Annotated in this window: 48 protein-coding genes and 1 riboswitch (1 of these 49 cut by a window edge); of the genes, 34 read left to right on the top strand and 14 right to left on the bottom strand. The window is 70.5% G+C overall.

Features of this window, described 5'->3' with window-relative positions; all coding sequences use genetic code 11:
- The first annotated feature begins 273 nt into the window (after nt 1-273).
- The 3 genes from ACH4FX_RS25795 to ACH4FX_RS25785 all read left to right on the top strand — a co-directional run bounded on the left by ACH4FX_RS25795 (nt 274) and on the right by ACH4FX_RS25785 (nt 6,207).
- On the top strand, nt 274-480 hold the full coding sequence (locus ACH4FX_RS25795; RefSeq protein WP_030376453.1) for a hypothetical protein: 207 nt from the start codon (nt 274-276) through the stop codon (nt 478-480).
- Nucleotides 481-987: 507 nt separating this feature from the next.
- The gene (gene smc, locus ACH4FX_RS25790; RefSeq protein ID WP_398482715.1) at nt 988-4,545 is read left to right on the top strand and encodes a chromosome segregation protein SMC; all 3,558 of its coding nucleotides are present in this window, start codon (nt 988-990) and stop codon (nt 4,543-4,545) included.
- Between the two features lie 243 nt (nt 4,546-4,788).
- Nucleotides 4,789-6,207, top strand: a complete 1,419-nt coding sequence (locus ACH4FX_RS25785) for a sugar porter family MFS transporter (protein WP_398482713.1) — start codon at nt 4,789-4,791, stop codon at nt 6,205-6,207.
- A gap of 176 nt (nt 6,208-6,383) precedes the next feature.
- On the opposite strand, the gene ACH4FX_RS25780 is transcribed toward ACH4FX_RS25785, so the two are convergent.
- Both ACH4FX_RS25780 and ACH4FX_RS25775 read right to left on the bottom strand, forming a co-directional pair.
- Entirely contained in the window at nt 6,384-7,373 is a 990-nt protein-coding gene (locus ACH4FX_RS25780) for an LLM class flavin-dependent oxidoreductase (protein ID WP_398482711.1), read from the bottom strand.
- A 92-nt stretch (nt 7,374-7,465) separates the two neighbouring features.
- Nucleotides 7,466-8,947: a purine-cytosine permease family protein gene (locus ACH4FX_RS25775; protein WP_398482709.1), complete on the bottom strand. Its 1,482-nt coding sequence runs from the start codon at nt 8,945-8,947 to the stop codon at nt 7,466-7,468.
- 506 nt (nt 8,948-9,453) lie between these two features.
- Between ACH4FX_RS25775 and ftsY the strand changes: the two genes are divergently transcribed.
- Nucleotides 9,454-10,704: a signal recognition particle-docking protein FtsY gene (ftsY, locus tag ACH4FX_RS25770; protein ID WP_398482707.1), complete on the top strand. Its 1,251-nt coding sequence runs from the start codon at nt 9,454-9,456 to the stop codon at nt 10,702-10,704.
- Nucleotides 10,705-11,052: 348 nt separating this feature from the next.
- Here the strand turns inward: ftsY and ACH4FX_RS25765 are convergent, their stop codons facing one another.
- Nucleotides 11,053-11,721, bottom strand: a complete 669-nt coding sequence (locus ACH4FX_RS25765; protein WP_398482705.1) for a bifunctional DNA primase/polymerase — start codon at nt 11,719-11,721, stop codon at nt 11,053-11,055.
- A gap of 1,322 nt (nt 11,722-13,043) precedes the next feature.
- Here ACH4FX_RS25765 and ACH4FX_RS25760 point away from each other — a divergent pair.
- The 5 genes from ACH4FX_RS25760 to ffh all read left to right on the top strand — a co-directional run bounded on the left by ACH4FX_RS25760 (nt 13,044) and on the right by ffh (nt 22,279).
- Entirely contained in the window at nt 13,044-14,519 is a 1,476-nt protein-coding gene (locus tag ACH4FX_RS25760; RefSeq protein WP_398482703.1) for a hypothetical protein, read from the top strand.
- 446 nt (nt 14,520-14,965) lie between these two features.
- A complete protein-coding gene (locus tag ACH4FX_RS25755) occupies nt 14,966-16,390 on the top strand; it encodes an ammonium transporter (protein ID WP_398482701.1) in 1,425 nt (474 codons plus the stop codon).
- Nucleotides 16,387-16,725, top strand: a complete 339-nt coding sequence (locus ACH4FX_RS25750) for a P-II family nitrogen regulator (protein WP_398482699.1) — start codon at nt 16,387-16,389, stop codon at nt 16,723-16,725. Before ACH4FX_RS25755 ends, ACH4FX_RS25750 begins: the two co-directional genes overlap by 4 nt.
- 676 nt (nt 16,726-17,401) lie before the next feature.
- Nucleotides 17,402-19,900 (top strand): [protein-PII] uridylyltransferase, encoded by a 2,499-nt coding sequence (locus ACH4FX_RS25745; protein WP_398482806.1) that lies wholly within the window; start codon nt 17,402-17,404, stop codon nt 19,898-19,900.
- An 819-nt stretch (nt 19,901-20,719) separates the two neighbouring features.
- Nucleotides 20,720-22,279, top strand: a complete 1,560-nt coding sequence (ffh, locus tag ACH4FX_RS25740) for a signal recognition particle protein (protein WP_398482697.1) — start codon at nt 20,720-20,722, stop codon at nt 22,277-22,279.
- A 110-nt stretch (nt 22,280-22,389) separates the two neighbouring features.
- On the opposite strand, the gene ACH4FX_RS25735 is transcribed toward ffh, so the two are convergent.
- From ACH4FX_RS25735 to ACH4FX_RS25695, 9 genes are all read right to left on the bottom strand, one after another.
- Nucleotides 22,390-23,640, bottom strand: coding sequence for a phosphopentomutase (locus tag ACH4FX_RS25735; protein WP_398482695.1), 1,251 nt, complete (start codon nt 23,638-23,640; stop codon nt 22,390-22,392).
- Nucleotides 23,637-24,824: an alanine racemase gene (locus tag ACH4FX_RS25730; protein WP_398482693.1), complete on the bottom strand. Its 1,188-nt coding sequence runs from the start codon at nt 24,822-24,824 to the stop codon at nt 23,637-23,639. The genes ACH4FX_RS25735 and ACH4FX_RS25730 overlap by 4 nt, the downstream gene beginning before the upstream one ends.
- A gap of 5 nt (nt 24,825-24,829) precedes the next feature.
- On the bottom strand, nt 24,830-26,074 hold the full coding sequence (locus tag ACH4FX_RS25725) for an aminotransferase class V-fold PLP-dependent enzyme (protein ID WP_398482691.1): 1,245 nt from the start codon (nt 26,072-26,074) through the stop codon (nt 24,830-24,832).
- Nucleotides 26,071-27,096, bottom strand: a complete 1,026-nt coding sequence (locus ACH4FX_RS25720; RefSeq protein WP_398482689.1) for a phosphotriesterase — start codon at nt 27,094-27,096, stop codon at nt 26,071-26,073. The genes ACH4FX_RS25725 and ACH4FX_RS25720 overlap by 4 nt, the downstream gene beginning before the upstream one ends.
- A gap of 35 nt (nt 27,097-27,131) precedes the next feature.
- A complete protein-coding gene (locus ACH4FX_RS25715; protein WP_398482687.1) occupies nt 27,132-28,520 on the bottom strand; it encodes a YhfT family protein in 1,389 nt (462 codons plus the stop codon).
- Nucleotides 28,521-28,608: 88 nt separating this feature from the next.
- Entirely contained in the window at nt 28,609-28,965 is a 357-nt protein-coding gene (locus tag ACH4FX_RS25710; protein WP_398482686.1) for a DUF2620 family protein, read from the bottom strand.
- Complete coding sequence (locus ACH4FX_RS25705; RefSeq protein WP_398482684.1) at nt 28,962-29,333, bottom strand: PRD domain-containing protein; 372 nt, start codon at nt 29,331-29,333, stop codon at nt 28,962-28,964. Before ACH4FX_RS25705 ends, ACH4FX_RS25710 begins: the two co-directional genes overlap by 4 nt.
- Nucleotides 29,334-29,532: 199 nt before the next feature.
- Complete coding sequence (yhfZ, locus tag ACH4FX_RS25700; RefSeq protein WP_398482682.1) at nt 29,533-30,480, bottom strand: GntR family transcriptional regulator YhfZ; 948 nt, start codon at nt 30,478-30,480, stop codon at nt 29,533-29,535.
- A gap of 360 nt (nt 30,481-30,840) precedes the next feature.
- Nucleotides 30,841-31,716: a methyltransferase domain-containing protein gene (locus tag ACH4FX_RS25695; protein WP_398482680.1), complete on the bottom strand. Its 876-nt coding sequence runs from the start codon at nt 31,714-31,716 to the stop codon at nt 30,841-30,843.
- Between the two features lie 689 nt (nt 31,717-32,405).
- Here ACH4FX_RS25695 and ACH4FX_RS25690 point away from each other — a divergent pair.
- The 14 genes from ACH4FX_RS25690 to ACH4FX_RS25625 all read left to right on the top strand — a co-directional run bounded on the left by ACH4FX_RS25690 (nt 32,406) and on the right by ACH4FX_RS25625 (nt 43,314).
- Nucleotides 32,406-32,996 (top strand): hypothetical protein, encoded by a 591-nt coding sequence (locus ACH4FX_RS25690; protein WP_003980231.1) that lies wholly within the window; start codon nt 32,406-32,408, stop codon nt 32,994-32,996.
- A 155-nt stretch (nt 32,997-33,151) separates the two neighbouring features.
- A complete protein-coding gene (gene rpsP, locus ACH4FX_RS25685; RefSeq protein ID WP_003980230.1) occupies nt 33,152-33,592 on the top strand; it encodes a 30S ribosomal protein S16 in 441 nt (146 codons plus the stop codon).
- 2 nt (nt 33,593-33,594) lie between these two features.
- Nucleotides 33,595-33,834, top strand: a complete 240-nt coding sequence (locus ACH4FX_RS25680) for an RNA-binding protein (RefSeq protein WP_003980229.1) — start codon at nt 33,595-33,597, stop codon at nt 33,832-33,834.
- 195 nt (nt 33,835-34,029) lie between these two features.
- Complete coding sequence (rimM, locus tag ACH4FX_RS25675; protein ID WP_398482677.1) at nt 34,030-34,584, top strand: ribosome maturation factor RimM; 555 nt, start codon at nt 34,030-34,032, stop codon at nt 34,582-34,584.
- Nucleotides 34,584-35,393 (top strand): tRNA (guanosine(37)-N1)-methyltransferase TrmD, encoded by an 810-nt coding sequence (gene trmD, locus ACH4FX_RS25670; protein ID WP_398482675.1) that lies wholly within the window; start codon nt 34,584-34,586, stop codon nt 35,391-35,393. Before rimM ends, trmD begins: the two co-directional genes overlap by 1 nt.
- A gap of 132 nt (nt 35,394-35,525) precedes the next feature.
- Nucleotides 35,526-35,873 (top strand): 50S ribosomal protein L19, encoded by a 348-nt coding sequence (gene rplS, locus ACH4FX_RS25665; protein WP_398482673.1) that lies wholly within the window; start codon nt 35,526-35,528, stop codon nt 35,871-35,873.
- Between the two features lie 45 nt (nt 35,874-35,918).
- Nucleotides 35,919-36,818: a signal peptidase I gene (lepB, locus tag ACH4FX_RS25660; RefSeq protein ID WP_398482671.1), complete on the top strand. Its 900-nt coding sequence runs from the start codon at nt 35,919-35,921 to the stop codon at nt 36,816-36,818.
- Between the two features lie 256 nt (nt 36,819-37,074).
- Entirely contained in the window at nt 37,075-38,040 is a 966-nt protein-coding gene (lepB, locus tag ACH4FX_RS25655; RefSeq protein WP_398482670.1) for a signal peptidase I, read from the top strand.
- On the top strand, nt 37,982-38,968 hold the full coding sequence (gene lepB / locus ACH4FX_RS25650) for a signal peptidase I (RefSeq protein WP_398482804.1): 987 nt from the start codon (nt 37,982-37,984) through the stop codon (nt 38,966-38,968). The genes lepB (ACH4FX_RS25655) and lepB (ACH4FX_RS25650) overlap by 59 nt, the downstream gene beginning before the upstream one ends.
- A gap of 191 nt (nt 38,969-39,159) precedes the next feature.
- The gene (gene lepB, locus ACH4FX_RS25645) at nt 39,160-39,885 is read left to right on the top strand and encodes a signal peptidase I (protein WP_398482668.1); all 726 of its coding nucleotides are present in this window, start codon (nt 39,160-39,162) and stop codon (nt 39,883-39,885) included.
- 169 nt (nt 39,886-40,054) lie between these two features.
- Complete coding sequence (locus ACH4FX_RS25640; RefSeq protein WP_398482802.1) at nt 40,055-40,531, top strand: NUDIX hydrolase; 477 nt, start codon at nt 40,055-40,057, stop codon at nt 40,529-40,531.
- A gap of 38 nt (nt 40,532-40,569) precedes the next feature.
- The gene (locus tag ACH4FX_RS25635; RefSeq protein WP_003980220.1) at nt 40,570-40,878 is read left to right on the top strand and encodes a DUF2469 domain-containing protein; all 309 of its coding nucleotides are present in this window, start codon (nt 40,570-40,572) and stop codon (nt 40,876-40,878) included.
- Between the two features lie 433 nt (nt 40,879-41,311).
- Nucleotides 41,312-41,698 (top strand): YraN family protein, encoded by a 387-nt coding sequence (locus ACH4FX_RS25630; RefSeq protein WP_398482800.1) that lies wholly within the window; start codon nt 41,312-41,314, stop codon nt 41,696-41,698.
- Nucleotides 41,698-43,314, top strand: coding sequence for a YifB family Mg chelatase-like AAA ATPase (locus ACH4FX_RS25625; RefSeq protein WP_398482666.1), 1,617 nt, complete (start codon nt 41,698-41,700; stop codon nt 43,312-43,314). The genes ACH4FX_RS25630 and ACH4FX_RS25625 overlap by 1 nt, the downstream gene beginning before the upstream one ends.
- A 114-nt stretch (nt 43,315-43,428) precedes the next feature.
- On the opposite strand, the gene ACH4FX_RS25620 is transcribed toward ACH4FX_RS25625, so the two are convergent.
- A protein-coding gene (locus ACH4FX_RS25620) for an IS5 family transposase (RefSeq protein ID WP_398482664.1) occupies nt 43,429-44,237 on the bottom strand; the annotation gives its coding sequence in 2 pieces (ribosomal slippage) (nt 43,429-43,887 and nt 43,890-44,237; 807 coding nt in all).
- A 317-nt stretch (nt 44,238-44,554) separates the two neighbouring features.
- Between ACH4FX_RS25620 and dprA the strand changes: the two genes are divergently transcribed.
- The 3 genes from dprA (at nt 44,555) to ACH4FX_RS25605 (ending at nt 48,480) form a co-directional block, all read left to right on the top strand.
- A complete protein-coding gene (gene dprA / locus ACH4FX_RS25615) occupies nt 44,555-45,760 on the top strand; it encodes a DNA-processing protein DprA (RefSeq protein ID WP_398482662.1) in 1,206 nt (401 codons plus the stop codon).
- A 367-nt stretch (nt 45,761-46,127) separates the two neighbouring features.
- Nucleotides 46,128-46,964, top strand: coding sequence for an RNA polymerase sigma factor WhiG (gene whiG / locus ACH4FX_RS25610; protein WP_398482660.1), 837 nt, complete (start codon nt 46,128-46,130; stop codon nt 46,962-46,964).
- A gap of 976 nt (nt 46,965-47,940) precedes the next feature.
- Nucleotides 47,941-48,480 (top strand): TetR/AcrR family transcriptional regulator, encoded by a 540-nt coding sequence (locus ACH4FX_RS25605; protein ID WP_398482799.1) that lies wholly within the window; start codon nt 47,941-47,943, stop codon nt 48,478-48,480.
- 5 nt (nt 48,481-48,485) lie between these two features.
- On the opposite strand, the gene ACH4FX_RS25600 is transcribed toward ACH4FX_RS25605, so the two are convergent.
- Nucleotides 48,486-49,412, bottom strand: a complete 927-nt coding sequence (locus ACH4FX_RS25600) for a murein hydrolase activator EnvC family protein (protein WP_398482797.1) — start codon at nt 49,410-49,412, stop codon at nt 48,486-48,488.
- Between the two features lie 743 nt (nt 49,413-50,155).
- Between ACH4FX_RS25600 and rpsB the strand changes: the two genes are divergently transcribed.
- The 8 genes from rpsB to ACH4FX_RS25560 all read left to right on the top strand — a co-directional run.
- Nucleotides 50,156-51,055: a 30S ribosomal protein S2 gene (gene rpsB, locus ACH4FX_RS25595; RefSeq protein WP_398482658.1), complete on the top strand. Its 900-nt coding sequence runs from the start codon at nt 50,156-50,158 to the stop codon at nt 51,053-51,055.
- 109 nt (nt 51,056-51,164) lie between these two features.
- On the top strand, nt 51,165-52,001 hold the full coding sequence (gene tsf / locus ACH4FX_RS25590) for a translation elongation factor Ts (protein WP_398482656.1): 837 nt from the start codon (nt 51,165-51,167) through the stop codon (nt 51,999-52,001).
- 176 nt (nt 52,002-52,177) lie between these two features.
- Nucleotides 52,178-52,951, top strand: coding sequence for a UMP kinase (gene pyrH / locus ACH4FX_RS25585; RefSeq protein ID WP_030017377.1), 774 nt, complete (start codon nt 52,178-52,180; stop codon nt 52,949-52,951).
- Nucleotides 52,952-53,125: 174 nt separating this feature from the next.
- Nucleotides 53,126-53,683: a ribosome recycling factor gene (gene frr, locus ACH4FX_RS25580; protein WP_398482654.1), complete on the top strand. Its 558-nt coding sequence runs from the start codon at nt 53,126-53,128 to the stop codon at nt 53,681-53,683.
- The gene (locus tag ACH4FX_RS25575) at nt 53,683-54,822 is read left to right on the top strand and encodes a phosphatidate cytidylyltransferase (RefSeq protein ID WP_398482652.1); all 1,140 of its coding nucleotides are present in this window, start codon (nt 53,683-53,685) and stop codon (nt 54,820-54,822) included. The genes frr and ACH4FX_RS25575 overlap by 1 nt, the downstream gene beginning before the upstream one ends.
- A gap of 123 nt (nt 54,823-54,945) precedes the next feature.
- The gene (gene rlmN / locus ACH4FX_RS25570; protein WP_398482650.1) at nt 54,946-56,052 is read left to right on the top strand and encodes a 23S rRNA (adenine(2503)-C(2))-methyltransferase RlmN; all 1,107 of its coding nucleotides are present in this window, start codon (nt 54,946-54,948) and stop codon (nt 56,050-56,052) included.
- Nucleotides 56,053-56,085: 33 nt separating this feature from the next.
- Nucleotides 56,086-56,220, top strand: a riboswitch (TPP riboswitch).
- Between the two features lie 81 nt (nt 56,221-56,301).
- A complete protein-coding gene (locus ACH4FX_RS25565; RefSeq protein ID WP_398482648.1) occupies nt 56,302-57,381 on the top strand; it encodes a thiamine ABC transporter substrate binding subunit in 1,080 nt (359 codons plus the stop codon).
- A 56-nt stretch (nt 57,382-57,437) separates the two neighbouring features.
- Nucleotides 57,438-57,671, top strand: the 5' end (the start) of a protein-coding gene (locus tag ACH4FX_RS25560) for an ABC transporter permease (RefSeq protein ID WP_398482795.1). It continues 1,380 nt past the right edge of the window; 234 of the gene's 1,614 nt are visible here — the first part of the coding sequence; it begins with the start codon at nt 57,438-57,440; the stop codon falls past the right edge of the window.

The raw sequence follows: 57,671 nt of genomic DNA, 5'->3' as shown, positions 1-57,671 counted from the left end.
GTGGAAGGCTGCCGCTGTAAGGATGATCTCCACGCCCCCGAGGCGCTTTTCTGGGGAGCCGGTCCGGCGTTGCCGCGACCGCGGGCTCCCGGGCGCCCAAGGATACGGGGCGTGATCGTGTTGACCCTCAAACCTTTTGGTGAGACTCTGGAAGCCCCGCGCACCTTAGCTGTTTGGCATTGAGTTCGCAGGACAATGGCAAGCACCGCGGGTGCGAATCCCTCACGACCCACACCGCTTCGGTCGGTCACTCAGTGTGGAGGACCATCCATCATGGCAAAGGCGCTTCTCGGTTACGTCGGCGGCTCCGACCCCCGAGTCCTCTCCGAGATGCGACGGCTTCAGCAGCGCGTCCAGGACCTGGAATCCGAACTCATCCGGATGCAGGCCGAGAACGACATGCTGTCCGCTGCCGCACGTCACGACGACTCGATGCTGGAGAGCATCGACGTACCCCAGGCGGAGCCCGCGCTCACCTGACCCCATCCCCCGGGGCCGACGGGCTGTTCGCCAGCCGCTTGAGGCACCGCTAGCAAGATTTCAAGGGACGCTTCGGCGTCCCTTCGTCGTTTTCCGCCGTTTCCACTTCCGTCCCGCGGCGCCCTCACCGTCTGATGTGCCCTGCACTTTCAGCGGTGAAACCGAAATCGAATAGGCGTAAGGCGAGCGGACGTCCCGCCCGCCGCCCGCGAACCGAACCGGACGCGCCTGCCGCCGGTGTGCGCCGGGCCCTCGTGCCGGGGTGCTGTCCGGCGGGGAACCGGTGACCGGATGGTACGTCTGGTGCTGCCGGGCGGCCCTGCCGGCGCCCTGCGCCCGGGGCCCGGCACCGCCGGGACGGCAGCTGACCGCCGTCCGGCAGCGGCCCGGCCCGGCTACGGCTCCACTTGGCCCCCGGGGCCCCGTACGCCCGCATCGGCCACGCACTGCCGCCCGGCCTGCGGGCCACCGGCTCCACCGCGCTCCCGGCCGGTAGAGTCCAACGGCGTGCATCTCAAGAGCCTGACACTGCGGGGATTCAAATCCTTCGCCTCCGCCACGACACTGCGTTTCGAACCCGGCATCACCTGTGTCGTGGGCCCCAACGGGTCGGGCAAGTCCAACGTCGTCGACGCCCTGTCCTGGGTCATGGGCGAGCAGGGCGCCAAGTCGCTGCGCGGCGGCAAGATGGAGGACGTGATCTTCGCCGGGACGACCGGCCGGCCCCCGCTGGGCCGCGCCGAGGTCTCGCTGACCATCGACAACTCCGACGGCGCGCTGCCGATCGAGTACGCCGAGGTCACCATCACCCGCACGATGTTCCGCAACGGCGGCAGCGAGTACCAGATCAACGGCGACACCTGTCGCCTGCTGGACATCCAGGAACTGCTGTCGGACTCCGGCATCGGCCGGGAGATGCACGTCATCGTCGGGCAGGGCCAGCTCGACTCCGTCCTGCACGCCGATCCGATGGGCCGCCGCGCCTTCATCGAGGAGGCCGCCGGCGTCCTCAAGCACCGCAAGCGCAAGGAGAAGGCGCTGCGCAAGCTGGAGGCGATGAAGGCGAACCTGGCGCGGGTCCAGGACCTCACCGACGAGCTGCGGCGCCAGCTCAAGCCGCTGGGCCGGCAGGCCGCCGTCGCCCGCCGCGCCGCCGTCATCCAGGCCGACCTGCGCGACGCCCGGCTGCGGCTGCTCGCCGACGACCTGGTGACGCTGCGCGAGGCACTGCGCGCGGAGATCGCCGACGAAGCGGCGCTCAAGCAGCGCAAGGAGGCCGCCGAGGAGCGGCTGAAGGAGGCCACGCGGCGCGAAGCCGCCCTGGAGGAAGAGGTACGGACGCTCACCCCCCGGCTCCAGCGGGCCCAGCAGACGTACTACGAGCTGTCGCAGCTGGCCGAGCGGGTGCGCGGCACCGTCTCGCTGGCCGACGCGCGGGTCAAGAGCGCGACGGCCGTCCCGCCCGAGGAGCGGCGCGGCCGGGACCCGGAGGACCTGGAGCGGGAGGCGGCCCGGGTCCGCGAGCAGGAGGCCGAGCTGGAGGCCGCACTGGAGGCGGCGAGCCGGGCGCTGGAGGACACCGCCGAGCACCGCGCCGAGCTGGAGCGGCAGCTCGCGGACGAGGAGCGGCGGCTGCGGGACGCGGCGCGCGCCCTGGCGGACCGGCGGGAGGGGCTGGCGCGGCTGCACGGGCAGGTCACCGCGGCCCGCGGCCGGGCCGCCTCGGCCCAGGCCGAGATCGGCCGGCTGGCCGCCGCCCGGGACGAGGCGCGGCAGCGCGCGGCCGATGCCCGGGAGCGCTACGAAGCGCTCAAGGCCGAGGTGGACGGGCTGGACGCGGGCGACGCCGACCTGGCGCGGCAGCACGCGGACGCGAAGCAGGACCTCGCCGAGGCGGAGGCCGCGCTGACCGCCGCACGGGAGGCGCTGACCGCCGCGGAGCGGCAGCGCGCCGCGGTCCAGGCCCGGCACGACGCGCTGGCGCTCGGACTGCGCCGCAAGGACGGGACCGGCGCGCTGCTGGGCGCCGCCGACCGGCTGAGCGGCCTGCTCGGCCCGGCCGCCGAGCTGCTGACCGTCGCGCCCGGCCACGAGGTCGCGGTGGCGGCGGCACTCGGCGCGGTGGCGGACGCGGTGGCGGTGGCCGGTCCGGGCACGGCTGCCGAAGCGATTCGCCTGCTGCGCAAGGAGGACGCGGGGCGCGCGGCGATGGTGCTGGGAGCGGGCCCGGCGGTGGAGTCCGCACCGGCCGCGGACACCGGCGGCCTGCCGCTCGCGGCCGAACTGGTCCAGGGGCCCGCGGAGTTGCTGCGATCCGTACGGTGGCTGCTGCGCGACATGGTGGTCGTACCCTCGCTGGAGGACGCCGAGGAACTGGTGGCCGCCCGGCCGGAACTGACGGCGGTGACCGCCGAAGGCGACGTCCTCGGCACGCGTTTCGCCCAGGGCGGCTCGGCCGGCGCGCCGAGCCTGCTGGAGGTGCAGGCGTCCGTCGACGAGGCGGCGGCCGAGGCCGCGGAACTGGGCGAACGCTGCGCCGGGCTGACCGCCGCTCAGGAAGCCGCCCGGCAGCGGCGGGACGAATGCGCGGCGCTGGCCGAGGAGCTGGGGGAGCGGCGGCGCGCGGCCGACCGCGAGAAGTCCCGGGTCGCGGGCGACCTGGGCCGCCTCGGCGGGCAGGCACGCGGCGCCGCCGACGAGGCGGAGCGCTCGGCCGCCGCCGCGGCCAAGGCCGAGGAGGCGCTCGTCCGGGCGACCGAGGAGGCCGAGGAGCTGGCCGCGCGGCTGGCGGTGGCCGAGGAGGAGCCGGCCGACGAGGAGCCGGACACCTCCGTACGGGACCGGCTGGCCGCGGACGGCGCCAACGCGCGGCAGACGGAGATGGAGGCGCGCCTCCAGGTCCGTACGCACGAGGAGCGGGTCAAGGCGCTGGCCGGGCGGGCCGACGGCCTGGACCGCGCGGCCCGGGCCGAACGCGAGGCGCGGGCCCGGGCCGAGCAGCGGCGCGCGCGGGCCCGTCACGAGGCCGCGGTGGCCTCGGCGGTCGCCTCCGGGGCGCGTCAGCTGCTGGCGCACATCGAGGTCTCGGTCGTCCGGGCGGAGGAGGAACGGCTGGCTGCCGAGCTGGCCAAGCAGGAGCGCGAGCAGGCGCTGGTGGCCGAGCGCAACGCGAGCCGCGAGCTGAAGAGCGAGCTGGACAAGCTCACCGACTCCGTGCACCGCGGCGAGGTGCTGGGCGCGGAGAAGCGCATGCGCATCGAGCAGCTGGAGACCAAGGCGCTGGAGGAGCTGGGCGTCGAGCCCGGGGCGCTGGTGGCCGAGTACGGCCCCGACCAGCCCGTACCGCCGTCCCCCGCCGCGCAGGGCGAGGAGCTGCCGCAGGACCCGGAGCACCCGCGCAACCGGCCGGTGGCCTACGTACGGGCCGAACAGGAGCAGCGGCTCAAGGCCGCCGAGCGGGCGTATCAGCAGCTCGGGAAGGTGAACCCGCTGGCGCTGGAGGAGTTCGCCGCACTGGAGGAGCGCCACCGGTTCCTCAGTGAACAGCTTGAAGACTTGAAGAAGACCCGGGCCGACCTGCTCCAGGTGGTCAAGGAGGTCGACGAGCGGGTGGAGCAGGTCTTCACGGAGGCGTTCCAGGACACCGCGCGGGAGTTCGAGGGCGTCTTCGCGCGGCTGTTCCCGGGCGGCGAGGGACGGCTCGTGCTGACCGACCCGGACAACATGCTCACCACCGGCCTGGACGTGGAGGCCCGCCCGCCCGGCAAGAAGGTCAAGCGGCTGTCGCTGCTGTCGGGCGGCGAGCGGTCGCTGACCGCGGTGGCCCTGCTGGTCTCGATCTTCAAGGCGCGCCCCAGCCCGTTCTACGTGATGGACGAGGTCGAGGCGGCGCTCGACGACACCAATCTGCAGCGGCTGATCGGGATCATGGAGGAGCTCCAGGAGAGTTCCCAGCTGATCGTGATCACGCACCAGAAGCGGACGATGGAGGTCGCCGACGCGCTGTACGGGGTGTCCATGCAGGGCGACGGCGTCTCGAAGGTCATCAGCCAGCGGCTGCGCTGACCCCGGCGGGGTAACCGGTGCGACATACACGATTACTGCACGCCGTCACGGTTCATAACTTGAACGCATTGCCCGTGATCCTTCGCCGAAACAAATTCATCACGACCTATTGACTTCGAAACTTGAAGGCATAGGGTCTGCAACGTTGCTTTTACCTTCAAGTGGTGGGTACCCCCAACCTATGCGCCACTGGAAGGGCCAGCCCCCTACGCCCGGCAGCGCAGCCGGGCACTGGAGTACACGTTGACCAGCACCGCGCAGCCGACGACACCGGAGGGCCGCAAGGCCCAGCCGGACCACCTCGGCCATGTCATCTTCATCACCGCGGCTGCCGCGATGGGCGGCTTCCTCTTCGGCTACGACAGCTCCGTGATCAACGGCGCGGTCGAGGCGATCCGCGGCCGCTACGAGGTGGGCTCCGCGGGGCTCGCCCAGGTGATCGCCATCGCGCTGATCGGCTGCGCCATCGGGGCCGCCACGGCGGGCCGGATCGCCGACCGCATCGGCCGGATCCGGGTCATGCAGATCGCCGCGGCGCTGTTCACGATCAGCGCGGTCGGCTCGGCGCTGCCGTTCGCCCTGTGGGACCTGGCCATGTGGCGCGTCTTCGGCGGCATCGCGATCGGTATGGCCTCGGTCATCGGCCCGGCCTACATCGCCGAGGTCGCGCCGCCCGCGTACCGGGGCCGGCTGGGCTCCTTCCAGCAGGCCGCGATCGTCATCGGCATCGCCGTCTCCCAGCTGGTGAACTGGGGCATCCTCAACCTCGCCGACGGTGACCAGCGCGGCAAGCTGGCGGGCCTGGAGGCCTGGCAGTGGATGCTCGGCGTGATGGTCGTACCGGCCATCCTCTACGGCCTGCTCTCCTTCGCGATCCCCGAGTCGCCCCGCTTCCTGATCTCGGTCGGCAAGACCGAGAAGGCCAAGGAGGTGCTGGCCGAGGTCGAGGGCCACGGCGTGGACCTGGACTACCGGGTCGGTGAGATCAAGGAGGCCATGCGCCGGGAGCACAAGTCCAGCTTCAAGGACCTGCTGGGCGGCCGGTTCGGCTTCCTGCCGATCGTGTGGATCGGTATCGGGCTGTCGGTCTTCCAGCAGCTCGTCGGCATCAACGTGGCGTTCTACTACTCCTCGACGCTGTGGCAGTCCGTCGGCATCAACCCGAGCAGCTCGTTCTTCTACAGCTTCACCACGTCGATCATCAACATCATCGGCACCGTGATCGCGATGATCTTCGTGGACCGGATCGGCCGCCGCCCGCTGGCCCTGATCGGCTCCGCGGGCATGGCCGTCGCCCTCGCCCTGGAGGCCTGGGCCTTCGCCTCGAAGACCGCGGCCGGCACGCTGCCGACCGCCGAGGGCACGGTCGCCCTGATCGCGGCCCACGGCTTCGTCCTCTTCTTCGCCCTGTCCTGGGGCGTCGTGGTCTGGGTGTTCCTCGGTGAGATGTTCCCGAACAAGATCCGCGCCGCCGCGCTCGGTGTCGCCGCCTGTGCGCAGTGGATCGCCAACTGGGCCATCACGGCCAGCTTCCCGAGCCTTTCCGACTGGAACCTTTCGGGTACGTACGTGATCTACATGATCTTCGCTCTGCTCTCGATCCCCTTCGTGCTGAAATTCGTGAAGGAGACCAAGGGCAAGGCGTTGGAGGAGATGGGCTAACCCCCCCCCGCCAGTCCTTCTCCTCAGTTGTGGGCAGCTGCCCCGGTCCGTCCGACGGATCGGGGCAGCTCCTTCATTACGGGCGGCTTTTTCCCGGCGGTGCAATTTCCGCCGTACGGGGTTCCGCGCCGCCGTCCCGGAGCGGCCCGGCGACCCGGTCGCCCTCCCGCCGTCCTTCAGTCGTCCTTCAGATGGGGAACGACCCGCTCCGCGAACAGGTGTACGGAACGCCAGCCTTCGTCCACCGGCATCCCCCCGCACAGCGGATGCAGGATCAGCGACCCCGACGGCCCCGCCTCCCCGGCCAGCCGCACGCACTCCTCGGGCGTCACGATCCGGTAGATCCCCTCCCGGCGCAGCGCCTCGGCGTCCCCGGCGGCGGACCGGACGGCCGACCGCGCGCCGGCGGTCTGCCAGGAGGCGTACGTACGGGCCTCGTGGAGCAGGTGCCCGCCGTACTCGGCCCACGCCCGGTCCGGGTCCTCGGACACGTGCAGCAGACACGTCCGGGCGGCGGGCTGGAGCACCCAGCCCTCGGTGCCGTAGTCGGCGCGCCGCGCGTGGTAGTACGCCTCCAGCTCCGGCAGGTGCGCGCTCGGGAACAGCGGCAGGCCCAGCCGCGCGGCCCGGCGCGCGGCGGCCCGGGAACTGCCGCCGACCAGCAGCGGCGGATGGGGCTGCGTGTACGGGCGCGGGGTGACCCGCACCGTACGGCCCCGGTAGCGGAACGGTTCGCCGGTCCAGGCGGCGAGCAGCGTCTCCAGCACCTCGTCCTGGAGCGCGCCGCGCCACTGCCAGTCACGGCCGTGCGCCGCGTACTCCTCGGGCCGGTAGCCGATGCCCGCCACGACGATCAGGCGGCCACCGCTCAGCAGGTCCAGCACGGCGATCTCCTCGGCCAGCCGCAGCGGGTCGTGCAACGGGGTGATCAGCGCGGAGACGGTGACGGTGATCCGCCGGGTGGCACCCAGGACGGCGCCGGCGAAGGTCAACGGCGCGGGCATCCAGCCGTTGCCCGTGGCGTGGTGCTCCTCGGTCTGGACGGTGGTCAGCCCCCGTTCGTCGGCGAAGACGGCCATATCGACGGCGGCCCGGTAGCGGGCGCCGAGCGACGCGGGGGTGGCGGAGGGGGCGGCGAGGTTGAAGCGCAGGACCGTTACGGGCATGACGAACGTCCCCTTCACCGAGGGCGGTGGCCCGGTTGGCGAAGGGGACGTTAGCCGACGTCACATCAGGTGAGAAGGGTGCCGGAGCCGAATCAGCCGACCGGCGCCGGCTCCTCGGCCGGGGCGGCGGCGCCCGCGGGCACCGTCTCCTTCGGCTTCGGCAGCACCGCGAAGACCACCGCGGCGATCAGGATCGTGGCCGCCCAGCCCAGACCGTGCCGGCCCGGCCAGGTCTCGGCCAGCGGGCCGGTGAACCAGGTGACCTTGGTCAGGCACAGGCCCACCACCAGCGCGGCGCCCCAGGCCGTCAGCGCCTGCCAGCAGAAGCCGCCCGCGTACCAGTAGCGGCTGGTGCGTCCGGTGTTCATCAGGCTGTCGCCGTCGTAGCGGACCACCATCTTCCGGCGGCGCGCCATGTCGACCGCGTACACACCGATCCACGCGGAGAAGGAGACCGCCAGCAGGGTCAGGAAGGTGATGAACTGGCCGATGAAGTCCTTGGCGACCAGCATCATGAACGCGCCGCCGACCAGGCTGATGATCGCATTGATGCTCACGGCCAGGGCGCGCGGCAGCTTGACGCCCATGGTCTGCGCGGTGAAACCGGCCGAGTACATCGACAGGCTGTTGATCAGCAGCATCCCGACCAGCGCGGTGATCAGGTATGGCACCGCCAGCCAGGTCGGCAGCACCGAGCCGAGGAACGACATCGGGTCGGTGTTCTGGTTGGCCAGGTCCGGCTTGGAGACGGCCATGATGCCGCCCATCAGGACCATCGGCACCAGCACCAGGGCCGCGCCGGAGATGGTGGTACCGACGATCTTCTTGCCGGAGGCGGAGTGCGGCAGGTAGCGCGCGAAGTCCGGGCCGGTGGGCACCCAGCTGATGCCGCCCGCGGCGATGGTGCCGATACCGGCGATCATCAGGGCGGTGCTGCCCGCCGACTGGGAGAAGATCTTGCCCCAGGGCATCTCGGCGACCAGGTACACCAGCACCATGACGCTGAAGATGCTGAACAGGTACGTCGAGTACTTGTTGCAGACGTTGAGCGCCTTCCGGCCCATACCGCTGACCAGGAACGTCGTGGCGACGAAGAGCAGCAGCGTGACGACGGTGAGGACGTTGTTGGCCTCGATGCCGAACAGCAGCTTCAGGACGGTCAGCACGGCGTACGCGCCGCTGACCGCGTTGATCGTCTCCCAGCCGAACCGGGCCACCCACAGGATCGCGCCGGGGAAGTAGTTGCCGCGCACACCGAAGGCCGCACGGGAGAGCATCGCGCCCGGGGCCCCGCCCCACTTGCCGGAGACCGACAGCACGCCGACCATGCCGAAGGAGACGACGGAGGCGATGGCGGCCACGATCAGGACCTGCCAGAAGTTCAGACCGTTGGTGATCACCAGGGAGGCACCCATGGTGAGCAGCAGCACGCTGATGTTGGCGGCGACCCAGGTGGGGAAGAGCTCGCGGACGCGGCCGTGGCGTTCGTGGTCGGGGACGGGCTCGATGCCTCGTTGCTCGACGGCGCCTTCGGTTTCAGGAGCGGACATGGTGTCCGTGGACGTGGTGCCCATGGTGCAGGTGTCTCCGTGCGGGTTCAGGCAGCGGCTGTGATGCCTGGCGAAGGGGAGGGGGTTGCCAGGACTCTACGCGCGTTGCGCAGCCGAGAGCTATCGTACTTTGATCCAACTTCGGTTCATACGCCTTGTTGTGTCCACCGACGGCCGCCGGTCGCCTCGCGTCTCGTCCGAGTATCCGGGGCGCTCCACTACGGCGCAGGTCAGGCGGTACGGGCGGGAGCCGTCACGGGCCTCCCGGCCGTCGGCCGACGCTGTGAAATCCGGAGGCGTGCACTGCGGGGAAACGCCTCCGGGACATCCAGCGGCGGTCGAGTCCGCGTCTTGTTGCTCTCCCGCTTGAGGGGCTTGGCCGAGCAGGCGGGGCGAGTCGGCCGGCGGCGGCCGGAGCCCCCTCCCGAAGGGTCGCGGGCGGGTTCGCGGCAATTGAACCTGGATATCGCACATCCAGGTTCGGCGTGTGCGGGCCCGCACGGCGGGGTGTGACCGATACTGGGTGGGTTATGGAAATCGTCATCCTTGCTGTAGTCATCGCTGTGGTCGCGCTCGGCGCGATCAGCGGGCTCGTCGTCAGCAGCCGCAGGAAGAAGCAGCAGCTGCCGCCGGCCCCGCCGACCACCCCGTCCGTCACCGCGCCCCCTGCGGAACCGCAGGTCGGTGAGGACGCCGAAACCCCCCGCGACGAAACCCGTCGCACCATAGAAGAAGTCGACCTGCCGCCGGCCGAGGCGCCCGTTGAGGCACCCGCCGAGGAGCCGGTGGCCGAGACGCCGCCCGCCCCCGCGGTCCCCGAGGCTCCCGAGGTGGAGGTTCCGGAGCCGACCGCCGGCCGCCTGGTGCGGCTGCGCGCCCGGCTCTCCCGCTCCCAGAACTCGCTGGGCAAGGGCCTGCTGACCCTGCTCTCCCGCGAGCACCTCGACGAGGACACCTGGGAGGAGATCGAGGACACCCTGCTCACCGCCGACGTGGGCGTCGCGCCCACCCAGGAGCTGGTCGAGCGGCTGCGGGAGCGCGTGAAGGTGCTCGGCACCCGTACCCCCGAGGAACTGCGCGGCCTCCTGCGCGAGGAACTGCTCAAGCTGATCGGCACCGACCTGGACCGCGCGGTCGCCACCGACAACGCGGTCGGCAAGGACGGCCAGGAGATCCCCGGCGTCGTCATGGTCGTCGGCGTCAACGGCACCGGCAAGACCACCACCACCGGCAAGCTGGCCCGTGTCCTGGTCGCCGACGGCAAGTCGGTCGTCCTGGGCGCCGCGGACACCTTCCGCGCCGCCGCGGCCGACCAGCTCCAGACCTGGGGCGAGCGGGTCGGCGCCCGTACGGTCCGCGGTCCGGAGGGCGGCGACCCGGCCTCGATCGCCTTCGACGCGGTGAAGGAAGGTATCGCCGAAAGCGCCGACGTGGTCCTCATCGACACCGCGGGCCGGCTGCACACCAAGACCGGCCTGATGGACGAGCTGGGCAAGGTCAAGCGCGTCGTCGAGAAGCACGGCCCGGTCGGCGAGGTCCTGCTGGTCCTGGACGCCACCACCGGCCAGAACGGTCTGGTGCAGGCCCGGGTGTTCGCGGAGGTCGTGGACATCACCGGTGTCGTGCTGACCAAGCTGGACGGTACGGCCAAGGGCGGCATCATCGTCGCGGTCCAGCGTGAGCTGGGCGTACCGGTCAAGCTGGTCGGCCTCGGCGAGGGCGCGGACGATCTCGCGCCGTTCGAGCCGGAGGCATTCGTGGACGCCCTGATCGGCGACTAGGCCGCACCGATGGCCTTACGGGACGATCCGGGAGGGCCGGACGGGCCTCCGGAAGAACCGGAAGAACCGGAAGACCGGAAGACCGGAAGACCGGAAGAAGAGCCCCGCAGCGAGTTGATGCGCTGCGGGGCTTTTTGGTGGGTGGGGTGGATGGGGGGTGGGGTGCCGGCGGGGCGTGGTGGGAGTTCGTGTGCGGGAGGCGGGGCGCGGTGGGTTCGTGTGCGGGGGTGGGGCGGAAGCGGCCCACGGACGAGCGTGCGGCGGTGCGGGGCCGTACGGCGGCGGGGCCGTGCGGTTGTGTGGGCCGTGAGGCTGGGCGGGGCAGTGCGGTTGTGTGGGGCCGCGCGGCTACGCGGCCGAGCGGTGGCACACGTACGCGAGCGTGCCCAGCAGCAGCCGGGCCTGCGGCGGCTGCCCGGCCGTGTCCAGGGTGGGCGGGCGCAGCCACCGCATCGGACCGAGCCCTCCGAGGTCGGACGGCGGCGCGGTGATGTGGTCGCCGGGGCCGCGGGAGCACAGGTCGAGGGCGGCGTCGTCCCAGCCCATCCGGTAGAGCAGACCGGGCAGGCCGGCGGCGGCGCCGGGCGCCACGAAGAAGAGGGCGCGGCCCGTCGGTGTGGCGGCCACCGGGCCGAGCGGCAGCCCCATCCGCTCCAGCCGTACGAGCGCGCTGCGCCCCGCCGCCTCCGGTACTTCGAGGATGTCGAACGTCCGGCCCACCGGGAGCAGTACGGCCGCGCCGGGCGTCCTGGACCATGCGGCGGCGGCCTCTTCGAGCGTCGTGCCGGCCTTCAGGTCCTCCGCGTGGGCCAGCGGGTGGGCGCCGGGGGAGGGGCAGTCATCCATACCGCACGAGCAGACCGTGCGCCCGCTTCCGGCGCGGGCCGCACGGGCGCCGGGCACCACGTCCCAGCCCCACAGTCCCGTGTACTCCGCCACCGCCGTGCTCTCGGTCGAGCGGGCGCGACGCCGTGAACCGGACCGAATGTCGCGGATGCCGCCGATCGTGAAGCCCATGCCTCCTCCAACGGGTGGTGTGTGCCAGTGGTTACGTGCCGGGGCGCGAACGTGACGCTCGGTCAGGAGAGGTCTCTCTGTGTGGCGCGATGTGGCGCGGCGGGTGGTGCGGTACGCGACGCGCGCCTCCGCGTGCTCCTTTCCGTCCGTCTCCTCTCGACCTGTGTCAAGTCAATCGCGAGGACCGGTCGGGGAGTTCATTCAAAGGGGTGGCGAATGGTGGCGTTTAGCGGATCGCCCTCGCCGGGGGCGTGATCGTAGGATTACTTTCGGTGCACGACCTGGGGCGAAACACCGTGGGCGTGGTTATGCCGGTGGCAACGCACCGGCGGGTGAACCCTCCCGAATCGGGTTGGCCGGTTTCCGTGGTCGGGTAGGTCCACCCCGTACCGGTTGCCGCAACGGGCGGCATCCTGTGGCAGATTCACGGGTCACGGCCGCGACGCACCGCGGCACGGGACACGACGCCACGTACGGCGGCGATGTGACGACCGGCGGAGTGTTACGCAGCACAGCGACGAAGAACAGCGTACGCGGCGAGAAGCGGACGCGACCGGAGGCGGCAGCCGAACGAGCCGCATCCGGAACGGCGAGCGCCACAGCGCGAGCGGCTCCGGACAGAGAGCAGGACGTGCGGCACCACAACTGACGCGGCACCAGCGGAAGCAGGCGTACCGGCGCAATCCGTAGGACAAGCGGAAGAAGCAAAGGGCAAGCAGCGGAAGCGCAGGACGAACAGCAGCGCAGGACAACAGAAGAACAGGGCGAACAGAGGAAACAGCCGGGGTGGAGAACCGGCATCGGCCCGGTAACCGGTGCCGGGCACGGAACGGATACCGGCGGCGAAGCAGCAGCGGGCCGGCGCGAGCAGCGGGTCGGCACGAAGAGGCGGTCCGACACGGGAAGCGGGTCGGCACGAAGAAGCGGTCGGCGCGCAAGCGGAAGAAGCAGTACCGGTACAGAAGAAGCAGTACCCGTACAAGAGTCACGAGAGCGCGGGATCACCAGAGCAGCAAGAGCGCGAGAACACGAAAAACAGCACAACAGAGGCGGGCGCGGCGGCCGAAGCGGGCCGCAGCGGCCACGGCGCGGCCGGAGTACCGGCGGCGCGGCACATTCCGTACCGCACCGCCCGGGGGAGCCGACCGCGCCGGCCACACCGCACCGGCGCAGTGAGCACCGGCGCGGTACGGACCGTAAGCAGCGATAGGAACCGTGAGCAGCAGACCGGTTCACGAGACCCGGAAGCAACGAAGAGCGGCGATGCGAAGCGATGGCGCGACGCGGTGAAGCAAGGCAGCAATCGGAATGGGGGCGTTCCAGTGGGCGGCAGTGGCGGCACCGGCGCTGACAAGCGCCCCAACGAACCGTTGGGCTCATGGTTCGTGCGCAGCGGCTGGTCGAAGGGCGAGCTGGCACGACAGGTCAACCGGCGCGCACGCCAGATGGGCGCGCACCACATCAGCACCGACACCTCGCGCGTACGGCGCTGGCTGGACGGCGAGCAGCCGCGCGAGCCGATTCCGCGCATCCTGTCCGAACTGTTCTCGGAGCGGTTCGGCTGCGTGGTCGGCATCGAGGACCTCGGGCTGCGCTCGGCGCACCAGTCCCCGTCCGTCTCCGGTGTCGACCTGCCCTGGGCCGGTCCGCAGACGGTCTCCCTGATCAGCGAGTTCTCCCGCAGCGACCTGATGCTGGCGCGCCGTGGTTTCCTGGGCACCTCCCTGGCGCTGGCCGCCGGGCCCGCCCTCATCGAGCCGATGCAGCGCTGGCTGGTGCCGGTCTCCCCGGGCCAGGCGACCGCCGCCCAGCAGGCCGCGCACGAGCGGTCCCGGCGCTCCAGCCGGCTGTCCGCTCCGGAACTGGACCTGCTGGAGTCGACGACCGTGATGTTCCGCCAGTGGGATGCCCAGTGCGGCGGCGGCCTGCGCCGCAAGGCGGTGGTCGGCCAGCTCCACGAGGTCACCGACCTGCTCCAGGAACCGCAGAGCGAAGCGGTCTCCAAGCGGCTGTTCAGGGTCGCCGCCGAACTGGCCGAGCTGGCCGGTTGGATGAGCTACGACATCGGCCTCCAGCCCACCGCGCAGAAGTACTTCGTGCTCGCGCTGCACGCCTCCAAAGAGGCCGGCGACCGCCCGCTGGGCTCGTACATCCTCTCCAGCATGAGCCGCCAGATGATCCACCTCGACCGCCCGGACGACGCGCTGGAACTCATCCACCTCGCGCAGTACGGCAGCCGCGAATCGGCTACGCCCCGCACCCAGGCGATGTTGTATGCGATGGAGGCGCGGGCGTACGCGAGCATGGGCCAGCCGGGCAAGGTCAAGCGGGCCGTGCGGATGGCCGAGGACACCTTCTCCGACGTGACGCCCGGCGAGCCCGAACCGGACTGGATCCGCTTCTTCTCCGAGGCCGAGCTGAACGCGGAGAACGCCCACTCCTACCGGGACCTCGCCTACGTCGCCGGGCGCAGCCCGACGTACGCCTCCCTCGCCGACCCGGTGATGCAGCGGGCGGTGGAACTGTTCGCGAAGGACGAGGAACACCAGCGTTCCTACGCGCTCAACCTGATCGGGATGGCGACGGTGCACCTGCTCCAGAAGGAGCCGGAGCAGTGCGCCCTCCTGGCCCAGCAGGCCATACCACTGGCGAAGAAGGTCCGCTCGGAGCGGGTCAACACCCGGCTGCGCAAGACCGTGGCCACGGCCGCGCGGAGCTTCGAGAGCGTGGCCGAGGTGGTCCAGCTCAGCGAAGAACTGGCCCAGCAACTGCCGGAGACCGGCGCGGAGGCCGTCTGACCGTCCCCCGACCGCACCGCCCCAGACCCCGGCCGCGGCCCGTCACCCCGTACAGCTCGACTCGGCTCCCCCACGCCAGGTCACACGGGTGACAGCCGCGGTCGGCTGCGTTGGAGGTGGAGGCGGAGGTGGGGGCCGGGGCGGGGTCGGGTCGGCTGGGCCGGCCGGGGTGGCGCCCGGGTGGCGTCCGTGGTGGGTGCCAGTCTGGTCGGTCGGGGCGTTCGGGGGCGGGTGCCGGGCGTGGTCGTTTCGGCTGGTTGCGGAGGGGCGCCGGGCGTGGCGGGCTGATCTCGCGGTTCATCGGGGCGTAACACTGACGCAGGCTTCGTCACCGGGGGGAAACACCGTCGGGTCATGGCCGAAACGGTGCTACGGAAGCCTCGTGGCGCAAGTCGGCCCACCCAGAACCACGCCCGCACGGGCCGCATCGACGACAGGAGACGCCGATGCCCCCAGGCATCATGACGCTCGCAGCAGACAAGGCCACCCTGAGCCCGGCCAACACCGGATTCATGCTGATCTGCACCGCACTGGTGATGCTCATGACCCCCGCGCTCGCCTTCTTCTACGGCGGCATGGTCCGGGTCAAGAGCGTCCTCAACATGTTGATGATGAGCTTCATCAGCCTGGGCATCGTCACCGTCCTGTGGGTCCTGTACGGCTTCGCGCTCGCTTTCGGCCAGGACAACGGCGGTCTGCTCGGCTGGAGCGGCGGCTTCGCCGGGCTCGGCGGCATCGGCCTGACCGAGCTGTGGGGCACCACCACCATCCCGGTCTACGTCTTCGCCGTCTTCCAGCTGATGTTCGCGGTGATCACCCCCGCGCTGATCAGTGGCGCCCTCGCGGACCGGGTGAAGTTCACCGCCTGGGCGCTGTTCATCGCCCTGTGGGCCACCGTCGTCTACTTCCCCGTCGCGCACTGGGTGTGGGCCGAGGGCGGCTGGCTCTTCGACCTGGGTGTCATCGACTTCGCCGGCGGCACGGCCGTACACATCAACGCGGGCGCCGCGGCGCTCGGTGTGATCTTCGTCGTCGGCAGGCGCATCGGCTTCAAGAAGGATCCGATGCGGCCGCACAGCCTGCCCCTGGTGATGCTCGGCGCGGGACTCCTCTGGTTCGGCTGGTTCGGCTTCAACGCGGGCTCCTGGCTCAACAACGACGACGGGGTGGGCGCGGTCGCCTTCGTCAACACCCAGGTCGCCACGGCCGCCGCGATGCTCGGCTGGCTCGCGTACGAGAAGTTCCGGCACGGCTCCTTCACCACCCTGGGCGCGGCGTCGGGCGCGGTGGCCGGACTGGTCGCGATCACCCCGGCGTGCGGCGCGGTCAGCCCGCTCGGCGCCATCGCGGTCGGCGCCATCGCGGGGGTGCTGTGCGCGATGGCGGTCGGGCTGAAGTACCGCTTCGGGTACGACGACTCCCTCGACGTGGTGGGCGTCCACCTCGTCGGCGGCATCGCCGGCTCCCTGCTGGTCGGCCTGTTCGCCACCGGCGGCGTGCAGAGCGACGCCAAAGGTCTCTTCTACGGCGGCGGCCTGGAGCAGCTGGGCAAGCAGGCCGTGGGTGTCGTCTGCGTGCTGTTGTACTCCCTGGTGGTCTCCTTCCTCCTTGCCAAGGTCATCGACTTGGTGATGGGCTTCCGGGTCTCCGAGGACGAGGAGGTCGCCGGTGTCGACCAGGCCGCGCACGCGGAGACGGCGTACGACTTCGGCGGTACGGGCGGGGGCGCCGTGGCCCGCCCGGGCACGGGGGCGGCCGTGGCCGGCGCCCCGCCCGGCGACGACGGCCCGGCCCGGGCGAAGCGCCAGGGCGCATCCCCGGCCTCCGGCAAGGCCCAGGCTTCCGGCAAGGAAAAGAAGGTGGACGCGTGAAGCTCATCACGGCAGTGATCAAGCCGTACCGGCTCGACGAGGTGAAGGAGGCCCTGCAGTCGTTCGGCATCCAGGGCCTGACCGTCACCGAGGCCAGCGGATACGGCCGGCAGCGCGGGCACACGGAGGTGTACCGGGGCGCGGAGTACACCGTCGACCTGGTGCCGAAGGTCCGCATCGAGGTGCTGGTGGACGACGCGGACGCCGCGGAACTGATGGACATCGTGGTCAAGGCGGCCCGCACCGGCAAGATCGGCGACGGAAAGGTCTGGAGCATCCCGGTCGACGAGGCGGTCCGCGTCCGCACGGGCGAACGGGGCCCGGACGCGCTGTAGGCGCGGGGCGGGCGGGCCGGGCTGATGCGGTTCGGTCGTCGGGGCTCGGGCGAGGCGGGTCGGCCCGGACGACCTGGGGATCGGGCCGGGCTTGGTCGGGGATGAGCGGTCGGTGCGGCCGGCTTTGGTGGCCCGGCCCGACGGGTCCGCCGACTCCCGGCTCCGCCTCGGGCGATGAGCGGCCCCCAGGCGGAGCCGGGGCGGTACGGCCACGCCGCCGTACTCCTGCCCGGCCCGCCCGCAGGGGGAGAAAGCCGCGAGGGCGGGGGCCGGAAGAGGGGCGGGGCCTGGGGACCGACGCGACCAAGGAGCGCCGAAGTTGACGGAGAGCGGAAAGAAGACGGCCGAGGACGGTGCCCCGGAGGCGGGGGGAGCGGGTCCCGGGGGGAGTAGGGGGAGCAGGCGGAGTGGGGGCGACGGGGCAGTGGGGTTCCGGGATGCTTCGCCCGCGTCCTCCGGCGCCGAGGGCGGTCGTCCCGGCGCGGAAGAAGATCGTTCTGGCGGCGAGGGCGGTCGTCCTGGCCCGGAAGGAGACCATGCTGGTGGCGAGGGCGGCTACCCCGGTACGGAAGGTGGCCACCCGGGCACGGAAGAGGCCCGTTCCGACACCGAGGGCGGCTGCCCCGGCCCGGAAGAAGGTGGCCCCGAGACCGAAAGCGGCTACCCCGCCGCCCGGCTGCGTCTCCTGGAGCCCTCCGGACAGGGCGGCCCCGCACGCCGGGCCGCCCTCGCCCGCCTCACCGACGACTGGCTGGCCGGGCTCTTCAACCGTGCGACCGGCGGGACCGGTGCCGGCTCCGGCCTCGCACTCGTCGCCGTCGGCGGCTACGGCCGCGGAGAACTCTCCCCCCGCAGCGACCTCGACCTGCTCCTGCTGCACGACGGCAAAGCCGGTGCCCGGACCGTGGCCGCCCTCGCCGATCAGCTCTGGTACCCGGTCTGGGACCTGAACCTCGCCCTGGACCACTCGGTACGGACGCCCTCCGAAGTGCGCAAGGCCGCTCGCGACGACCTCAAGGTCCAACTCGGTCTCCTGGACGCCCGCCACCTGGCCGGCGACCCCGAGCTGACGGGCGCCCTCCGCGGCACCGCGCTCGCCGACTGGCGTGAGCAGGCCCCCAAACGCCTGCCGGAGCTGCGCGAGATCTGCCGCGAACGCGCCGCGCGCCAGGGAGAGTTGCAGTACCTGCTGGAGCCGGACCTGAAGGAGGCCAGAGGCGGACTGCGGGACGCCACCGCGCTGCGGGCGGTGGCCGCCTCCTGGCTGGCCGACGCGCCGCGCGAGGGCCTGGAGGCGGCCCGTACCCGCCTGCTGGACGTCCGCGACGCACTGCATCTGACGACCGGCCGTGCCACCGACCGGCTCGCCCTCCAGGAGCAGGACCAGGTGGCCGAGGCACTCGGTGTCCTGGACGCGGACGTACTGCTGCGACAGGTCTACGAATCCGCGCGCACCATCTCGTACGCGAGCGACGTCACCTGGCGCGAAGTCGGGCGGGTGCTGCGGTCCCGGTCCGTACGGCCCGTGCTGCGCGGGCTGTTGCGGGGCCGCATGGCAGGTGGCGGGACGGGCCGGGGCGAACGGTCGCCGCTCGCCGAAGGCGTGGTGGAGCTCGACGGCGAAGCCGTACTGGCCCGGACGGCACGCCCGGAACGCGATCCGGTGCTTCCGCTGCGCGCCGCTGCCGCCGCCGCGCAGGCCGGGCTGCCGCTGTCCCTGCACGCCGTGCGACGCCTGCGTACGGCTGCCGTGGCCCGCCCGCTGCCCGTGCCGTGGCCGGCCGAGGCGCGGGAACAACTGGTCACCTTGCTGGGCGCGGGCGCGCAGACCGTACCTGTATGGGAAGCGCTGGAAGCGGAGGGGATCGTCAGCCGGCTGCTGCCCGACTGGGAGCGGGTGCGCTGCCGGCCCCAGCGCAACGCCGTGCACCGGTGGACCGTGGACCGGCACCTGATCGAGACGGCCGTCCGCGCCGCCGCGCTCACCCGCCGCGTGCACCGCCCCGACCTGCTGCTGGTCGCGGCCCTGCTGCACGACATCGGCAAGGGCTGGCCGGGCGACCACTCCGTCTCCGGCGAGACCATCGCCCGGGACATGGCGGCCCGGATCGGTTTCGACGCCCGGGACGTGGCGGTGATCGCCACCCTCGTACGGCACCATCTGCTGCTCGTCGAGACGGCCACCCGCCGGGACCTGGACGATCCGGCGACGGTGGAGGCGGTCGCGGACACGGTGGGCACCATCGGCACGCTGGAACTGCTGCACGCCCTCACCGAGGCCGACGCGTTGGCCACCGGCCCGGCGGCCTGGAGTGCCTGGCGCGGTTCGCTCGTCACCGACCTGGTGAAACGCGTCACCGCACGGCTGGCGGGAGAAACCGCGCCAGAGGGACATACGGCGGACGAGCCGACCGCCGAGCAGGAACGTCTGGCCGTCGAGGCGTGGCGCGCCCAAGCCCCGGTACTGACCCTGCACACACGGGCAGAGGGCCGGAGCGAAACGGAGCCGGCCTCCGAGGGGGGCGGTGGGGGAGGAAGCGCTACTGCGTACGGCAGCGCCGGTACGGGGACGGGGGCCGGGGCGGGCCCGAACGTCGTGCCGGAACCGGAGCCGGTGGGCGTCGAGCTGCTGATGGCCGTACCGGACCAGCCCGGCGTGCTGCCCGCCGCGGCCGGCGTCCTGGCGATGCACCGCCTCACCGTCCGTGCCGCCGACCTGCGCAGCGTGGACCCCCTCGGCGAGGGCCCGGTCCTGCTGCTGAGCTGGCGGGTGGCCGCCGAATTCGGCTCGCTCCCGCAGACCGTACGGCTCAGGGCGGACCTCGTACGGGCCTTGGACGGCTCGCTGGACGTACCGGCCCGGCTGGCGGAGCGCGAGCAGGCGTACGCACGCCGCTCGCGCGGTGTGCAGGCCCCGCCGCCCCGGGTGACGGTGGCTCCCGGAAGCTCCCAGCTGGCGACCGTGATCGAGGTACGGGCCCAGGACGCGCAGGGACTGCTGCACCGGATCGGCCGCGCGCTGGAGGCCGCCCGCGTCACCGTACGCAGCGCCCATGTGAGCACGCTGGGAGCGAACGCGGTGGACGCGTTCTACGTCACGGACGAAAAGGGCGAGCCATTGTCGGACGCATCGGCCACGGAGGTGGCCCAGGCAGTCGAGCGCGCGTTGAAGTAGCGCCGACGGCCCGGGGCGGGAAGGGCGTGGGCGTGAAACGGTCCGGCGCGGGGCCGGTGGTGCGTGCTGCGTCACTCGACTCGCCGGGGCAAGGCCCGTACATCCTGCTCGGGGAGCGGCACCTGGCGGGGTGGGCGGCACGGATCGGCCTGCTGGTGCGGGGCACGGCAGCCCGGCTCGCATGACCCCGCCGGATAGGGCGGGCCTCGGCGATCGACGTGGTGGTGTGGGACGCGTGGACCGGTCTGTCGGAGCGAACCACGCCGGACCTGCCGCTGGGGGGCCTTCCGGGCGCAAGGCCACGACTTTCGGCGGCGGTACGACCTCCGGTGGGGAAGCCGGGGCCGCCCCAAAGCGCGTAGTCGGCCTCAGGCCCGAAGCCAACCTCGCATACGGAACCGGCCTGAGCCGCGAGGCACCCCACCGGCCCAGCGCCACCCCCAAGCGCAAGCACACCCCCAGGCATGGGCGCACCCCCAAGCGCGGAGCCGCCTCCGGGCGCAGTGCCCCCTTCAGCAGCGGGGCAAGCAGCGAAGCCGAACCGCCTCTCCCGCCCGGGCCTCCCTCTCGGCCCGGGAACCGCCTCCAACGCCGGACCGTCTCCGAAGACAGCACGGGCTGCTCGGCCACCGCACCCCCGTGAGACGGTGGAGGCGGCACCCGCACTGGGCGCTCACGCCGTCCGCACGCCGGGCCCGCAGCCGCACGCGGACCCGTCCCGGCGGGCCTCCCGGGCGGGCAGGGACACGTTGCTTGCCCGTGCGGATACCCTAGAAGCCGACTTGACCCTGCCCCCGACCCCGAGGATCGACGACCGCCGTGTTCGATACGCTTTCCGACCGCTTGGCGAGTACTTTCAAAAACCTCCGGGGCAAAGGCCGCTTGAGCGAGGCGGACATCGACGCCACGGCGCGCGAGATCCGTATCGCCCTGCTGGAGGCCGACGTCGCGCTGCCCGTCGTCCGGGCCTTCATCAAGCAGGTCAAGGAGCGGGCGACCGGCGCCGAGGTCTCCCAGGCGCTCAACCCCGCCCAGCAGGTCATCAAGATCGTCAACGAGGAGCTCATCGGCATCCTCGGCGGCGAGACCCGCCGGCTGCGCTTTGCCAAGAATCCCCCGACGGTCATCATGCTCGCCGGTCTGCAGGGTGCCGGTAAGACGACCCTCGCCGGAAAGCTCGGCAACTGGCTCAAGCAGCAGGGCCACGCGCCGCTGCTGGTCGCCTGTGACCTTCAGCGCCCCAACGCGGTCAACCAGCTCTCGGTCGTCGCCGAGCGCGCCAACGTCGCGATCTTCGCGCCCGAGCCGGGCAACGGCGTCGGCGACCCGGTCAAGGTCGCTCAGGATTCGATCGAGTTCGCCCGCGCCAAGCAGCACGACGTGGTCATCGTCGACACCGCAGGCCGCCTCGGCATCGACCAGGAGCTGATGCAGCAGGCCGCGGACATCCGGGACGCGGTCAAGCCGGACGAGGTCCTCTTCGTCGTCGACGCCATGATCGGCCAGGACGCGGTCAACACCGCCGAGGCGTTCCGGGACGGCGTCGGCTTCGACGGCGTGGTGCTCTCCAAGCTGGACGGCGACGCCCGCGGTGGTGCCGCGCTCTCCATCGCGCACGTCACCGGCAAGCAGATCATGTTCGCCTCCAACGGCGAGAAGCTGGACGATTTCGACGCGTTCCACCCGGACCGCATGGCGTCCCGCATCCTCGGCATGGGCGACATGCTCACGCTGATCGAGAAGGCGGAGCAGACCTTCAGCCAGCAAGAGGCCGAGAAGATGGCCTCCAAGCTGGCGAGCAGCAAGGGCAAGGACTTCACCCTCGACGACTTCCTGGCCCAGATGGAGCAGGTCCGCAAGATGGGCTCCATCTCCAAGCTCCTCGGCATGCTGCCCGGTATGGGGCAGATGAAGGAGCAGATCAACAACCTGGACGAGCGCGAGGTCGACCGTACGGCCGCGATCATCAAGTCGATGACGCCCGGTGAGCGCCAGGACCCGACGATCATCAACGGCTCCCGCCGCGCCCGTATCGCCAAGGGGTCGGGCGTGGACGTCAGCGCGGTCAAGAACCTCGTCGAGCGCTTCTTCGACGCCCGCAAGATGATGTCCAAGATGGCCCAGGGCGGCGGCATCCCGGGAATGCCCGGCATGCCCGGGATGCCGGGCATGGGTGGCGGCGGCGCCAAGAAGAAGAAGCAGCAGAAGCAGGCCAAGGGCAAGCGCAAGAGCGGCAACCCCATGAAGCGGAAGGCCGAGGAGGAGGCCGCTGCCGCACGCCGCGAGGCCGCCCAGTCCGGCAACCCGCTGGGCCTGCCGCAGGGCGACGACGCGAAGAACTTTGAACTTCCCGAGGAGTTCAAGAAGTTCATGGGCTAGCGCCCCCTTCGGTTCCTGGGTGGCCTGCGGCGTACCAGAAGCCGCGTACGGCGCCCAGCTGTCTGATCGAGCCCCTGGCCGGACCCCCGGCCGGGGGCTCATCTGCGGAGTCATCGCGGCGCACCCGCCGATCCGCCCACCGGCCGCAGCAGAGATGTGCCGTTCCCCAGCGCCGCGGCCCGCAGTCCGAGCGCGTCCGCTGCCGTGGCCCCCACGTCCGCCAGCGTCCGGGCCGTCGGCAGCCGGTCGAAACCGGTGGCCTCGGGACGGTGGATCAGCACCGGTACGTATTCCCGCGTGTGACCGGCGTGGCCGATGACCGGGTCGTTGCCATGATCACCCGTAATGATCAAGCGGTCGCCGGGGGACGCCAGGAGCGGCAGCAGCGCGCCCAGCACCGCATCGGTTCGCCGGAGCACGGCGGCGTAACGCGAGGCGTCCTGCTGGTGTCCCGCCAGGTCCGTCTCCTGGACGTTGCTGACGACCAGCGCGGTGTCCGGAGCCTGGCGTACCGCGTCGAGGGTGAGCCCCAGAACCTCGGCGGTGCTGACGGCGGGGCAGCAGATCGCCGCATCGCAGGCCAGGACGTCCGCGGCCTTGCCCACGAGGGTCACGGGGATGTCCGCCGCGGCTGCCAGCTCCGGCAGTCGGCGGGTGTGGTCCAACGGTGCTCCGAGGTGTCGCACCGCCAGCCCGCCGTTCCGGTAGAAGCCGCTCGCCGGGGTGTCCAGGCCGACCGTGCCGAGATCGCCGTCCCGTACGAAACTCTCCAGCGGGGCGTCGGCGTGGCCGCCCACGGCGATCACCCGGGCGACGGGTGCCACCGAACGCACCACCTGGGCGATGCTGACGATCTCCGCGAAGGAAAGGTCCTCCAGGCGGGCAGAGACGTTCCAATTGACGCCCGGGTCCGCCTCCAGGTTGTCGTGGACGAGGGCCCGCCCGTCCACCACCAGCAAGGAACGTCCGGCAAGGCGATCCGCATGGTGTCCGCTCGCCCGGAGGGCCGTGGCGACCTCGTCGAGGTGTCCGGCGAGCCGAACCGCGGTCACCCGGCTGAAGTCGGCCCCCATCATCGTCTGGTGCCCGGCGTACGTATCGGCGCCCGGATAGCCGAGCGCGGCGCGGCCGGCGGCCACCGGGAGGGAGGGCACCGGTGCCAGCTCCGGATGCGGGTGGGCGAGGCCGAGGCCGAGAGCTTCGAGGACGGGCAGCTGGAGACGCCGGCCGGTGGCCGCACGATGATCGTCGAGGAGGTGGCCCAGTGTGTCGGCGGCAGCGTCACCGGGCCGCGGCGCACCCGCGTCGGGCATCGCTCCGACACCGAAGCCGTCGATGACGAGGATGACGACCCTGCTCATGGCCCACCCGCCCCTTTCCCGGCCGCACCCTCCGCGAGCGGTCGGCCCAGCGCGTCGTAGTGGCCGGTCAGCCGCGGTCTGCCGGTGGTGAGGCCGGAGACGACGGCGACGTTGCTCCGGGTGACGAAGATCTGCGTTCGGAACGCCAGGACGGCGGTGTCGCCTGGCCGGGCGTCCCCGGGAGCCAGCAGACGGTAGTAGTCGATGTTTTCGGCAGTGGCTCTTTGAACGGCGAGCCGGGCGCCGGTCCGAGGGATCAACGCCGTCTCGACTCCGGACCGACGGTAGAAGCCGCCCCCATGGAGGGCTGGCCGCCCATCGGCGAGAGTGTGCGCCACCTCGGTGACATACACGTACGCCGGCCGTTCCGGCTGCTCCCCGTCGACGGCGTGCAGGGGAGTGGTGCCGGTGAGGGCGTGCCCGGGTTCACCATGGGTGGCGCCCAGCTCGGCGAGCATCGGCAAAGTGGCCGCGCAGGTGACGCCGGGAGCGCTGAGCTTGAGGTCCGTGTGCCCGCGCGCCGCCAGCAAGGCGCGGGCCTGACGTACCAGTTCGAAGGTGGCGGTGGGCCGAGGTTGTCCGGACCCCGGCTCGCACTGGATGCACGGGAAGCCGGTGACCCCGGCCAAGCGAATGCCGGGCAACTGCTCCGCCTCGGCCGCGAAGCCCTCCAGCCGATCGAGCGGTACGCCACCCTCCTGCCCCGGGTGAACCGTGCCGGGCGCGCCCTCGACCCGCACCAAGACATCCTGTACGTAGCCCAGCTGCTGTGCCGTCTTTGAAACGGTACGGGCGTTGGCCACGTCGAAGACGGTGACCACTTCGGGACGCCAAGCCAGAATCCCGAGCAGCGCCTGGCGAGGGACCTGCATCAGATGGCCTACATTCCCGGGCCTCGCACCTGCCGCGTGCAGGGCGCGGGCCTCACGCGCATCGATGGCGGCGAAACGCGGGAGGTGCCGGGCGATGGCCCGGACCAGCGCGGGATTGCGCCCGAACTGCTTGGCCACGAACCACAGGCGGAGACCCCACCGTCCCGCCTCGCTTGCCAGCAACGCGGCGCTGGCCTCGACGGCGTCGAGATCCATGACGTACGTGTCCGGCTCCACGACGCCGGTGCGGTGCAGCTCGGCGGCGTAGTCGACCAGTTGCGGGTTACGCGCGAGGACGGCGTCGAGGAACACGGCGATCAGCCCCCGTTCCCAAGATCACGGAAGCTGCACGCGCCGTTTGCGGCTCGTGGAGCGCCGGCGCCGGCACCGGGCGCGGGTGACGATACGAGTCCGGGGCCATGCACTGCGGCGGTGCCGGCCGGAGAGCCGGCACCGGAGATATCGCCCAGGTCGCGCAGCGCGCGGCGAAGAATGTCGATCACCAGGTCCGCACCCGCCCGCATCGGATTGATCCGCACCGTCCAGTCGGCAAGCTCCGGCGCGTCCTCCAGGGCGGAACGGGACATTCGGTAGAAGAGCGGAGCGATCTCGTAGCGGGAGTTGGCACCGACGGGATACGGGGCGGCGCCGTACCGGGCCGCGGCGGCCGGCACCGCACGGGCCACCGGCCGGTCCAGCCGCAGCAGCAGACAGCGGTCCTGGACATTGGCGATCCGCACCTCGGCGACCCCGGGCACCTCCCCGGCCGCCAGCCGCTCGGCGACCTCCGCGCCCGTCCTGGACTGCACCGCCCACATCACCGGTACGTGGCTGAGCGCCCGCAGCGCATCCAGCGCCTGGTGTCCCTGCACCTGGCCGCCGCCCGAGTAATTGTCGTCATGCACTCGCTCCACAAGATCCCGTGCTCCGACGACAGCGCCCACCCCCTCTGGGCCGTGCAGTTTGAACAGGGAGAAACAGGAAGCGTCCGCGCCCAGTTCCACACCGCACTCGGGCACCCGGAAGACCGCGTAGTTGTCGTCCACGATGGTGCGCACGCCGGCGGCCCGGCAGGCGGCGAGCACTTCGCCCGGATCGTGGGAATCCGCCGCTCGCTGCCGGGTGTGCTGGACGAACGCCCACCGGAACCGGCCGGAGGACAACGCCCGGTCCAGCGCGGCACGGTCGTCGAAGTCCGCCTCGACCGGCGCCACCCCCAGCCCGCGCAGGGCGGTGCCGGTGGTCCGGTAGACCGGTGCGCGGTGCACGAGCAGTGGATCACCCGCGCTCAGCACGGCGCCGAGCGCGGCCCGGATGGCCCCCGTGCCCGCACCCTGCACCAGCGCCGCGGCCGGAGCCCCGAAGAACTCCGCGAGGACGGCCTCGACCCGCGCGGTGGTACGCGGACGCCCCAGCCCCGGCACGATGCCCGCATCCGCCTCGAAGAGCTGCTGGCCCTCGAAATGCCGGGCGACGCACTCCATCAGCCGGAACTGGTTCGCCACCGCGTCCTCCAACGCGACCGTCGGCAACGGAAACGTCCGGGGCAGCCGTACGCTCATGCCAACGACTCCCTTCCCGCCCGGCCGCTGTCCCGGGCCGTGCCCGCGGGCCGCTGCCGAACCGGCTGTCCGGCCGGCGCCTCCCAGGCCGTTCTCTCCCCGCCCGTGAGGAAGCGCAGCGGATTGCGGCGGGTCAGCAGATCGATCAGCTCGTCGTCCGCTCCGGCGGCCCGCACGCGCGGCAGGAAGGACCGGAACAGGTGCCCGTAACCCTGACCGCCCTCGTCGACCAGATAGCCGTGCCGTGAGATATCACAACTGAGCAGTACGCGGTCCGCGTGCCCGGCCTCCAGCAATGCGAGCAACAGCCGCAGCCTGGTCGCGTCGCTCTGATAGTTCTCCTTGCCGACGGTGTCGAAGGCGACATACGCGCCTGCCGCCGCCAGCTTCCGATGCGCCGCGGGGTCGTCGAGCAGGTCCTGATGGCCGACGCTGATCCGATGCGGTGCCAACCCGGCCGCGGTCAGTACGTCCAACTGGGCGAGGCCGCCGTGCCCCAACTGCGCGTGGGTCGCCAGGGACAGCCCCGTGGTGACGGCGGCACGGGCGGCCGCGGTGAGTGTACGGACCTCCGGCTCGCTCGGCAGATCCCCGTGACTGCCGGCTTCTCCGATCACGCCGGGGTACGGGCCATCGGCGCCCATGCCGCTCTCGATCTCCTCGACCAGGATGTCCGTCAGCTCCCCAATGCTCGCGCCGGCCACCTCGGCCGGATGGAATGCTTCGTGATACCAGCCGGTGCCCGCCACGACCGCGACCTCCGACTCCCGGGAGATACGGGCCAGCGCAGCAGGGTCCCGCCCCATTCCCCGGCAGGTCAGCTCGACGACGAGCGACAGCCCGAACCGCTGGCGGACATCGGCAAGTTCGCCGACCACCGCCTCGAAGTGCCGGGCCTCCAGTGAGGCCGCACGGTCGGTGGGCCGGGCGAGATCGAGGGCGAGATGCTCGTGGGCGAGCACGGGGCCCAGCACGGCGGTCGCGGGCAGCGGGCCGGTGACGGTCCGCAAGAGGGAGTTCATGGGCCCTGCCTTTCCCGGCGTACTCCTACGCCTGCTCAGCTCTTGATCGGGGTGAAGAGGTGCAGCCAGTACAGAAGGTTGAGGACGATGCCGGTCACGACGACCGCGGCGGGCGCGGCGGCCATTCGGACCACCACCCGGCCCATTGCCTCATTGAGCAGATAGAGGCCGCCGGCTATGAGAATCCCGAGCCCGCCGCCCATGGCATGGGCGGCCATCAACGACCCGAAGAGGATGGCCAGTTGCAGGGTGTCGCCGATGGCGCTGCGCAGGTGCTCCGAGGAGTCGCGCACCGAAGGAAGCCGGCCCAGCGCCTTGCCGATCCAGCTCAGCGCCAGCACCTCGGCGGCGAAGACCAGAGCGCCGCAAACCAACGCCAGCCAGGGACTCGGTACCAGATAGCCGATGGGGTAGACGAGCGTGAACCCGACGGTTCCGTACGCGCCAGAGGCCAGCGCGGTGGTGGCGATCAACGGGAGGAACCCGAGGGCCCGGTAGAAGTCGACCTGTGCGGCTTCCGCGTAGTGGCCCTTGGCGATCAGGAAACTGGTCGCCTCCCCGCCGCCGAACACATGTAGCCGGCACAGCAGGCAGACACCCGCACCCAGGACCATGAACAACGGCAGGTGCCGGCGCAGTCGAGCCGCGCTGGCGCCGAACAACGACGCCATCGGATCCGTCTCCCCGGGGCCGGACGGTATACCTGCCGTGACCGTCGGGACCTCGCCGTCCGCCGACAGCGCCGCGTCCGCGACCGCCCGCTCTGCCGCCCGGCGTTGCCGTACGTCCCTGCTCACCGCGAACCCGATGAGGATCAGCACACCGACTGCCATGGCCGGTGCCCCGGCGAACACATCGGGCCACACCTTCATCGTCAGCACGACCAGTGCCAGCTCCACCGCCCCGGCCAGGGCGCCCCGCAGCTTCCCGAACTGCTTGGTGATCGCCAGCACCGGAAACAGCGTGAAGAGGAAGAGGATCGGCGTCGCCATCTGCTGCAGGGCGGTCAGGAAGTCGACCGGGAGATCGTGCGCCAGGCTGTTGGCACCGTTCAGGCCGAGCACGATCACCCCGCCCCACGCGCCGCCCAGCAGCGGGGCGAGCCACTTCTTCCGCGCCAGGAGCCCCAGGATGTCGGTGGGCAGGAAGAGCAGCCAGGGATTGAGCACCCCGGAGGACAGTGCCATCGGTGCGCCCAGCCCGAAGATGAACCCGGCGGAGAGACCGAAGGACACCGCCGTGGTGGCGCTCCGGGTCGTACGGCCCTGAACGAAGTCCAGCAGGAAGGGCCGGACGCCGTCGTTGAAGACGGCGAGCGCCAGGTGCGAGAGGAAGGCGGTCAGCGCGCACAGGGCTACGACGGTCAGTTTCTGCGCCGGCGAGAAGTCGAGACCGGTGCTCGCGGCGAGGACGGTGCTGCTCACGGGGTCACTCCTTTGTGCCCTGGCACGTCATCGGGGATACGGCCCGCGGGGCCGAGGTCCGCCGGGCCCCTGGGGAGGTCCGGCACGGTCACGTACGGGCGGCTATGGCCCCGGCCAGAGCGGGCGTGATCGCGTTGACCTGGTCCACGGCGAAGCCGAACACTTTCTTGCCCTGCTCCAGCAGTGCGTCGATCTCGTCCGCGGAGGGCACGGAGCGGCCGAAGGTGTGGCAGGTGGCGGTGCCCAGCAGCCCGACCAGGACGCCCAGCGACGCTCCCGCCCCCGTCTGGCAGGTGCCCAGGAAGTAGTCGGCCCGACCGGCCCGCAGATGCGCCGCGGCGTCCATGTCATTGCTGACCACGACCTCGACGCCGGGCAGTGCCAGCCGCCGCACGGTGTCCGCGACCTCGGTCTTGGCGACACCGCCGGTGAGGATGACCGTCATAGTGTGTCCTTTCGCAGAACGGCGAGGTGCATCGCCAGGAAATTGATCTCCGACTCGGGGAGCGGCGCGCCGAGGGCGCGCTCGGCCCGTAGAGAGACGGCTCGGGCCCGTTGGACGGCGTGCGGGTGGTGCGCCAGTTCCGCGGCCACCACGTCGTCGGTGCGGAATTCCTCCACCGGCTCGCCGTCCTGCAGCCGGGTCAGTGCCATCAGCAGATGGCTGGTGAGCATCCCTGTCGTGTCCTCGGTGACCGCGCATCCTTCGGCGGCCAGCGCGTCCAGTTCGGCCCGGACGAACGCGGCGACCTCGGGCCGCACCTGACCGCTCTCCACAAAGAGCCGGATCCGCTGCGCGAGCAGGGGGTCCATCGTCGTCCTTCCCGGTAGCCAACGACAGGTTTGGGTTTCTCGAAGCTGGGGTGAAGCACGAGAGCGGATGTGAAGCGCGGGCGGTATCGCCGGCCGGCAGGCTCCATGCCACGGTCGGACCGGCACCTCTGCCCTCACCGGGCTCGCAGGACCTGGCCAGGCCCGGCCGGGCCACGGCCGTCTCGAACGGTTCGGTGTCTCAGTAGGAAGGCATGCGCTCCCCTCGCAGCACCTCGGTCTGCAGACTGGTGACGGCCTCCAGATCAAGCGCTCCGCTCACCGCTGCCAGCGCCTCGCTGCCCTCGCTCCGGGCTATCAGCGCCGCGCTGGAGTTGCGGAGCGACAGATCGCCGGTGATCTCGTCGCCGAGCGGCAGCACGTCCACCTCACCGCCCAGCTGTCCTTGCACCTCGTCGAGGTTCCAGACGGTGGCGTCGGCCCGGTCGTGGGCGAACAGGTCGTACAGCTGCATGAACGAACTCTCCAGCCATGTCACGTCCGCGCGGTCGGCGAACGCCCGCTCGGCCAGCACCCGTTGGTCCTCCGACGTCCGATCCACCGCAACCCGCAGACCCTCGCGGTCGAGTTGGACGCCATGCCGCAACAGCAGCCCGTGGGCACCGACATAGGTGGCCGGACCCAGATCGGCGATCAGGTCGATCGGATGCTCCTCCATCAATGTGTCGGCGGAGAAGCGGGACAGCACCGCCAGGTCGACCTTCCCGTCCAGCAGCGCGGCCACGCGGGTCGCCGCGCCGCGCATGAAAGTGATGGCAAACGGCGCTCCCGCCTCCTCGAACGCGGCACGCAGTCCGGTCGCCAGGCCCTCGTAGCGACGCGAGTAGGGCAGCGGCATCGCGGCGAGGACGGTGCCCAGCCCGGCCAGGCGCCACAGTATGGTGCGGTCGGCGCGGACCAGGAAGGTGCCGAGGTGGCCGCGGGCCACCGTGTCTATAGCGCCTGATTCCTCCAGTAGTTGCAGCGCGGCCTGCACCGTCCCGTTGCCCACACCGAGCTCCTCCGCGAGGTCGCGCACCCGCGGGAGCCGTGCGGCCTCGCCCTCGGTGGGCTGGTTGATCAAGAGGGCGGCGAGCCGCCGGGCGGCGTGTCCGTTGCGGGTCAGGAACCGTTCGTCGATGCTGTTCATGGAAATGACAGTAAACAGAATTCTGGATATTGGGTATCGCTCGCAGGGGTGAATGCGCGAAGCGCCGCGGTGACGCGCTCACGCGTGCTCACGGCTACGGCGGAGAGAGGGGAGAGGGCTCCACCGGCAAGCCCGGCCGCAGCGACCAGCCCCGCCGCGCGCAGCGGAACAAAGAGAAAGGTGAACGGTGACGTGGACAGCGTGCGCCGTGGGCCCGGGCCGGCAGGACCGGGAACTCGCATCGCGGTCGGCGGAGCCCTGGCGAAAGCCCAGCAGGCAGCGGCGAGTTCCCGTGGATCAACCCATCAGGACATCGGCAGGGTGGGACAGGACCGGCAGCATCGAGGCGAATCGCAAGGTTCACGTGCGGGCGATGAGATAGCGGAATACGTTCGCCATCCAGACCGTGCCGTCCGGGCGCTGGTGCGGATGCAGCGCCTCACCCAGTTCCTTCTCCACCTGGGCCTGGTCGGTGACCTCCAGCGCTGCGTCGAACAGACCCGTCGACAGCAGTCCACGCACCGCGCTCGGCAGGTCGCCGTAGCCGAACGGGCAGGCCACCCGTCCCGAACCGTCAGGTCGCAGCCCCGCCCGGTCGGCCAGGTCTTCGAGGTCGTCACGGCCGCTGGGCCGCCAGCCACCCGCCGTGCGCAAGGGGTCCGCCAGTCGCTGGGCCACCCGCAGCACGCTCGCCGTGGCGCACCTTTCCACCGGCCCCCAACCGCCCAGCACCACGGGACTGCCGCGCTCCGCGAGCCCGGCGGACGTCACCAGCGAAGCCGTCAGGCCCTCGATACTGCTGACACAGCCCACGGGATGAAAGGCCGTCACCAAGTTGAACGCGGCGCCGCTGGGGTCCGCCGCCCGCTCCGGGCCGCCGCACGCCAGTACGGTGGCACGCGCCGCGCCGTCCCGGGGCTCGCGCGCGGGGTCGGGCGTCAGCCGTTCCCGCGCCAGATCCAGCCGTTGTTCGTCCACGTCCACACCGCAGACCTGTGCGCCGCGCGCGGCGGCGATCAGCAGCGCGAGCCCGGAACCGCAGCCCAGCCCGAGCAGCCTGGTGTGCGGCCCGACATCCACCCGCTCGTAGACGGCCTCGTACAGCGGCACCAGCATCCGCTCCTGGATCTCGGCCCAGTCCCGGGCGCGCGCACAGGAGTCGGTCGGTGCGGAAGGGCCGTACGGACCGGGAGAACCGGACTGCTGAAGGTGATGCTGTGCGAGCGTGGATGTCATTGAAAGCGCCCCAATCCGCCGAGAACCCGAAGCTGTCAGTGGTCGATCGCCCCCGTGGCCCGCCCCTGTGTTCGCGTCGTGCGCCCCCGCATTCCAGACAACTCCCCATCCATGTCGGAGTCCAGAGGTGCGCCGGGGTTGTCTCCCGCGCGCCCCTCAGTGCGCCGGGGTGCTTTTCGGGACGGTGACGCAAACTGTCGCGCCCGCACCACGTACGCCAGGGCCAAGGTGCCCGTTCTCCCACCTCAGGCGGACGACATTCCCCGTGGACAACAAAGCTTCCGGGCGGCGGCGCTCGCCGCCGGGACCCGCACTCCCGCTTCACGCGGGACCCGCCTGCGGACGCAGGGGCGCCGTACGGTGTCTACAAGCCGGCGGCGGGGCGGTGCCGGGAGCGGACACGCCTCCCGGTAGCATCGCGATCGTCGCGTACGCCGCCGAGCCCCACCGGACTCCACCGGCGTCACGCCGCGACCCACGGACCACGGATGTCCAGGCGCGTACACATCTCTTACGCGCCGGGGCGTACGCGTGGGTACGCCCCGGCTTGGCACCTGACGCGCGCCTTCTCCGCAGTTCTGCGCACACGCCGTCCTCGGAACCCATGACCAGAAACTGACCGGTACGTGCAAATTATTTGAGATGCCCCGTAATCGGAACACTGGAAGGGCCCGGCTCGTTGTCACGACGTGAGCACGACACCGCCTGTTCTCGCCGCCGAGCTGGCGCTCGCGTGGGCCGACATTCAACGGCACCACCCCGAGCTGCCGGACCTGGCCGCGCCCGAATCCTTGATCGGGGAGTCGTCGTCCGCCTGTGGCGCCGAGCTCTCCTTCGAACGGCTGCTGCACGAGGCAGTCCACGGCATCGCCGCCGCCCGCGGCGTCCGTGACACCTCGCGCGCAGGCCGTTACCACAACCGACGATTCCTCGCCATCGCCGAGGAGTTGGGCCTCGACCACGTCGACGAGCCGCACCCGAGCAGCGGCTTCTCGTTGGTCACGCTCAACCCCGAGGCCAGAAGGCGCTACCGCCCCACCATCGAGCGGCTCGCCAGAGCCCTCAAGGCGCACTCCGCCGCGACCACGGCCGACAGCGCCCGCAGCTTCCGGGGGCCGGCCGCACGGCACGGCTCGTCCGGTGGTGGTGTACGCGTCAAGGCTGTCTGTGATTGCGGCCGGAATGTCCGGGTCGTCCCGTCCGTGCTCGCGCAGGCCCCCATCGTCTGCGGCGGCTGCGGCAAGCCGTTCCGGATTCCCGAGGTGGCCGCGGTCGGCTGACCTGGAGTGGTGTGGCACAATGGCTAGCTGTACTCGACAGTCGCATAGGACCCCTCTCTCCTCCGGCTGGCGCGTCCATCGGGCACCCGAGTACCGCAACCCCACGTGGCATCCCGTTGTGCCCAACCACGTCAAGACCAGGAGACACCACTCCCGTGGCAGTCAAGATCAAGCTGAAGCGTCTGGGCAAGATCCGCGCGCCTCACTACCGCATCATCATCGCCGACTCCCGTACCCGCCGTGACGGCCGGGCCATCGAGGAGATCGGTCTGTACCACCCGGTGCAGAACCCGTCGCGTATCGAGGTCGACTCCGAGCGTGTCCAGTACTGGCTGGGTGTCGGCGCGCAGCCGACCGAGCCCGTCCTGGCCATCCTCAAGGTCACCGGCGACTGGCAGAAGTTCAAGGGTCTGCCGGCCCCGGCGCCGATGAAGGTCGCCGAGCCGAAGGCCGACAAGAGCGCCCTGTTCGAGGCTCTGGCCAAGGACGCCGGCGACGAGCCGAAGGGTGAGGCGATCACCCCGAAGGCGAAGAAGGCTGACAAGAAGGCGGACGAGGCCGAGGCCGAGTCCACCTCCGAGTCGACCGAGTCCTGATCATGCTCGAGGAGGCCCTCGAGCACCTCGTGAAGGGCATCGTCGACAACCCCGACGACGTGCAGGTCGCCTCGCGCACCCTGCGTCGCGGGCGCGTGCTGGAGGTCCGGGTCCACCCCGACGACCTCGGTAAGGTGATCGGCCGCAACGGTCGCACCGCGCGTGCCCTGCGGACGGTCGTAGGCGCCATCGGCGGCCGTGGCATCCGGGTCGACCTCGTCGACGTGGACCAGGTCCGCTGAGCAGAACCGGGGCACCGGGGACCTCCCCGGACCAGGCAGTACCGGCACGGGCCGGGGAGGGCTACGGCTCACCCCGGCCCGTTGTCATAGGCATCTGCGACGATGCCTGTATGACCGTAATCACCGATCGATGAACCACGACGGCGAGCACCACCACCGCGAGAGCGGCGGCGGCCGCCGCGAAGAGGGGCCATTGTGCAGCTGGTAGTCGCGCGGATCGGCCGCGCCCACGGCATCAAGGGCGAGGTCACCGTCGAGGTGCGGACCGACGAGCCGGAACTGCGGCTCGCGCCCGGCGCCGTGCTCGCCACGGACCCGCCCGCCGCCGGCCCGCTGACCATCGAGACCGGCCGGGTGCACAGCGGGCGTCTGCTGCTGCGCTTCGAGGGCGTCCGGGACCGTACGGGCGCCGAGGCCCTGCGCAACACGCTGCTGATCGCGGAGGTCGACCCCGAGGAGGTCCCCGAGGACCCCGAGGAGTTCTACGACCACCAGCTCGTCGATCTCGACGTGGTCACCACCGACGGTACGCAGATCGGGCGCATCGCCGAGATCTCCCACCTGCCCTACCAGGATCTGCTGATCGTCCGCCGTCCGGACGGCGGCGAAATCATGATCCCGTTCGTCTCCGAGATCGTGCCGGAGATCGACCTCGCGGAGCAGAAGGCGGTCATCGACCCTCCGGCCGGCCTGCTCGACGACAGCCAGGCCGAGATCGCCTCCGCCCGTGACGCCGGCGAGGACGTGTGATGCGACTCGACATCGTCACGATCTTCCCGGAGTACCTGGAACCGCTGAACGTCTCCCTGGTCGGCAAGGCACGCGCCCGCGGCCAGCTGGACGTGCGCATCCACGACCTGCGGGACTGGACGCACGACAAGCACAACACCGTCGACGACACACCGTACGGCGGCGGCCCCGGCATGGTCATGAAGCCCGAGCCGTGGGGCGAGGCGCTGGACTCGATCATCGACTCCCAGGAGGGCGACCCGGTCATCGTCGTCCCCACACCGAGCGGCCGGCCCTTCACCCAGCAGCTCGCCGTCGAGCTCTCCGAGAAGCCCTGGCTGGTCTTCACCCCGGCCCGCTACGAGGGCATCGACCGCCGCGTCATCGAGGAGTACGGCGACCGCGTGGACGTCCGCGAGGTCTCCATCGGCGACTACGTCCTGGCCGGCGGCGAGGCCCCGGTCCTGGTCATGGTCGAGGCCGTCGCCCGGCTGCTGCCCGGCGTGCTGGGCAACTCGGCCTCCCACCAGGACGACTCCTTCGCTCCCGGCCCGATGGCCGACCTCCTGGAAGGCCCCGTCTACACGAAACCGCCCGAGTGGCGCGGCCGGGGCATCCCCGAGGTGCTGCTCAGCGGCCACCACGGCAAGATCGCCCGCTGGCGCCGCGACGAGGCGTTCCGCCGTACCGACCGCAACCGCCCCGACCTCATCGAGCGCGCCGACCCGGCCGCCTTCGACAAGAAGGACCGCGAAACCCTCTCGATCCTCGGATGGGCCGAGGGAACGAACGGCCGATTTGGGCGTACGAGCGACGCCGTGGAAGAATAGGCCGCTGCTGTGTGCGTCCGGCGTGCGCCCCTGCCACAGGGGGAACGACGCCCGCCCGACGGAACGGCAACCTCATCATCATTTTCCAGTTCCGTTGATGACCTGTGGCATCAACGAAGAAAGCAGTGGGTCATGAACCTCCTCGACTCCGTCGACTCCGCGTCGCTGCGCAGCGACATCCCGAGCTTCCGCCCGGGTGACACCGTCAACGTCCACGTGCGCGTCATCGAGGGCAACCGCTCCCGTGTGCAGCAGTTCAAGGGCGTCGTCATCCGCCGCCAGGGCGCCGGTGTGCGCGAGACCTTCACGGTCCGCAAGGTCAGCTTCTCCGTCGGCGTCGAGCGCACCTTCCCCGTGCACACCCCGATCGTCGAGAAGATCGAGCTGGTGACCCGCGGTGACGTGCGTCGCGCCAAGCTGTACTACCTCCGTGAGCTGCGCGGCAAGGCCGCGAAGATCAAGGAGAAGCGCGACAGCTGAACAGACGTCCGGCGTCCTGGACCGGCCGGATAGGCTCAGGGTCCGATGGACACCGACGCACAGCTTTCGGAGCGCGACCGCTCTCCCGCCCCCGAGCAGGGGCCGGAGCAGGGGTCGCGCTCCGCGTGTTTTTCCGCACGCCCCGCTGAGCAGGGGAGCGAGGCCGAGCAGTCAGACTCCGATCAGCAGGCGGATCAGGACGGGGAGGCCGGAGGAGAAGCGCGAGGGCGCCCGGCGTCCCGCCTCCGACGGCTCGCCTCCCGGCCGGCCGCGGCCCTGGCCGCCCTCTGGCACCGCCCCGTCCTGCTGCTGGCGGTCTGCGTGGCATTCGTCCTGCTGCTCAGCACCTTCGTGATCCAGCCCTTCCTGATCCCCAGCTCGTCCATGGAGAACACCCTGCGGATCGGCGACCGGGTGCTGGTGAACAAGCTGGCGTACCGCTTCGGCGGCGAGCCGCGCCGGGGCGACGTGATCGTCTTCGACGGCACCGGTTCGTTCCTGCAGAGCGAACCGACGGAGAACCCGGTCAGGGGGCTGATCAGGGGAGCCGGCGCGGCACTGGGCCTGGCCGAGCCCGCGGCCACCGACTACATCAAGCGCGTCATCGGCGTCGGTAGGGACCGGGTGACCTGCTGCGACAAGCAGGGGCGGATCAAGGTGAACGGCGAACCGGTGGCTGAGGGCTACCTGTATCCGGGGGACGCGCCGTCCTCCGACGCGTTCGACATCGTGGTGCCGGAGGGGAAGCTGTGGGTCATGGGAGATCACCGCGGCGCATCACGTGATTCACGGGACCACCTCGGCGAACCGGGGGGCGGCACCGTTCCGGTCGGCAAGGTGATCGGCCGCGCCGACTGGATCGCCTGGCCGGCGGATCGCTGGACGACCCTGCACCGACCGCGTGCCTTCGACGGCATACCAGGCCCGGCAGGCAGCCATGGGTAACCGGGGGCGGTCCAAACGCGGGCACCGGGGGGCAGTGGATGCGGATGCGGGCGCGTTGAGCGCGGAGGGGGCGTGCGGGGAGGGTTCGTACGGGACGTATGAGGACGGAGCGTACGGGACGTACGACGGGTACGCGGGCGGTCCGTACGGAAGCGGCGATCATGAGGGTGGACCGTACGCCCGCAGGGGACCAGGGGGCGGCGGAGGGGAACCGTACGGCCCGGGGGCCCCGGAGGACGGCGATGACGCCGGTGTCGTGACGCGCACGATCAGGCCCGCCACCGGAGGCCGTGCCGAGCGGCGGCGCCTGGCCCGCCGCATCAAACGCCGCAGGCGTCGCTCCTACCTCAAGGAAATACCGATCCTCATAGGCGTGGCCCTGGCCATCGCGCTGGTGCTCAAGACCTTCCTGGTCCAGGCGTTCGTGATCCCCTCGGGCTCGATGGAGCAGACCATCCGGATCGGCGACCGCGTCCTGGTCGACAAGCTCACCCCCTGGTTCGGCTCCGAGCCCGAGCGCGGTGACGTGGTCGTCTTCAAGGATCCCGGGGGCTGGCTCAAGGGCGAGCAGGTCAAGACCGCTGACGATCCGGTCGTGGTCAAGCAGATCAAGGAGTTCCTGACCTTCATCGGGCTGCTTCCGTCCGCCGACGAGCAGGACCTGATCAAGCGCGTGGTCGGCGTCGGAGGCGACACCGTCAAGTGCTGTGACAAGAAGGGTCACGTCACGGTCAACGGCACGCCCTTGGACGAACCGTACATACATCCGGGCAACCCGCCCTCGCAGTTCTCCTTCGAGGTCAAGGTTCCCGTCGGGCGGATCTTCGTGATGGGCGACCACCGCTCCAACTCGGCGGATTCGCGGTACCACCTGGACGAGCCGTACCGTGGGACGATCTCGGTGGACAGCGTGGTGGGCCGGGCCGTGGTCATCGCCTGGCCGGTGGGGCACTGGCGCCGCCTGGAGGAGCCGGAGACCTATGCGACGGTGGGCGACGCGCCGGGTGCGAGGGCGACGTCGGGGCACACGCCGCATAGTGTGTCTCCCGACAGTTTGTCCGTACTCCCGACCCCTGCGGAACTCCCGCTCGTTATGGGAGTGGTGGGCCTGCACCGACGATCGGGCGGGCGGTGGCGTGGAGTAAGGAGTGGATGTGGGGGACTTGGCGGTCGGCGCGCGGTCCGGAACCGGAGAGCCCGAAGAGCCGGCGGGAAGCGGTGAGTCCGCACAGACCGCCGCGCCCGGTGGGCCGGCACGGCCGGTGGATCCCGGACAGCCGACGGGCCCCGGAAGGCCGCCCGGTCCGGGAGTCTCGATGGACAAGGAACAGCCGGCGGACGAGGAGGAGAGCGGCAGCGTGAAGAAGGGCAAGAAGCCGCGTGCCTTCTGGAAAGAGCTGCCGATCCTCATCGGAATCGCGCTGGTCCTGGCTCTGATCATCAAGACGTTCCTGGTACAGGCGTTCTCCATCCCGTCCGACTCGATGCAGGACACCCTGCAGCGTGGCGACCGGGTCCTGGTGGACAAGCTCACCCCGTGGTTCGGTTCGGAGCCGGAGCGCGGCGAGGTCGTCGTCTTCCACGACCCGGGCGGCTGGCTGAACGAGGTGCCCACCCCCGAGCCCAACGCCATCCAGCAGGTGCTCAGCTTCATCGGCCTGATGCCCTCCGCCGAGGAGAAAGACCTGATCAAGCGGGTCATCGCGGTCGGCGGCGACACCGTGGAGTGCCACGGCACCGGTCCGGTCAAGGTCAACGGCACGCCGCTGAAGGAGGACGAGTACCTCTTCCCCGGCAACACGCCCTGCGGTGACAAGGAGATCGACAAGATCACGGTGCCCAAGGGCAGCATCTGGGTGATGGGCGACCACCGTCAGGACTCCCTCGACTCCCGCTACCACACGAACCTCAAGGGCAACGGCACGGTCGAGGTCAAGCAGGTCGTGGGGCGCGCCTTCACGATCGCCTGGCCGATCAACCGCTGGTCGTGGCTGTCGGTGCCGGACACGTTCGACCAGCCCGCCCTGAACAAGGCCATGGCGGCGACGCCGGCGGCGCTCGGGCTCGTGGGTGCGGTGCCGATCGTGCTGTGGCGGCGCCGCAGGCGGACCGCACGCGCGGCGCGGGCCACGGAGCAGGCGTCTGACTGAACGAGTGACCGGGACGCGCACGAGGTGCGCGGTCCGGTAGCCGGCTGAACCGGAACACCGGGTACGCATTCCGCGCGTACCCGGTGTTTCGTCGTCCCGGGCGGCTCATGGTGCTGACTGGGGAACGTACGCCCGGGTAGGGTCCGTCGCAGATCTTCGACGCGGGTCGGGCTCGCGGGGTGGGAGCTGGGATGAGCAGCAGAGAACGGGCGGGTGACGATCGCGGCCGGACGGTGGGCAGCGTGCTGTCGGGTGTGGTCGTGGCCGTCGGCTGTGTGCTGTTCCTGGGCGGCTTCGTATGGGGAGCACTGACGTACCGTCCCTACACGGTGCCGACCGACTCGATGGCACCGACGATCGGGGTGGGGGACCGGGTCCTGGCCGAACAGGTGGACGGCGCGGAGGTGCGGCGCGGTGACATCGTGGTCTTCCGGGACTCGGTGTGGGGCGATGTGCCGATGGTCAAGCGGGTCGTCGGGGTCGGCGGTGACACGGTCGCCTGTTGCAGCAAGGACGGCCGGCTGACGATCAACGGCAAGCCCGTCGAAGAACCGTATCTGCACGCCAAGGGCCCGGCCTCGCCGACCGGCTTCAGCTCGAAGGTCCCGGTGGGCCAGCTCTTCCTGCTCGGCGATCACCGCAATGACTCCCTGGACTCCCGGACGCACCTCAAGGACGCCGATCACGGCACCGTGTCACGCGCCGCGGTGGACGCGCGGGTGGACGCCAGGGCGTGGCCGCTCGGCAGCATGGGGATGGTGGAACGGCCGGCCGGGTTCTCCGCGATGCCCGGCGGTACGTCGCAGCCCGGTCCGGTGCGGACGATCGTGATCGCGATCGTCGCCGGCGCGGTGCTGATCCTGGGCGGCGCGGCGTACGGGCCGGTGGCGCGACGCAGAAGGCGGAGGAGTGGCTGAGGTGACGGACGAGGCGAGCGGGGTGTCGGACGGAACTGTACGGGGCGGCGGCGTGCCGGAAGGGGATGCGCCGGACGGTGATCTGGTAGCCGGGGAAGCGACGTCGGCCGGGGGACTTGCCGGTGGGTACCCGGGTGCAGCGGCGGCCACGGCCCGCCCGCCGGTGGAGGTGCGGCAGGTCGCGCGTGTGGTGCTGCTCGACCCGGACGACCGGGTTCTGCTGTTGCACGGTTATGAGCCGGACGATCCGTCCAGCACCTGGTGGTTCACGCCGGGTGGCGGCCTGGAGGGCACGGAGACCCGGGAGGAGGCGGCCCGCAGGGAGCTGGCCGAGGAGACCGGGATCACCGATGTGGAGCTGGGCCCGCTGCTGTGGAAGCGGCGCTGTTCCTTCCCCTTCGACGGACGGCGCTGGGACCAGGACGAGTGGTACTACCTGGCCCGTACGGATCGGACTGCAACCGAGATGTCTGGGCAGACGGATCTTGAGCGGCGCAGTGTGTCGGGACTGAGGTGGTGGACTTCGGAGGAACTCTCCGCGTCGCATGAGACGGTGTATCCGACAACATTCGCCGAGCTGCTGCGCAGGCTGCTCGACGAAGGGCCCCCTGGCGCGCCGGTGCTGCTGGCTACCGAGAGCGTCTGACGCACAATGGGGGGACGCACGGCTGAAGGGGATCTGCCATGAGCGCCGAGGACCTCGAAAAGTACGAGACCGAGATGGAGCTGAAGCTCTACCGGGAGTACCGCGATGTCGTCGGGCTGTTCAAGTACGTGATCGAAACCGAGCGTCGCTTCTACCTCACGAACGACTACGAGATGCAGGTCCACTCCGTACAGGGCGAGGTCTTCTTCGAGGTTTCGATGGCGGATGCCTGGGTCTGGGACATGTACCGGCCGGCTCGCTTCGTGAAGCAGGTGCGGGTGTTGACGTTCAAGGACGTGAACATCGAGGAGCTGAACAAGAGCGATCTGGACCTTCCGGGCAGCTGAGCCGGTGCGCGAGGTGCGATCGGCCGGGTCTTGCGCCGCGTGCTTCTCCCCGCGCTCTCGCTTTGCGTTCCTGCTTCGTGCTCCCGCTCCAGCCCTCCGTCACCGAGTCGAGTGACGAAGTTGTCCACAACCACTTGGTTGTCCACCAAGATCCAATAAGTCTGGGCTGAAGCGTCACAGTCGGTGCCGGAGGTGGTGCCGAGTGAACGCCACGAACGAGGGAAAACCCCAGGCAACCGCAGGTGGAAGCGGGCGCACAGGTGGAAGCGGTCGCAGTAGCCCTTGCGGCCCGTCCCGTCCGCGAAGTCCGGAGGGCCGGCTGTGGGGCCGGGGCGGACGAGTGGTCATGAACTGCGGGGACGGCCTGCCGCCTCCGCAAGGGGGCCCCGACGGCTCCCAAGGCCGCCGTCGGCCCCGACGTCTCGCTGTCGAAATCGCTGATCCCGGTGTTCCGCGCGTCACCAGCGCACGGCGGGCGCTCGGGCGATACGGAGAAGACCTGGCGGCACGACACCTGACCGCCATCGGTATGCGCATCCTCGACCGCAACTGGCGGTGCCAGGACGGCGAGGTCGACATCGTGGCCGCCGACGGCGACGCGCTGGTGCTCTGCGAGGTCAAGGCCCGCCGTGCGGGTGCGTACGAACATCCGATGGCCGCCGTACGCCCCGAGAAGGCCGCTCGTCTCCGCCACCTGGCCGAACGTTGGCTGGAACAGCACGGCGGTCCGCCGCCCGGCGGGGTGCGGATCGATGTCATCGGAGTGCTGCTGCCGTCACGCGGCGCTCCGCTCGTGGAGCACGTACGGGGGGTGACCTGATGGGATTCGCCCGAACGTGTTCGGTCGCGCTGGTCGGGGTCGAGGGCGTGGTCGTAGAGGTCCAGGCGGACCTGGAGCCGGGTGTGGCAGCTTTCACCCTCGTCGGTCTGCCCGACAAGAGCTTGATCGAATCGCGGGACAGAGTACGTGCCGCCGTGGTGAACTCCGGCGGCGAATGGCCGCAGAAGAAGCTCACCGTCGGCCTCAGCCCGGCCTCGGTCCCCAAGGGCGGGAGCGGATTCGATCTCGCGGTGGCCTGTGCGGTGCTCGGCGCGGCGGAACGGATCGACCCGCGCGAGCTGGCAGATCTCGTCATGATCGGCGAGCTGGGCCTGGACGGCCGCGTGCGGCCGGTGCGCGGCGTGCTCCCGGCGGTCCTGGCCGCGGCCGACGCGGGGTACCGCCAGGTCGTCGTACCGGAGAAGGCGGTGGCCGAAGCGTCGCTCGTTCCGGGAGTGGCCGTTCTCGGCGTACGCAGCCTCCGGCAGCTGATCGCGGTGCTCACCGACGAGCCGGTACCAGAAGAGGAGGAAGAGGACCTGGCAGCGGAGGGCCGCCCGGACCCGCTGCTGGCGGGGCTGGCCGTGCCCGGCAACGGAATCGGTGCGGAGCGTATGCAAGGGGACCGGGTGCCGGACCTCTCGGACGTCGCCGGACAACACGGTGCCCGTAAAGCCCTGGAAGTAGCGGCGGCCGGGCGCCACCACATCTTCTTCATGGGCCCACCGGGTGCCGGGAAAACCCTTCTGGCCGAACGCCTGCCCGGGCTGCTGCCTCGCCTTTCGCCGAAAGAGTCCCTTGAGGTGACGGCGGTGCATTCGGTGGCCGGCGCCCTGCCGCCTGGACAGCCTCTGGTGGACCGTCCGCCGTACTGCGCGCCCCACCACAGCGCGACCATGGCGTCTCTTGTGGGCGGTGGCAGCGGTTTACCACGGCCGGGGGCGGTCTCGCTGGCACACAACGGTGTCTTGTTTCTGGATGAGGCAGCCGAGTGCAACGCCCGGGTCCTGGATGCACTGAGGCAGCCACTCGAATGCGGATACGTCGTGGTGGCACGGGCCGCGGGAATGATGCGCATGCCTGCGAAATTCCTGCTCGCCCTGGCCGCGAACCCTTGTCCTTGCGGACGCCACGGCACCCTCGGCGGTGGCTGTGAGTGCCGCCCGTCCACCATCCGGCGCTACCGGGCTCGCTTGTCGGGCCCGCTGATGGACCGCGTCGATCTGCGGGTGACGGTGGAACCGGTGGCGCGCTCCGAACTGCTCGCGCTGGCCCAGAGCGCGGAATCCACCGCCGAAGTGGCCGAACGAGTACGAGCCGCCCGCGACCGCGCCGCCGCCCGCCTCGCCGACACACCGTGGAGCACCAACAGCGAGATCCCGGGCCACGAACTACGGACACGTTGGCAAGTGACCCCGGGCGCGTTGGCCCAAGCGGAACGAGATCTGGAAACCGGCCTACTGACGGCCCGTGGCATGGACCGCGTACTGCGCGTCGCCTGGACCTCCGCCGACCTGGCCGGCCACGACCGCCCCACGGCGGAGGACATCAACTGGGCCCTCGAACTGCGTACGGGGATCAAACGGGGGGTGCCGGTGGTGACGGGGGCTCGGTGAGGGGAGGGGGAGTCGGAGTGATCTGTGGTGGGAGCGCGAGAGGGGGAGGGGGCTGAGCTGGCTGGCGCGGGTGTGCCTAGGTGGGGTGGGGGCGGGAGAGCCTAAGACGTTGTTTCAGTTGGTGAGCTTGCGATAGCTGATGAGTGCTGCGGCGATGCCGACGAAGGCGAGGAAGTGCTCGGGCTTGCGCTCGTAACGGCGGTGCAGGCGGCGGCAGCCGGTCAGCCAGGACACGGTTCTCTCGACCACCCAGCGGTGGCGGCCCAGCCGCTGTGAAGACTCGGCACCCTTGCGGGCGATGCGGTGACGGATGCCCCGCTCACGAAGCCACCTTCGCAGGTGAGGGTAGTCGTAGCCCTTGTCGGCGTGCAGCTTGGCCGGCCGTCGGCGGCGAGGCCCGCGGCGGGAACGGATGGGCGGAATGCCACGCACCAGCGGCTGCAGGCCCAGGCTGTCGTGCGTGTTGGCGGCGGAGATGCCCAGCGACAGCGGCAGCCCGTTGCGGTCGGTGATCAGGTGGATTTTCGATCCGCTTTTGCCGCGGTCGGTCGGATTCGGTCCGGTCAGCGGCCCCCTTTTGCCGCTCTCAGGCTGACGGAGTCGATCGCGCACCGTGACCAGTCCAGCTCACCGCGGGCGCCAAGCTCGTCGAGGAGTACCCGGTGGAGCCTGGCCCAGACACGGTCTCGGCTCCAGTGGGCGAAGCGCCGGTAGACGGTGGGCCATGCAGGGCCGAAGACCGGCGGCAGCTGCCGCCAGGTGCAGCCCGAGGTGGCCACGAAGATGATCGCGGCCAGCGCCTCGCGATCCCCGGACCGCCGCCGGCCGCCGCCCTGCGGACGTTTGACCTCCGTGGGCGGTACCACCCGCCGGAACAACTCCCACAACTCATCGGGTACCAGCCGTTCCACCAAGCCCACCATGAGCGGCTCAACGACTCACCAGCACCAAAGGAAACGCTGTCTAAGAGAAGGGGCGGCCTCGGGAGGCGTTGCCTCGGAGGTATCGACGTGTGGAACGGCCTGCGACTTCACGTCCCCCGGCTCCCGCCCATCACCGATGACGACGTCTGAGTTCTACGTCGTAGAGCTGGATCCGGATGACTGAACACCGAATAGGCCGACGACGCGTGTCGGCCTGGCGGGTCGGCGTGCAAAGACCCAATTACCTCTTTCGGCTACATGGTGCTGTGCCGACTGGCATGGGAGCGCGAACGAAAGGAGCACGGGTGTGCGGGGGAATGCGAACTGCTCGGCGACGAGCAAGGGAAGGACAGAACATGCGTGAAGTAGGAGAGGAGGAGAGGAAGGTGCGCGCCGCGTTGACGCGTGTCGTAGAGCCTGGCGACGAGACGGTGGGGCGATGGCTGCGGCAGACGACGCCCGAACATCTCGTACAGGCTTTGGCGGGTGAGCGGGACATGCCGACGGGGGTGTCGAAGGAAAAGTTCGAGGGGCTACGGCTGCGGGCGACTCGGGTGGACCTGTGGAACAAGGCGGCCGAGGACCTTGCAGCCATCGCCGATCTTGGCGGCCGGTTCGTGTGCCCAGGGGACGACGAGTGGCCGCGGCAGCTGGACGATCTGGCGGACGGAAGGCCGATCGGCCTGTGGGTGCGCGGGAGTGCGAACCTACGGATGTGGGCGCTGCGATCCGTGGCGGTCGTCGGCGCTCGGGCCTGCACGGAGTACGGCGCTCACATGGCGGCCACGCTGGGCGCGGGCCTCGCCGATCGCGGGTGGACGGTGGTGTCCGGTGCTGCTTACGGAGTGGACGGAGCGGCGCATCGAGGGGCGCTGGCCGCAGAAGGAGCCACGGTTGCGGTACTCGCCTCCGGTGTCGATTTCGCCTACCCGCGGGGACACACCGACTTGATTCAACGGCTGGCGGAACAAGGTCTGGTGGTCGCGGAGTTGCCGCCGGGGGACCACCCGACACGCAGCCGTTTCATCCTGCGCAACCGAGTTATCGCCGCTCTGACCCGGGGAACGGTGGTCGTTGAGGCTGAAGTGCGCAGCGGATCGCTGGTCACCGCTCGGCGAGCGACGGAACTGGGCCGGTTCACCATGGGGATGCCGGGGCCCGTCACCAGCGGACTGTCGGCCGGCGTGCATCAGTTGCTGCGCGGCGAAGCTGTCGTGGTCACCAACGCCGCTGAGGTGAGCGAGCTGGTCGGCAGTATCGGTGACCTCGCCCCCGTGCAGCGCGGGCCTGTGTCCGCCCGGGACCTCCTGGATCCGGTGGCGAGCCGGGTGCTCGAAGCGGTGCCCGCGCGAGGTGGAGCGGACGCACGACGGCTGGCGCGGGACGCGGGCACGGCAGAGGAAGTGACGCAAGGCAAGCTCTTCGAGCTGCAGTCGCTGGGATTCGTTCAAAGGTGTGGTGATGTCTGGGAGTTGGCGCGGCGGTCCGCGGCTGTCGCGGGCTCCCGGCGAGGCGGTCCTTGACCTGGGGTGAACGGGTGAAAGGGTGAGAGGAATGACCGCAGGATCCAGGTTTGCCATGCTTCGGTTCGTGGGGCTCCGCCATCGCCGGACGGTGGCGGAGCGCGTCGGTCGTCGCCATGCCCGTTGGGTGGCGAAGTCGCGTACAGAGGAGCGTACGCCGGGCGCCCGAAACGCTGCTCCCGCCCCCTGGGAGTGGAATCGGTGCTGTCCTCTTTAACCCGGGGGTGCGGGCAGCGGAACGTATCTGCGCACTCCCGAACGACCCTTCATCGCGCATCGCAACACTGCAGTCACGCTACGCTCACGAGTAATTCCATCCTCACGCACGTGTTCCCCAGTGTTTCGGCAGAACGGCTCAAGGCGACGAATGCCCCAGCACACCTCCGGGTCCGACCGCGCGGCCGCGCCCCCCGCCGCGCGCGGTAGCGTGCGCCCCGCCGCGCCCACCTCCCTGGAGGAACTGTGGCGCGCCTACAAGACCTCGGGCGACGGACGGCTGCGCGAGCAGCTGATCCTGCACTACTCGCCCTTGGTGAAGTATGTCGCCGGCCGGGTCAGTGTCGGCCTGCCGTCCAACGTCGAGCAGGCCGACTTCGTCTCCTCCGGAGTCTTCGGGCTTATCGACGCCATCGAGAAGTTCGACCCCGAGCGTTCGATCAAGTTCGAGACGTATGCCATCACGCGTATCCGGGGCGCGATGATCGACGAACTGCGGGCACTGGACTGGATCCCGCGATCCGTACGGCAGAAGGCCAGGGCGGTCGAGCGTGCGTACGCCACGCTGGAGGCCAAGCTCCGGCGCAGTCCGTCCGAGGCGGAAGTGGCCACGGAGATGGGTATCGCGCTGGAGGAACTCCACGGGGTGTTCAGCCAGTTGTCGTTGGCCAATGTCGTCGCCCTGGAGGAGCTGCTGCATGTCGGCGGCGAGGGCGGTGACCGGCTGAGCTTGATGGACACGCTGGAGGACACGGCTGCCGACAACCCGGTCGAGGTGGCTGAGGACCGCGAACTGCGGCGGTTGCTCGCCCGCGCCATCAACACGCTTCCCGAACGCGAGAAGACCGTCGTCACGCTCTATTACTACGAGGGCCTCACGCTCGCCGAGATCGGCAATGTCCTCGGCGTCACGGAGAGCCGGGTCAGTCAAATCCACACCAAGTCCGTCCTGCAGCTCCGTGCCAAGCTGGCGGATGTGGGCCGCTGAGCTGGGGGCTCGGGATACGGCTTCGCTCGTCGTCGCGCCCCTCTGTTACGGGTGTGGGGCGCCCGTCCAGGGGAGTGCGGGGAAGGGGGAGTGGTCGTTGTTCGTCTGGGCCACTCGGGGAAGGCGGGGCGCGCTATGGCGGGGCTGTTCGTGTGCCGGCTCCTACCGGACTTTCTCGGGGGGGGGGGGGGCTGTTGCCGAGGTCGTTCGATTGGCCTTTCAGCCGCTCCTTTTGGTTCCTCCCCCCCGCCCCCACCCACCCACCGCCTCCACCTCCGCCTCCACCGCCTCGGTCGCCATCGCCTCGGTCTCTGCCACCTCCTACTCGGCCTGGAGATGACGCCTGGCCTCCGCCGCCCGGGTTCGAGCTCCATCGCCCGGGTTCGAGCTCCGCCGCATACGTTCCGAGCGCGGAGCTTGACCCACGAATGAGTCGGCCAGCCCCCGACTGGGTCCGCGGCCTGCGCTGCCACCCGAGAGCGGCTCGCTTCGCCGAACGTGGGACCTCGACCCACTGGTGACCACCACGCCCGGCTTCCGCGGTCAGCTGTCGCGCGGGCGCCCGCTCACCGTGGTTCGTCGCTCACCGCTCGCCGACCGGGTGGCCGGCCCTCGGCATCCGCCGTCACAGGCTCGCGCTCGGCGTCAGCGTTCGGTCCCAAGCCGATGCCGTACCGCGTCAGACGTCCAGCACCCGTAGGCCCCCGCCCATTCGCCGCTCTAGACATGCACGCACCTGCACGTCTGATCCGCCACACCTGCCCGCCCCTCCGGCCCTGTCTGCTGCCGGGGCGGCGCGTATCGCCTCCCTTGTGGTTTCCTTCCGTTCCCTCCGCTTTTCGCCGAGCAGTGTGCCGCCCCTTTCCAGCGCCCCGACATGGACACATCGTGATGCGGAGTGCCGTGTCAGGCGTGCCATCCGTAGAGTGGTGGCGTGCCCAGGATTCGAGCGGCCTCAGTGGCCGAGCACCGGACGATGCAGCGTGGCGCCCTTTTGGACGCCGCCCGCACCCTGCTGTCCGAAGGCGGGACCGAGGCGTTGACCTTCCCCGCCCTCGCCGAGCGCACGGGTCTCGCGCGCTCCTCCGTCTACGAGTACTTCCGTTCCCGCGCGGCCGTCGTCGAGGAACTGTGTGCGGTCGACTTCCCCGTGTGGGCGGCCGAGGTCGAGGCTGCGATGGAGCGGGTCGAGACGCCTGAGGCCAAGATCGAGGCATACGTACGGCAACAGCTCGCGCTGGTCGGCGACCGCAGGCACCGGGCTGTCGTCGCGATCTCGGCAGGTGAGCTGGACGCCGGCGCGCGGGAGAAGATCCGTGCTGCGCACGGCGGTCTCATTGCGATGATCGTGGAGGCCCTGGCCGGTCTCGGTCACGAGCAGCCGCGACTCGCCGCCATGCTGCTGCAAGGCATCGTCGACGCCGCAGTTCGCCGTATCGAGCTCGGGGCCGCGGAAGACCCGACACAGATCACGGAGGCCGCGGTCGCCATGGTCCTGGGTGGCGTAAAGGGCTGATCGGTTCATCCGTCGTCCCGCCATGGCTGGGCCGCTTTCCTGCCAGGTCCTCCTCGCCTTCTGCGCCCTGCCTCCATGCCCCTCGCTTCTCTGAGATGAACGGCGGCCGGAGCGGTTGGCTGTCGACTTCGGGGTATGAAGCCGTTCCCGTTGCCCGGTGACGCTGGGTAGGGCGGGGCTCGCGTCTGTACCCGGCTTCGCCCGAATCCCGTAGCCCGCGAGTGTCCCGGCGGTGAGGCATCCCGGGGCCCCGATGCGTCGCTCGGCTCCGGTACGCCGGTGACCGGGAGGAGCCGCGAAGGTGCGGGGTGCAGCATCGATGGGGGGAGCAGGGAGAGCGGGTCCAGGTAGGTCTTGTCGCGGAGCAGGCCCCAGTGCAGGCACGGGCCGGAGCAGTGGAAGGGGCCTGGGCCGAGGGTCGCTACTGGCTGGCCTGCGGTGACGTGGTCGCCCTTCTGGACGGTCGGCTCCACCGGTTCGTACGTGGTGCGGAGCGGCGGAGTGCCGGACGCCGATACCTCGATGGACAGGACGCCCCGGCCCGCCACCTTGCCGGCGAAGAGGACGCGGCCCGGGGCGGCCGCACGTACCGTCGCCTTCGCGGATGCCAAGAGGTCCACACCCCGATGGCCGGGCGCCCAAGGGGCGGGCGGAGGCTCCCAGCCGCGCGCGACAGTGGGCCGCGCGCCGGCCGCTCCGACGACCGGCCACGCCCGTCCGCCGACTGGTTCCGATGGTTCCGAGGAGTCCGTGTCCGCGGCTGAGAGGGGGCCTGGCTTGGGGGCGGCGGGGGTGCTCGACGACGATGCCGACCGGTGATTCGGGGATGCCGTCGGCTCCACGGGATTCGGCGCCCCGTCCCCGGTGAGCGTGCCACCCGCTGCGGCTGCTCCGGCGGACAGCACGGCCAATGCGGTGCCTGCCGCCCACATGGTCAGGAGGCGGACGGTCGCGGGAGAGGACCGCAAGGGGGGCCCTGCCTTCCTTCTGTAGGCGGGGCGGGCGGGTCCGGATAGTGCCGTATGGGGACTCGATGTCTGGTGGCGGCGCGGGCTGCGCACGCGGCACACGGCGAGCAGCAGGTACCGAGTGATGACGCGGGGCCGGATGATTACGGTACGTACGGCTTCAGGAACGGTTCGTAGGTGCATGTCGCGACGATGACGTGTCTCGTCGCAGCTTGGGGATCTTGAGCTGCATCAGTGGATTACCGACGGGTTGTGTACAACGCCGTCACCCTGGCGATACCGCGTACTGGTCCCGCACCGCCCTTCCACCACTCCGGCCACCCCAGTCGTCCCGCCATCCCGGCCATCCCGGCCCCACCCCGGGCCGCTGCGGGGTGGGGTGGGCGTGGCTGGGGGAGTGGCGTGGCTGGGGCGAGGCGACGGACGAGGTTAGACGGGCCCCGCCCCCCCCCGCCCCGCATGGCCGAAAGGAGCGTGTCGCCCGTCCCTTCGGCGGTCCCGTACACTTCTTGTGGCGATCCGGGTCACCGGGTCGACTTCGCACGCCCCGCCACCAGCGCAACAGTCCCTCTTCGGGCAGCACGGTGGCCGCGCCCCTCGGTCCTCGGAAGGCCCCGCAAGGTCCCTTCCCCGGCAGAGCGCGCCGGGGCGTCAGGCACCGCGGCCGCCCGGCCGCAGTGGAACCGAGTAACACGAGGAGTACGGCCATGGCCGTCGTCACGATGCGGGAGCTGCTGGAGAGCGGCGTCCACTTCGGGCACCAGACCCGCCGTTGGAACCCGAAGATGAAGCGCTTCATCTTCACGGAGCGCAACGGCATCTACATCATCGACCTGCTCCAGTCGCTGTCGTACATCGACCGCGCCTACGAGTTCGTCAAGGAGACCGTCGCCCACGGCGGCTCGGTGATGTTCGTCGGCACCAAGAAGCAGGCCCAGGAGGCCATTGCCGAGCAGGCGACCCGCGTGGGCATGCCCTACGTGAACCAGCGCTGGCTCGGCGGCATGCTGACCAACTTCTCGACCGTCTACAAGCGCCTGCAGCGCCTGAAGGAGCTCGAGCAGATCGACTTCGAGGATGTGGCCGCCTCCGGCCTCACCAAGAAGGAGCTCCTGGTCCTCTCCCGCGAGAAGGCCAAGCTGGAGAAGACCCTCGGTGGTATCCGCGAGATGCAGAAGGTGCCCAGCGCCGTCTGGATCGTGGACACCAAGAAGGAGCACATCGCCGTCGGCGAGGCGCGCAAGCTCAACATCCCGGTCGTGGCGATCCTGGACACGAACTGCGACCCGGACGAGGTCGACTACAAGATCCCGGGCAACGACGACGCGATCCGCTCCGTCACCCTGCTCACCCGCGTGATCGCCGACGCCGTCGCCGAGGGCCTCATCGCCCGCTCCGGCGCCGCCACCGGCGACCAGAAGCCGGGCGAGAAGGCCGGCGAGCCGCTCGCCGAGTGGGAGCGCGACCTGCTCGAGGGCGACAAGAAGGCCGACTCCGAGGACGCCGCCAAGGCCGAGGACAAGCCCGCCGAGGAGCCGGCCGCCGAGGCTCCTGCCGCCGAGGCCCCCGCCGCCGAGGCCGAGAAGCCGGCCGCCGAGCAGGCCTGACGCCGCACCACCGGTTGACGACGGCGGGGGAGAGCGCCCAGTGCGCCGCCCCCGCCGTCCACCCGTAGATCTTTCGACTGTCGAGATTTCGAGAAGAGATTCACAGACCATGGCGAACTACACCGCCGCGGACGTCAAGAAGCTCCGTGAGCTGACCGGCGCCGGCATGATGGACTGCAAGAAGGCCCTGGACGAGGCCGAGGGCAGCGTCGACAAGGCCGTGGAGATCCTCCGCGTCAAGGGCCAGAAGGGCGTCGCCAAGCGCGAAGGCCGTTCGGCCGAGAACGGTGCCGTCGTCTCCCTCATCTCCGAGGACAAGACCTCCGGCGTGCTGCTGGAGCTGAAGTGCGAGACGGACTTCGTCGCCAAGGGTGACAAGTTCCTGGCCGTCGCCGACGCGCTGGCCGCGCACGTCGCCAAGACCTCCCCGGCCGACATCGAGGCGCTGCTCGCCTCCGAGATCGAGGCCGGCAAGACCGTTCAGGCGTACGTCGACGAGGCCAACGCCACGCTCGGCGAGAAGATCGTCCTGGACCGCTTCGCGCAGTTCTCCGGCGGCTACGTGGCCGCTTACATGCACCGCACCATGCCCGACCTCCCGCCGCAGGTCGGCGTCCTGGTCGAGCTGGACAAGGAGAACGCCGAGGTCGCCAAGGACGTCGCGCAGCACATCGCCGCGTTCGCGCCGAAGTACCTCGCCCGCGAGGACGTCCCGGCCGACATCGTCGAGAACGAGCGCCGCGTCGCCGAGGCCACCGCGAAGGAGGAGGGCAAGCCCGAGGCCGCCCTTCCGAAGATCGTCGAGGGTCGCGTCAACGGCTTCTTCAAGGAGAACACGCTGCTGGCGCAGCCCTTCGCGAAGGACAACAAGAAGTCCGTCGAGAAGGTCCTGGAAGAGGCCGGTGTCTCGCTGAAGCGCTTCGCGCGCATCCGCGTCGGCGCCTGAGCCCAGCCGTGGGCCTTGTCGCCAAGGCCAGCGAATGACCTGCGGCCCCGCTAGGGTCGTACGCAGTCGGCCGCATACCGGCCGACCGCAGATGTGACGAGGAGGCCATTGCCGTACAGGGATCTGACCCAGACCCCCGGCAATGGCCTTCTTCGTATGTGCACGAGGAGAGCGTGATGAATCAGGGTGCCGACGGCGCGGACACAGCCCACAAAGCCGACAGTGACGGGAAGGGACGCTTCCTGCTGAAGCTGTCGGGCGAAGCGTTCGCCGGCGGCGGCGGACTGGGCGTCGACCCCGATGTCGTGCACGCCATCGCCCGCGAGATCGCGGCCGTCGTCCGGGACGGCTACGAGATCGCCATCGTGATCGGTGGCGGAAACTTCTTCCGCGGCGCCGAGCTCCAGCAGCGCGGCATGGACCGGGCCCGTTCCGACTACATGGGCATGCTCGGCACGGTCATGAACTGCCTGGCACTCCAGGACTTCCTGGAGAAGGAGGGCATCGACTGCCGCGTCCAGACCGCCATCACCATGGGACAGGTCGCGGAGCCGTACATTCCGCTGCGCGCCGTGCGGCACATGGAGAAGGGCCGTGTGGTCATCTTCGGGGCCGGCATGGGGATGCCGTACTTCTCCACCGACACCACCGCGGCCCAGCGCGCCCTGGAGGTCGGTGCCGAGGCCATGCTGATGGGCAAGAACGGGGTGGACGGGGTCTACGACGCCGACCCCAAGAAGTTCCCGGACGCGGTGAAGTTCGACGCCCTCGAATACGGCGAGGTCATCACCCGCGACCTCAAGGTCGCCGACGCCACCGCCATCACGCTCTGCCGTGACAACAAGCTGCCGATCCTCGTCTTCGAGCTGCTCGCCGAGGGCAACATCGCGCGCGCGGTGAAGGGTGAGAAGATCGGCACGCTCGTCAGCGATCAGGGCACCCGGGCCTGACGGCCCCATTGCCGTATTGCCGTACGGGCAGCGCACCGTACGGGCGGCAACCCCGGGCCGGGGGATGACCCCGGCACGGGGATGGACAACGGCCTGCCGGTCGGACACCGTGCAGGAGAAGACGCGCGGCAGGGGCGAGGCTCTGCTTCTTACCGAAAAGACCAGGAGCAAGTGGTGATCGAAGAGATCCTCCTCGAGGCCGAGGAGAAGATGGAGAAGGCCGTCGTGGTCGCCAAGGAGGACTTCGCCGCGATCCGCACCGGGCGTGCGCACCCGGCGATGTTCAACAAGATCGTGGCGGACTACTACGGTGCCATGACGCCGATCAACCAGCTGGCGTCGTTCTCGGTGCCCGAACCGCGGATGGCCGTGGTGACCCCGTTCGACAAGAGCGCGCTGCGCAACATCGAGCAGGCGATCCGGGATTCCGACCTGGGCGTCAACCCGAGCAACGACGGCCACATCATTCGTGTGAACTTCCCGGAGCTCACCGAGGAGCGCCGCCGGGAGTTCATCAAGGTCGCCAAGAACAAGGCCGAGGACTCGAAGATCTCGATCCGCAGCGTCCGGCGCAAGGCCAAGGAGAACCTCGACAAGCTCGTCAAGGACAAGCAGTCCGGCGAGGACGAGGTGCGCCGGGCGGAGAAGGAACTCGACGACACCACCGCGAAGTACGTCGCGCAGGTGGACGAGCTCCTGAAGCACAAGGAATCCGAGCTCCTCGAGGTCTGATGAACGAGTCATCCTGGGGGGCCCCGCCTGGCGTCGGCCAAGCCGGTCAATGGGGACCACCCGACCAGGGACCCGTCGGTTCGGCGGGTCCCGCGCACGACTGGAGCGCGGCGGCGCAGACTCGCCCCATGCCCATCGTGCCCGACGCAGGCGGACACCAGGACGACGACCGGAACCCTCTGGACGACGACCGGGACCACCGGGACGACCCGGGGGCCGCTCGGCTGAGCGGCCCCCTGTTCCGCGATGAACATCCGCAGGAGCCCATGCCCACCTCTTTGCCGGGGCCCGACAGCTCACAGCAACCCCCCAAGCCGCAGAAGAAGAGCGCGGGACGCAACCTCCGGGCCGCCATAGGGGTCGGCGTCGGCCTGGGCGCGGTCATCCTGTTCTCGCTCTTCGTCTACAAGCCGCTGTTCGTGGGCGTGATAGTGATCGCGGTGGTCGTGGGCCTGTGGGAGCTGACCTCGCGGCTGTCGGAGCGCAAGGACATCAAGGTGCCGCTGGTGCCGCTGGCGCTCGGCGGTACGGCCATGGTGGTCGCCGGCTATGTGCGCGGCGCGGAAGGCGCCTGGGTGGCGATGGCGCTCACCGCGCTCGCCGCCCTGGTCTGGCGTATGACCGAGGCCCCCGAGAACTATCTGCGGGACGTCACGGCAGGCGTCTTCGCGGCGTTCTACGTGCCCTTTCTGGCGACGTTCGTGGCGATGATGCTGGCCGCCGACGACGGACCGGAGCGCGTCCTGACGTTCCTGCTCCTGACCGTCGTCAGCGACACGGGCGCGTACGCGGTGGGCTGGCGCTTCGGCAAGCACAAGCTCGCGCCGCGCATCAGCCCCGGCAAGACCCGCGAGGGACTGTTCGGGGCGGTGCTCTTCGCCATGGTCGCGGGCGCGCTGTGCATGCAGCTGATCATCAAGGACGGCGCCTGGTGGCAGGGCCTGCTGCTCGGCATCGCGGTCGCCGCCAGCGCGACCCTCGGCGACCTCGGCGAGTCCATGATCAAGCGGGACCTCGGCATCAAGGACATGGGCACGCTGCTGCCCGGCCACGGCGGCATCATGGACCGCCTGGACTCCCTCCTGCCGACCGCCCCGATCGTCTGGCTGCTGTACGTCATCTTCGTCGGCTCCGGCTGACCAGCGGTTTCCCGTACGTGTGAGGGGCCCGCCACGCGACGTGGCGGGCCCCTCACACGTCGATCGGGCCCGCCCATCGCGTCGGCGATCGTCACTTCGTACGTCTGCGACACTGGAAGAACCATGCCTAAGCCCGGAGAACTCACTTTCGTCGCGCCGCGCGGAGCCAAGAAGCCGCCGCGGCACCTTGCCGATCTCACCCCCGCCGAGCGGCGCGAAGCCGTGGCCGCGGCCGGTGAGAAGCCGTTCCGCGCCAAGCAGCTGTCGCAGCACTACTTCTCGCGGTACGCGCACGACCCGGCGGAGTGGACCGACATCCCGGCCGCGGCGCGCGAGAAGCTGGCGTCCGAGCTGCTGCCCGAGCTGATGAGCGTGGTGCGGCACATCTCCTGTGACGACGACACCACGCGCAAGACGCTGTGGAAGCTGCACGACGGCACCCTCGTGGAGTCCGTGCTGATGCGCTACCCGGACCGGGTCACGATGTGCATCTCGTCGCAGGCCGGGTGCGGCATGAACTGCCCGTTCTGTGCGACGGGGCAGGCCGGGCTGGACCGGAACCTCTCCACCGCCGAAATCGTTCATCAGATCGTCGACGGCATGCGGGCGCTGCGCGACGGTGAGGTTCCGGGCGGGCCGGCCCGGCTGTCCAACATCGTCTTCATGGGCATGGGCGAGCCGCTGGCGAACTACAAGCGGGTCGTGGGGGCGATCCGTCGGCTGACCGACCCCGAGCCCGACGGGCTGGGGCTCTCCCAGCGCGGCATCACGGTCTCCACGGTCGGTCTGGTCCCGGCGATGCTGCGGTTCGCGGACGAGGGGCTCAAGTGCCGGCTCGCGGTCTCGCTGCACGCCCCCGACGACGAGTTGCGCGACACGCTCGTGCCGGTGAACACGCGCTGGAAGGTGCGTGAGGTGCTGGACGCGGCCTGGGAGTACGCCGAGAAGTCCGGCCGCCGCATCTCGATCGAGTACGCCCTGATCCGGGACATCAACGACCAGGCGTGGCGTGGTGACCTGCTGGGCCGCCTGCTCAAGGGCAAGCGCGTCCACGTGAACCTGATCCCGCTGAACCCGACCCCCGGCTCGAAGTGGACCGCCTCGCGCCCCGCGGACGAGAAGGCGTTCGTCGAGGCCATCGCCGCGCACGGGGTGCCGGTGACCGTCCGCGACACGCGCGGGCAGGAGATCGACGGTGCCTGCGGGCAGCTGGCGGCAGCGGAGCGCTGACCACCCGCTGGTACTGTGTGATCGAACAAATGCACATTCCGACAGGGGAGCGCCACAGCGCTGAGAGTGCGGCAGTGTCACGGACCGAGCGTCACGGACACAGAAGTGCCGCAGACCCTTGAACCTCGCCCGGGTCATTCCGGGTAGGAAGTTCGGTCGTCACTCATGCTGTTGCGCCCCATCCGGTCTTCGTCCGCCGAAGCACCGGGTGGGGCCGCGTCTCTTCCTGGCCAGCCAGGAGGAAAACCAGTGAGCACCACCAGAAGGACCGCCGTCACCGCGCTGGCCGTCGTGGCCGGCCTGACGGCGCTCGCCGCCTGCGGATCGGGCGGCAGCGGCGGCGGTACGGACTCCAAAACGGTCACGCTCGTCAGCCACGACTCCTTCAACGCCTCCAAGTCCGTACTGGAGGAGTTCACCAAGCAGACCGGCTACAAGGTCGACGTGCTCAAGGGCGGGGACGCGGGCAAGGCCGTCAACCAGGCGATCCTGTCGAAGGGCAACCCGCAGGGTGACGTCTTCTTCGGCATCGACAACACGCTGCTGTCGCGGGGCCTGAAGGAAGGGATCTTCAGCCCGTACCAGGCCAAGGGGCTGGCGAACGTCCCCGAGGAACTGCAGCTCGACAAGGCGGAGCACCGGGTGACGCCAGTGGACTACGGCGACACCTGCGTCAACTACGACCGCGCCTACTTCGCCGAGCACAAGATCGCCCCGCCCCGGACCTTCGACGATCTGCTCAAGCCCGAGTACAAGGGACTGCTGGTCACCGAGAACTCCGCCACGTCGTCGCCCGGGCTCGCCTTCCAGCTCGGCACCATCGCCGAGTACGGCGAGTCCGGCTGGCAGGAGTACTGGAAGAAGCTCAAGGCCAACGGCGTGGAGGTCGTGGACGGTTGGGAGCAGGCGTACAACGAGCGCTTCTCGGGCTCGGCGGCGGGCAAGGGCAAGGGTGACAAACCCCTGGTCGTCTCCTATGCCTCCAGCCCGCCCGTCGAGGTGCTCGGCAAGAAGCCCGAGCCCAAGGAGGCACCGACCGGTGTCGCGACCGGCACCTGCTTCCGGCAGATCGAGTTCGCGGGGCTGCTCAAGGGTGCGAAGAACGAGAAGGGCGGCAAGGCGCTGCTGGACTTCCTGCTGAGCAAGCAGTTCCAGGAGGACGTACCGCTCCAGATGTTCGTCAACCCGGCGCGCACGGACGCCAAGGTGCCGGAGCTGTTCACCAAGTACGGCGAGAAGATCGACAAGCCGAAGACGGTGGCGCCGGAGACGATCACCAAGAACCGCGAACAGTGGATCAAGCAGTGGTCCTCGCTCGTCCTGAAGTAACCGGCCGCGAGCGGCGGGCACGCAGCTCACGGGGAACGGCCGCGCGGCTCGCCCTGATGGCCCTGCCGCTCGCCTTCTTTGCGCTGTTCTTCGCCTATCCGGTCGCCGCGATCGTCGGGCGCGGGCTGAAGGACGGCGGACAGTGGCAGCTGAGCCGGGCCGGGGAGGTGCTCGCCGACCCGGACGTCCTGCACGTCCTGTGGTTCACCGTCTGGCAGGCGGCGGCCTCTACTGGGCTCACGCTGCTGATCGCGCTCCCCGGCGCGTATGTCTTCGCACGCTTCGATTTC

The organism is Streptomyces sp. NPDC018019 (assembly GCF_044327805.1).
In the GTDB taxonomy this organism is placed as follows: Bacteria; Actinomycetota; Actinomycetes; order Streptomycetales; family Streptomycetaceae; genus Streptomyces.
Note: the sequence above shows the minus strand (reverse complement) of the source record. Positions and strands in the feature narration are given on the sequence as shown.

What these genes read in the sequence shown, in the direction of transcription:
- dprA (WP_398482662.1), top strand. Translation starts at nt 44,555, where the DNA reads ATGCGAACTGCTCGGCGACGAGCAAGGGAAGGACAGAACATGCGTGAA.
- ACH4FX_RS25755 (WP_398482701.1), top strand. Translation starts at nt 14,966, where the DNA reads ATGCCCCCAGGCATCATGACGCTCGCAGCAGACAAGGCCACCCTGAGC.
- ACH4FX_RS25695 (WP_398482680.1), bottom strand. Translation starts at nt 31,716, where the DNA reads ATGACATCCACGCTCGCACAGCATCACCTTCAGCAGTCCGGTTCTCCC.
- ACH4FX_RS25720 (WP_398482689.1), bottom strand. Translation starts at nt 27,096, where the DNA reads ATGAACTCCCTCTTGCGGACCGTCACCGGCCCGCTGCCCGCGACCGCC.
- ACH4FX_RS25635 (WP_003980220.1), top strand. Translation starts at nt 40,570, where the DNA reads ATGAGCGCCGAGGACCTCGAAAAGTACGAGACCGAGATGGAGCTGAAG.
- pyrH (WP_030017377.1), top strand. Translation starts at nt 52,178, where the DNA reads ATGAATCAGGGTGCCGACGGCGCGGACACAGCCCACAAAGCCGACAGT.
- ACH4FX_RS25600 (WP_398482797.1), bottom strand. Translation starts at nt 49,412, where the DNA reads ATGTGGGCGGCAGGCACCGCATTGGCCGTGCTGTCCGCCGGAGCAGCC.
- ACH4FX_RS25795 (WP_030376453.1), top strand. Translation starts at nt 274, where the DNA reads ATGGCAAAGGCGCTTCTCGGTTACGTCGGCGGCTCCGACCCCCGAGTC.
- ACH4FX_RS25575 (WP_398482652.1), top strand. Translation starts at nt 53,683, where the DNA reads ATGAACGAGTCATCCTGGGGGGCCCCGCCTGGCGTCGGCCAAGCCGGT.
- rlmN (WP_398482650.1), top strand. Translation starts at nt 54,946, where the DNA reads ATGCCTAAGCCCGGAGAACTCACTTTCGTCGCGCCGCGCGGAGCCAAG.
- yhfZ (WP_398482682.1), bottom strand. Translation starts at nt 30,480, where the DNA reads ATGAACAGCATCGACGAACGGTTCCTGACCCGCAACGGACACGCCGCC.
- ACH4FX_RS25705 (WP_398482684.1), bottom strand. Translation starts at nt 29,333, where the DNA reads ATGGACCCCCTGCTCGCGCAGCGGATCCGGCTCTTTGTGGAGAGCGGT.
- tsf (WP_398482656.1), top strand. Translation starts at nt 51,165, where the DNA reads ATGGCGAACTACACCGCCGCGGACGTCAAGAAGCTCCGTGAGCTGACC.
- rplS (WP_398482673.1), top strand. Translation starts at nt 35,526, where the DNA reads ATGAACCTCCTCGACTCCGTCGACTCCGCGTCGCTGCGCAGCGACATC.
- ACH4FX_RS25680 (WP_003980229.1), top strand. Translation starts at nt 33,595, where the DNA reads ATGCTCGAGGAGGCCCTCGAGCACCTCGTGAAGGGCATCGTCGACAAC.
- trmD (WP_398482675.1), top strand. Translation starts at nt 34,584, where the DNA reads ATGCGACTCGACATCGTCACGATCTTCCCGGAGTACCTGGAACCGCTG.
- ACH4FX_RS25775 (WP_398482709.1), bottom strand. Translation starts at nt 8,947, where the DNA reads ATGGGCACCACGTCCACGGACACCATGTCCGCTCCTGAAACCGAAGGC.
- ACH4FX_RS25765 (WP_398482705.1), bottom strand. Translation starts at nt 11,721, where the DNA reads ATGGGCTTCACGATCGGCGGCATCCGCGACATTCGGTCCGGTTCACGG.
- rpsB (WP_398482658.1), top strand. Translation starts at nt 50,156, where the DNA reads ATGGCCGTCGTCACGATGCGGGAGCTGCTGGAGAGCGGCGTCCACTTC.
- lepB (WP_398482671.1), top strand. Translation starts at nt 35,919, where the DNA reads ATGGACACCGACGCACAGCTTTCGGAGCGCGACCGCTCTCCCGCCCCC.
- ACH4FX_RS25725 (WP_398482691.1), bottom strand. Translation starts at nt 26,074, where the DNA reads ATGAGCGTACGGCTGCCCCGGACGTTTCCGTTGCCGACGGTCGCGTTG.
- ACH4FX_RS25735 (WP_398482695.1), bottom strand. Translation starts at nt 23,640, where the DNA reads ATGAGCAGGGTCGTCATCCTCGTCATCGACGGCTTCGGTGTCGGAGCG.
- whiG (WP_398482660.1), top strand. Translation starts at nt 46,128, where the DNA reads ATGCCCCAGCACACCTCCGGGTCCGACCGCGCGGCCGCGCCCCCCGCC.
- ACH4FX_RS25710 (WP_398482686.1), bottom strand. Translation starts at nt 28,965, where the DNA reads ATGACGGTCATCCTCACCGGCGGTGTCGCCAAGACCGAGGTCGCGGAC.
- ftsY (WP_398482707.1), top strand. Translation starts at nt 9,454, where the DNA reads ATGGAAATCGTCATCCTTGCTGTAGTCATCGCTGTGGTCGCGCTCGGC.
- ACH4FX_RS25605 (WP_398482799.1), top strand. Translation starts at nt 47,941, where the DNA reads ATGCAGCGTGGCGCCCTTTTGGACGCCGCCCGCACCCTGCTGTCCGAA.
- ACH4FX_RS25625 (WP_398482666.1), top strand. Translation starts at nt 41,698, where the DNA reads ATGGGATTCGCCCGAACGTGTTCGGTCGCGCTGGTCGGGGTCGAGGGC.
- lepB (WP_398482668.1), top strand. Translation starts at nt 39,160, where the DNA reads ATGAGCAGCAGAGAACGGGCGGGTGACGATCGCGGCCGGACGGTGGGC.
- ACH4FX_RS25780 (WP_398482711.1), bottom strand. Translation starts at nt 7,373, where the DNA reads ATGCCCGTAACGGTCCTGCGCTTCAACCTCGCCGCCCCCTCCGCCACC.